At 70.9% G+C, this 43453-nt stretch carries 49 protein-coding genes and 1 tRNA gene; 24 read left to right on the plus strand and 26 right to left on the minus strand.

What is annotated here, in order from left to right; translation table 11 throughout:
* Nucleotides 1-116: 116 nt before the first annotated feature.
* Genes Air01nite_RS32925 through Air01nite_RS32935 form a run of 3 tightly spaced genes read right to left on the minus strand, consistent with a single transcriptional unit; the run spans nucleotide 117 to nucleotide 1600 of the window.
* Nucleotides 117-359: a hypothetical protein gene (locus Air01nite_RS32925; protein ID WP_203707268.1), complete on the minus strand. Its 243-nt coding sequence runs from the start codon at nucleotides 357-359 to the stop codon at nucleotides 117-119.
* Between the two features lie 60 nt (nucleotides 360-419).
* A complete protein-coding gene (locus Air01nite_RS32930) occupies nucleotides 420-1370 on the minus strand; it encodes a threonine ammonia-lyase (protein ID WP_239091132.1) in 951 nt (316 codons plus the stop codon).
* On the minus strand, nucleotides 1367-1600 hold the full coding sequence (locus Air01nite_RS32935) for a winged helix-turn-helix domain-containing protein (RefSeq protein ID WP_089252336.1): 234 nt from the start codon (nucleotides 1598-1600) through the stop codon (nucleotides 1367-1369). Before Air01nite_RS32935 ends, Air01nite_RS32930 begins: the two co-directional genes overlap by 4 nt.
* Before the next feature lie 394 nt (nucleotides 1601-1994).
* Between Air01nite_RS32935 and Air01nite_RS32940 the strand changes: the two genes are divergently transcribed.
* Together Air01nite_RS32940 and Air01nite_RS32945 are read left to right on the plus strand one after the other, a co-directional pair.
* A complete protein-coding gene (locus Air01nite_RS32940) occupies nucleotides 1995-2285 on the plus strand; it encodes a hypothetical protein (protein ID WP_203707269.1) in 291 nt (96 codons plus the stop codon).
* Nucleotides 2286-2334: 49 nt separating this feature from the next.
* Entirely contained in the window at nucleotides 2335-3255 is a 921-nt protein-coding gene (locus Air01nite_RS32945; protein ID WP_203707270.1) for a ketopantoate reductase family protein, read from the plus strand.
* On the opposite strand, the gene Air01nite_RS32950 is transcribed toward Air01nite_RS32945, so the two are convergent.
* On the minus strand, nucleotides 3221-3730 hold the full coding sequence (locus Air01nite_RS32950) for a P-loop NTPase family protein (RefSeq protein ID WP_203707271.1): 510 nt from the start codon (nucleotides 3728-3730) through the stop codon (nucleotides 3221-3223). The two genes, Air01nite_RS32945 and Air01nite_RS32950, sit on opposite strands and share 35 nt — an antisense overlap.
* 60 nt (nucleotides 3731-3790) lie before the next feature.
* Here Air01nite_RS32950 and Air01nite_RS32955 point away from each other — a divergent pair, with 60 nt between their 5' ends.
* Nucleotides 3791-5203 (plus strand): pyridoxal phosphate-dependent decarboxylase family protein, encoded by a 1413-nt coding sequence (locus Air01nite_RS32955; protein ID WP_203707272.1) that lies wholly within the window; start codon nucleotides 3791-3793, stop codon nucleotides 5201-5203.
* A gap of 5 nt (nucleotides 5204-5208) precedes the next feature.
* Here Air01nite_RS32955 and Air01nite_RS32960 read toward each other — a convergent pair whose 3' ends face one another.
* Both Air01nite_RS32960 and Air01nite_RS32965 read right to left on the minus strand, forming a co-directional pair.
* Entirely contained in the window at nucleotides 5209-7332 is a 2124-nt protein-coding gene (locus Air01nite_RS32960) for an acyltransferase family protein (RefSeq protein WP_203707273.1), read from the minus strand.
* Between the two features lie 106 nt (nucleotides 7333-7438).
* Nucleotides 7439-8143: a hypothetical protein gene (locus Air01nite_RS32965; RefSeq protein WP_203707274.1), complete on the minus strand. Its 705-nt coding sequence runs from the start codon at nucleotides 8141-8143 to the stop codon at nucleotides 7439-7441.
* Between the two features lie 65 nt (nucleotides 8144-8208).
* On the opposite strand from Air01nite_RS32965, the gene Air01nite_RS32970 reads away from it, so the two are divergent.
* Together Air01nite_RS32970 and Air01nite_RS32975 are read left to right on the plus strand one after the other, a co-directional pair.
* Nucleotides 8209-8688 (plus strand): SigE family RNA polymerase sigma factor, encoded by a 480-nt coding sequence (locus Air01nite_RS32970; protein WP_203707275.1) that lies wholly within the window; start codon nucleotides 8209-8211, stop codon nucleotides 8686-8688.
* A complete protein-coding gene (locus tag Air01nite_RS32975) occupies nucleotides 8685-9899 on the plus strand; it encodes a hypothetical protein (protein WP_203707276.1) in 1215 nt (404 codons plus the stop codon). The genes Air01nite_RS32970 and Air01nite_RS32975 overlap by 4 nt, the downstream gene beginning before the upstream one ends.
* Here the strand turns inward: Air01nite_RS32975 and Air01nite_RS32980 are convergent.
* From Air01nite_RS32980 to Air01nite_RS32990, 3 genes are read right to left on the minus strand one after another with little or no spacing between them, the layout of a single operon-like run.
* Nucleotides 9896-11119, minus strand: coding sequence for an RNA polymerase sigma factor (locus tag Air01nite_RS32980; protein WP_203707308.1), 1224 nt, complete (start codon nucleotides 11117-11119; stop codon nucleotides 9896-9898). The two genes, Air01nite_RS32975 and Air01nite_RS32980, sit on opposite strands and share 4 nt — an antisense overlap.
* A gap of 5 nt (nucleotides 11120-11124) precedes the next feature.
* Nucleotides 11125-11448, minus strand: a complete 324-nt coding sequence (locus tag Air01nite_RS32985; RefSeq protein WP_203707277.1) for a YciI family protein — start codon at nucleotides 11446-11448, stop codon at nucleotides 11125-11127.
* A gap of 50 nt (nucleotides 11449-11498) precedes the next feature.
* Entirely contained in the window at nucleotides 11499-12998 is a 1500-nt protein-coding gene (locus Air01nite_RS32990) for an MFS transporter (RefSeq protein ID WP_203707278.1), read from the minus strand.
* Nucleotides 12999-13163: 165 nt separating this feature from the next.
* Here Air01nite_RS32990 and Air01nite_RS32995 point away from each other — a divergent pair, with 165 nt between their 5' ends.
* The gene (locus Air01nite_RS32995; RefSeq protein ID WP_203707279.1) at nucleotides 13164-14891 is read left to right on the plus strand and encodes a hypothetical protein; all 1728 of its coding nucleotides are present in this window, start codon (nucleotides 13164-13166) and stop codon (nucleotides 14889-14891) included.
* Here the strand turns inward: Air01nite_RS32995 and Air01nite_RS33000 are convergent.
* From Air01nite_RS33000 to Air01nite_RS41695, 3 genes are read right to left on the minus strand one after another with little or no spacing between them, the layout of a single operon-like run.
* The gene (locus tag Air01nite_RS33000; protein WP_203707280.1) at nucleotides 14874-16100 is read right to left on the minus strand and encodes a glycosyltransferase; all 1227 of its coding nucleotides are present in this window, start codon (nucleotides 16098-16100) and stop codon (nucleotides 14874-14876) included. The two genes, Air01nite_RS32995 and Air01nite_RS33000, sit on opposite strands and share 18 nt — an antisense overlap.
* Complete coding sequence (locus tag Air01nite_RS33005; protein ID WP_203707281.1) at nucleotides 16088-17029, minus strand: NADP-dependent oxidoreductase; 942 nt, start codon at nucleotides 17027-17029, stop codon at nucleotides 16088-16090. The genes Air01nite_RS33000 and Air01nite_RS33005 overlap by 13 nt, the downstream gene beginning before the upstream one ends.
* A 14-nt stretch (nucleotides 17030-17043) precedes the next feature.
* A complete protein-coding gene (locus tag Air01nite_RS41695; protein WP_275408321.1) occupies nucleotides 17044-17169 on the minus strand; it encodes a hypothetical protein in 126 nt (41 codons plus the stop codon).
* A gap of 135 nt (nucleotides 17170-17304) precedes the next feature.
* Here Air01nite_RS41695 and Air01nite_RS33010 point away from each other — a divergent pair, with 135 nt between their 5' ends.
* The gene (locus tag Air01nite_RS33010) at nucleotides 17305-18270 is read left to right on the plus strand and encodes a GlxA family transcriptional regulator (RefSeq protein ID WP_203707282.1); all 966 of its coding nucleotides are present in this window, start codon (nucleotides 17305-17307) and stop codon (nucleotides 18268-18270) included.
* Here Air01nite_RS33010 and Air01nite_RS33015 read toward each other — a convergent pair.
* Nucleotides 18267-19067, minus strand: coding sequence for a metallophosphoesterase family protein (locus tag Air01nite_RS33015; RefSeq protein ID WP_239091133.1), 801 nt, complete (start codon nucleotides 19065-19067; stop codon nucleotides 18267-18269). The two genes, Air01nite_RS33010 and Air01nite_RS33015, sit on opposite strands and share 4 nt — an antisense overlap.
* A 180-nt stretch (nucleotides 19068-19247) precedes the next feature.
* On the opposite strand from Air01nite_RS33015, the gene Air01nite_RS33020 reads away from it, so the two are divergent.
* Both Air01nite_RS33020 and Air01nite_RS33025 read left to right on the plus strand, forming a co-directional pair.
* On the plus strand, nucleotides 19248-19742 hold the full coding sequence (locus Air01nite_RS33020) for a YcxB family protein (RefSeq protein ID WP_203707284.1): 495 nt from the start codon (nucleotides 19248-19250) through the stop codon (nucleotides 19740-19742).
* 103 nt (nucleotides 19743-19845) lie between these two features.
* Entirely contained in the window at nucleotides 19846-20031 is a 186-nt protein-coding gene (locus Air01nite_RS33025) for a hypothetical protein (protein WP_203707285.1), read from the plus strand.
* A gap of 144 nt (nucleotides 20032-20175) precedes the next feature.
* On the opposite strand, the gene Air01nite_RS33030 is transcribed toward Air01nite_RS33025, so the two are convergent.
* A complete protein-coding gene (locus Air01nite_RS33030) occupies nucleotides 20176-20937 on the minus strand; it encodes a DUF4097 family beta strand repeat-containing protein (RefSeq protein ID WP_308440000.1) in 762 nt (253 codons plus the stop codon).
* Nucleotides 20938-21193: 256 nt separating this feature from the next.
* Here Air01nite_RS33030 and Air01nite_RS33035 point away from each other — a divergent pair, with 256 nt between their 5' ends.
* Nucleotides 21194-21607: a TrmH family RNA methyltransferase gene (locus tag Air01nite_RS33035; protein WP_239091134.1), complete on the plus strand. Its 414-nt coding sequence runs from the start codon at nucleotides 21194-21196 to the stop codon at nucleotides 21605-21607.
* Between the two features lie 21 nt (nucleotides 21608-21628).
* Here the strand turns inward: Air01nite_RS33035 and Air01nite_RS33040 are convergent, their stop codons facing one another.
* The 3 genes from Air01nite_RS33040 to Air01nite_RS33050 are packed head-to-tail and all read right to left on the minus strand — an operon-like array spanning nucleotide 21629 to nucleotide 24716.
* Nucleotides 21629-22828 carry an SUMF1/EgtB/PvdO family nonheme iron enzyme gene (locus Air01nite_RS33040; RefSeq protein WP_203707287.1) on the minus strand — a complete coding sequence of 400 codons (1200 nt, stop codon included), beginning with the start codon at nucleotides 22826-22828 and terminating at the stop codon, nucleotides 21629-21631.
* Nucleotides 22829-22884: 56 nt separating this feature from the next.
* Nucleotides 22885-23562: a response regulator gene (locus Air01nite_RS33045; RefSeq protein WP_203707288.1), complete on the minus strand. Its 678-nt coding sequence runs from the start codon at nucleotides 23560-23562 to the stop codon at nucleotides 22885-22887.
* Nucleotides 23559-24716, minus strand: coding sequence for a sensor histidine kinase (locus Air01nite_RS33050; RefSeq protein ID WP_203707289.1), 1158 nt, complete (start codon nucleotides 24714-24716; stop codon nucleotides 23559-23561). The genes Air01nite_RS33045 and Air01nite_RS33050 overlap by 4 nt, the downstream gene beginning before the upstream one ends.
* A gap of 169 nt (nucleotides 24717-24885) precedes the next feature.
* On the opposite strand from Air01nite_RS33050, the gene Air01nite_RS33055 reads away from it, so the two are divergent.
* From Air01nite_RS33055 to Air01nite_RS33075, 5 genes are read left to right on the plus strand one after another with little or no spacing between them, the layout of a single operon-like run.
* The gene (locus tag Air01nite_RS33055; RefSeq protein WP_203707290.1) at nucleotides 24886-26109 is read left to right on the plus strand and encodes a hypothetical protein; all 1224 of its coding nucleotides are present in this window, start codon (nucleotides 24886-24888) and stop codon (nucleotides 26107-26109) included.
* Between the two features lie 15 nt (nucleotides 26110-26124).
* Complete coding sequence (locus Air01nite_RS33060; protein WP_203707291.1) at nucleotides 26125-26685, plus strand: helix-turn-helix domain-containing protein; 561 nt, start codon at nucleotides 26125-26127, stop codon at nucleotides 26683-26685.
* Nucleotides 26685-27056: a hypothetical protein gene (locus Air01nite_RS33065; protein WP_203707292.1), complete on the plus strand. Its 372-nt coding sequence runs from the start codon at nucleotides 26685-26687 to the stop codon at nucleotides 27054-27056. Before Air01nite_RS33060 ends, Air01nite_RS33065 begins: the two co-directional genes overlap by 1 nt.
* The gene (locus Air01nite_RS33070; protein ID WP_203707293.1) at nucleotides 27053-27946 is read left to right on the plus strand and encodes an ABC transporter ATP-binding protein; all 894 of its coding nucleotides are present in this window, start codon (nucleotides 27053-27055) and stop codon (nucleotides 27944-27946) included. The genes Air01nite_RS33065 and Air01nite_RS33070 overlap by 4 nt, the downstream gene beginning before the upstream one ends.
* An 8-nt stretch (nucleotides 27947-27954) precedes the next feature.
* Nucleotides 27955-28740, plus strand: a complete 786-nt coding sequence (locus tag Air01nite_RS33075; protein WP_239091135.1) for an ABC transporter permease — start codon at nucleotides 27955-27957, stop codon at nucleotides 28738-28740.
* 5 nt (nucleotides 28741-28745) lie between these two features.
* Here the strand turns inward: Air01nite_RS33075 and Air01nite_RS33080 are convergent, their stop codons facing one another.
* Nucleotides 28746-29141 carry a PRC-barrel domain-containing protein gene (locus tag Air01nite_RS33080; protein ID WP_239091136.1) on the minus strand — a complete coding sequence of 132 codons (396 nt, stop codon included), beginning with the start codon at nucleotides 29139-29141 and terminating at the stop codon, nucleotides 28746-28748.
* Nucleotides 29142-29251: 110 nt separating this feature from the next.
* Between Air01nite_RS33080 and Air01nite_RS33085 the strand changes: the two genes are divergently transcribed.
* From Air01nite_RS33085 to Air01nite_RS33105, 5 genes are all read left to right on the plus strand, one after another.
* A complete protein-coding gene (locus Air01nite_RS33085) occupies nucleotides 29252-29743 on the plus strand; it encodes a helix-turn-helix domain-containing protein (RefSeq protein WP_203707295.1) in 492 nt (163 codons plus the stop codon).
* Between the two features lie 70 nt (nucleotides 29744-29813).
* Nucleotides 29814-30347 carry a hypothetical protein gene (locus tag Air01nite_RS33090; protein WP_203707296.1) on the plus strand — a complete coding sequence of 178 codons (534 nt, stop codon included), beginning with the start codon at nucleotides 29814-29816 and terminating at the stop codon, nucleotides 30345-30347.
* Nucleotides 30344-32164: a GOLPH3/VPS74 family protein gene (locus tag Air01nite_RS33095; RefSeq protein ID WP_203707297.1), complete on the plus strand. Its 1821-nt coding sequence runs from the start codon at nucleotides 30344-30346 to the stop codon at nucleotides 32162-32164. Before Air01nite_RS33090 ends, Air01nite_RS33095 begins: the two co-directional genes overlap by 4 nt.
* Before the next feature lie 393 nt (nucleotides 32165-32557).
* Entirely contained in the window at nucleotides 32558-34069 is a 1512-nt protein-coding gene (locus Air01nite_RS33100; protein ID WP_203707298.1) for an APC family permease, read from the plus strand.
* 97 nt (nucleotides 34070-34166) lie between these two features.
* Nucleotides 34167-34802, plus strand: a complete 636-nt coding sequence (locus tag Air01nite_RS33105; protein WP_239091137.1) for a GNAT family N-acetyltransferase — start codon at nucleotides 34167-34169, stop codon at nucleotides 34800-34802.
* A 38-nt stretch (nucleotides 34803-34840) separates the two neighbouring features.
* Here Air01nite_RS33105 and Air01nite_RS33110 read toward each other — a convergent pair.
* Nucleotides 34841-34913 (minus strand) — tRNA-Lys (locus Air01nite_RS33110).
* A gap of 194 nt (nucleotides 34914-35107) precedes the next feature.
* On the opposite strand from Air01nite_RS33110, the gene Air01nite_RS33115 reads away from it, so the two are divergent.
* Nucleotides 35108-36067, plus strand: a complete 960-nt coding sequence (locus Air01nite_RS33115; protein WP_203707299.1) for an ArsR/SmtB family transcription factor — start codon at nucleotides 35108-35110, stop codon at nucleotides 36065-36067.
* Nucleotides 36068-36111: 44 nt separating this feature from the next.
* On the opposite strand, the gene Air01nite_RS33120 is transcribed toward Air01nite_RS33115, so the two are convergent.
* The 3 genes from Air01nite_RS33120 to Air01nite_RS33130 all read right to left on the minus strand — a co-directional run bounded on the left by Air01nite_RS33120 (nucleotide 36112) and on the right by Air01nite_RS33130 (nucleotide 38078).
* A complete protein-coding gene (locus tag Air01nite_RS33120) occupies nucleotides 36112-37041 on the minus strand; it encodes an SMP-30/gluconolactonase/LRE family protein (protein ID WP_239091142.1) in 930 nt (309 codons plus the stop codon).
* Between the two features lie 221 nt (nucleotides 37042-37262).
* Nucleotides 37263-37568: an antibiotic biosynthesis monooxygenase family protein gene (locus Air01nite_RS33125; protein ID WP_203707301.1), complete on the minus strand. Its 306-nt coding sequence runs from the start codon at nucleotides 37566-37568 to the stop codon at nucleotides 37263-37265.
* On the minus strand, nucleotides 37569-38078 hold the full coding sequence (locus Air01nite_RS33130; protein ID WP_203707302.1) for a GNAT family N-acetyltransferase: 510 nt from the start codon (nucleotides 38076-38078) through the stop codon (nucleotides 37569-37571).
* Nucleotides 38079-38131: 53 nt separating this feature from the next.
* Here Air01nite_RS33130 and Air01nite_RS33135 point away from each other — a divergent pair, with 53 nt between their 5' ends.
* Complete coding sequence (locus tag Air01nite_RS33135; RefSeq protein WP_239091138.1) at nucleotides 38132-38752, plus strand: TetR/AcrR family transcriptional regulator; 621 nt, start codon at nucleotides 38132-38134, stop codon at nucleotides 38750-38752.
* Here Air01nite_RS33135 and Air01nite_RS41390 read toward each other — a convergent pair.
* Together Air01nite_RS41390 and Air01nite_RS41395 are read right to left on the minus strand one after the other, a co-directional pair.
* Nucleotides 38692-39321 (minus strand): maleylpyruvate isomerase family mycothiol-dependent enzyme, encoded by a 630-nt coding sequence (locus tag Air01nite_RS41390; protein WP_239091139.1) that lies wholly within the window; start codon nucleotides 39319-39321, stop codon nucleotides 38692-38694. The two genes, Air01nite_RS33135 and Air01nite_RS41390, sit on opposite strands and share 61 nt — an antisense overlap.
* A 23-nt stretch (nucleotides 39322-39344) precedes the next feature.
* On the minus strand, nucleotides 39345-40865 hold the full coding sequence (locus tag Air01nite_RS41395; protein WP_239091140.1) for a hypothetical protein: 1521 nt from the start codon (nucleotides 40863-40865) through the stop codon (nucleotides 39345-39347).
* A gap of 111 nt (nucleotides 40866-40976) precedes the next feature.
* Between Air01nite_RS41395 and Air01nite_RS33145 the strand changes: the two genes are divergently transcribed.
* Entirely contained in the window at nucleotides 40977-41666 is a 690-nt protein-coding gene (locus Air01nite_RS33145) for a hypothetical protein (RefSeq protein ID WP_203707304.1), read from the plus strand.
* On the opposite strand, the gene Air01nite_RS33150 is transcribed toward Air01nite_RS33145, so the two are convergent.
* Entirely contained in the window at nucleotides 41649-42626 is a 978-nt protein-coding gene (locus tag Air01nite_RS33150; protein ID WP_203707305.1) for a galactose-1-phosphate uridylyltransferase, read from the minus strand. The genes Air01nite_RS33145 and Air01nite_RS33150 overlap by 18 nt on opposite strands.
* 67 nt (nucleotides 42627-42693) lie before the next feature.
* Between Air01nite_RS33150 and Air01nite_RS33155 the strand changes: the two genes are divergently transcribed.
* Nucleotides 42694-43344 (plus strand): alpha-ketoglutarate-dependent dioxygenase AlkB, encoded by a 651-nt coding sequence (locus tag Air01nite_RS33155; RefSeq protein WP_203707306.1) that lies wholly within the window; start codon nucleotides 42694-42696, stop codon nucleotides 43342-43344.
* Nucleotides 43345-43363: 19 nt separating this feature from the next.
* On the opposite strand, the gene Air01nite_RS41805 is transcribed toward Air01nite_RS33155, so the two are convergent.
* Nucleotides 43364-43453: sigma factor-like helix-turn-helix DNA-binding protein (locus Air01nite_RS41805; protein WP_308440001.1), on the minus strand; the 90-nt coding region annotated here is incomplete at its 5' end.

Genomic DNA, 43453 nt, shown 5'->3' on the forward strand with positions numbered 1-43453 from the left:
ACATCGCAGGGGCTTGGCCCACTGACATCGCAGGGGCTTGGCCCACTGACATCGACAGGGGCTTGGCCGACTGACATCGACAGGGCCTGTCCACACCGGACAGGCCCTGCGCGTCGTCAGTTCATCAGGGCGGCGGTGAGCACGATCCCGAGCAGGAAGCCGACAACGCTGGCGCCGGCGGCGTACCAGCCGAGGGGCTTGTCGCCGAGCATCGCGCCGGCGATCCCGAGAATCAGGCCGAGCAGGCCGAACACCGCGGGCCAGATGAGCACCGCGAGCACGGCCAGGACGAACGCGATGATGGTGCAGACGCGGGCGGCCGAGCTACGCGGCCGGGCAGGGCTGGTCGGGTAGGACATGCCGTCACTCCTCGAGTTTGTCGGACGGCAAGTTCTGTACCCAAACAGGACCGGGGATATTCAGGCGGCCGCGGCGGCGGCGAGCACCGCCGGGTCGACGTTGCCGCCGGTGATGACCGCGACGGTGCGACCCTGCGGCAACTGGTCGCGCCGGAACAGGAAGGCGGCCGTGGCGACCGCGCCGCTCGGCTCGACCACCAGGCGCGACCGCTGCACCAGCCGCGCGGTCGCGGCGGTGATCTGCGCTTCGGTGACGGTGATGATCCCGTCGAGGCGCGCGTGCAGGTGGGCGAAGGTCAGCTCGCTCAACGGCACCCGCAGACCGTCGGCGCTGGTGCGGATCAGGTCGGCCACCTCCCAGGTGACCATCGTGCCGCGGACCAGCGACTCGTGCGCGTCGGCGGCCAGGTCCGGCTCGACGCCGAAGACCTTCACGTCCGGCCGGCGGCCCTTGATCGCGGTGGCCACACCGGAGGCGAGCCCGCCGCCGCCGACCGGCACCAGCACGACCTCGACGTCCGGGCAGTCGGCCAGGATCTCCAGGCCGACCGTCCCCTGGCCGGCGATGATGTCGCGATGGTCGTACGGCGGGATCAGCGTCAGGCCCCGCTCCTCGGCCAGCCGTTGCGCGCGGGCGACCCGCTGGCTCGGCGCCACCATCACGATTTCCGCGCCGATGTCGCGTACCGCCGCGATCTTGATGTCCGGAGCCGTCTCGGGGATCACGACCACGCACGGCGCGCCGAAGACCCGCGCCGCGTAGGCGAGCGCCAGGCCGTGGTTGCCGGACGAGTGGGTGACCACGCCACGAGCGCGCTGCTCGGGGGTCAACCGGGAGACCGCGTTGGTGGCACCGCGCAGCTTGAACGAGCCGACGGGCTGGAGGCTCTCGGGCTTGAGGTGCAGGCCGGGCGCCCAGGCGGCCGGCAGCACGGTGGTGCGGACCACCGAGCCTGCGATCGCCCGGGCCGCCGCTTCGACGTCGTCGACCGTGATCAGGTCGACGGTCACCCTTCGCTCTCCGGACGGGCGACGTAGACGCCCTTGCCCTGGCGCCCGTCGAGGAGGCCTTCGGTCTTGAGGACCAGCATGGCGGACTCGATGGTCTGGCTGCTCACGCCGTATTGCGCGCACATCTCGCGCTTGGTGGGCAGCTTGGCGCCCGGTGCGAGGCGACCGTCCTTGATCTGCTCACGGAGGTCGTCTGCGACGCGTCGGTAGTCCGGCTTGTAAGGGGACATGGGCTCACTTCCGGGTTGGCCCGTCCAGTAGATCACCCCTGTTGCAATCTTGCAACCACAAGACGACTAACCAAAGTTGCGAGGCAATGTAGACGTGCCAGAGTTGCCCTGGCAGCATGTGTGAGCGAAGGCGCTCCGCTTCCGAGTTGGCCCTTGAAAACGGGCTCCTTCACCCCCGGTTCGGGCACCCGCCCGTTCCGAGCCGGGGCGGGCCCGACCCGTCATCGACCCGCCCCGGCGCACCCCACAAGGCCATGCCCATTTCCCGGGTACGCCCCAGCGTCAGCGCGGGCCTCGCTGCCCGCACCGGGAACAGGTCATCGGCCTGCGGCGGCAGCGGTCCGTGACCAAGACTCCGGGCCGCTGTCTGCCGCGGACCGGAAGGAGCACTCTGGTGACGTTCTTCGGCGAACGCCCGGACCCCGCCCAGGTCGAAGCGTGGAACCGCACATATCTGTCCCACCGCCGCGACGAGCACGACCGCACCCGCTGCGCGCTGCCCGACTGCCCGAGTCGCTTCCCCTGCGCGGCCCGCCTCGACGCGGCCGAACTGCTGATCCTCGCCGGCATCGGCGTCCCGACGAACCCGAAGCTATGCACCGACCAGCACTCCCGGATCGCGAACGTCGCGTCACCGGCCACCCCGACGACCAACTCCCGCGTGGCAGCGGCAGCCCTTTCGTGAACGGCAGATCGGTAGGCTGTAGGTGGCATTCGCGGTGGTAGGGGGCCAAATGCATATTTTGGTGATCGGTGCCGGGGCCACGGGTGGATACATCGGAGCGCGGTTGGCGCAGGCCGGGCGAGACGTGACCTTTCTGGTCCGGCCCCGGCGCGCCGACCAGCTCGCCGAGCGGGGGCTGCGGATCCGGCGGCCGGACGGCGCCGTGGAACGCGTCGACGTGCGCACCGTTGTCCGCGAGCGGCTCGACGAGCCGTTCGACATCGTCCTGCTGGCGGTCAAGGCCTATGCCCTGCCGGCGGCCATCAAGGACTTCGCCAAGGCCGTCGGGCCGCGTACCACCGTCATTCCCTTTCTCAACGGGCTCGGGCACATCGACGCGCTCGTCGCGGCGTTCGGACCGGCCAATGTGTACGGGGGCGTCCTCTACCTCGCCACCGCGCTCGGCGACGACGGCGACATCGGGTGGCTCGGCGGCAAGGAGGAGATGCGCTACGGCCCGTTGACCGATGGCGACGACGACCGGGCCCGCCAGGTCCACGAAGCGCTGTCCGGAGCCGGGTTCCCGGCCGAGCTCTCCGGCACCATCGAGGCCGACATGTGGGAGAAGTGGGTCTTCCTCGCCTCCCTCACCACCGTGACCTGCTTGACGCGCGGCACGATCGGCGACGTCAACGCCGTGCCCGGCGGCAAGGAGTTCGCGACCGCCGCCGGCGAGGAGGCGACCGCCGTCGCGACCGCGGCCGGCTTCCCGCCCCGCCCCGAAGCGGCACAGCGCCTGCTCGGCACCCTCACCGCGCCGGGAGCGCCGACGACCTCGTCCGTCTATCGCGACCTTCGCCAGGGCCGGAGCCTCGAGAACGACGCCATCATCGGCGACCTCGTGCGCCGCGCCCGCAAGCTCGACGTCGCCACTCCCCTGCTCACCGCGACCGACGTCAACCTGGCGGTCTACCAGGCGTCAGTCGCGTGAGGAGTCCCCGGCGGCTGGTCAGCCTGATCAGCCGGGCGTGCCCGCCGTGCTCCTCGATGAGCCTGAGGACCCGGGGCCGCATGGTGCGGCGATAGCCGACCACGTACCGGATGAATCCCCAGGTGATCCGGTCGTAAACCCCAGAAGCCACATGCTGCCCACCTCGGTATCGCCAGCGGCGCTTGGCGATGCCGAACAGGCAACTCGCGGCGGACAGGTCGAGGAAGATGACGGTGTCCGCAGCGGCCAGGCGGATCGGCAGCGTCCCGGCGTAGTTCCCCTCGATGATCCAGCGCGGGCCCGCGACGACACGCTCCTGCGCGGCGGCGAACTCGGCCTCTGACAACGGATTCCACCGCTCGTCGTAATAAACCGCATCCAGGTGCACCACCGGCAGGTCGAGGAGCCGTCCGAGACGCCGGGCGACCGTCGACTTTCCGCTCCCGCCGCAGCCGACGATCGCTATCCGGTCCATCCCCTGAGGTTATGGGCGCGAGCGCCTGACGTTGCCGCCCGGAAGTGCCAGCCTTCGGGTATGGAGAGCGCACACCCGCTGGAACCCGGCCGTGCGGAGATGCTGCGGCAGGGGCGCCTGGTGCTCGACCGACTGGCCGACTTCGTCGACCGGTTGCCGGACCGGCCCGCCAACTCCCTTTCCCCGTCGTTCGGCTCGCCTGAGCTGCGCAAACTGGTCGACGAGCTGTCGGCGCCACCACCGGAGCACGGTGTTGACCTCGCCGAGTTGCTCGGCAAGATGGACCGCGCGGTGGATGCCGCGCTGGAGACCGCCGGGCCCGGCTACTTCGCCTACATCCCGGGCGGCGGGCTCTACAGCTCCGCCCTCGCCACGTTCTACACCCACGTGGTCAACCGCTACGGCAGCGTTGCCGCAACCGCGCCGGCGCTCACCGCGCTCGAGGAGAGCGTGCTGCGCTGGATCGCCCAGGACGTGTGCGGGCTCCCCGCGGGCAGCGGCGGGTTGCTGACCACCGGCGGATCCATGGCCAACCTCTCCGCCATCGTCGCCGCCCGGCACGACCGGCTCGGAGAACAGATCAGCGACGGCACCGTGTACGTCTCCGCCTACGCCCACCACTCGGTGGCGAAGGCCGCCCGGATCGCCGGCATCGCCGGCCAGCGGATCCGCGTCGTACCCCACACTCCTGACCTGCGGATGGACGTCGCCGCCGCGAGCGAGATGATCGCCGCGGACCGTGCCGCAGGGTTGCGACCCTTCCTGGTCGTCGCCTCCGCCGGCACGACCGACACCGGCACGATCGACCCACTGCCCGAAACGGCCGCCCTGGCGCAGGACGAGGGCCTGTGGTTCCACGTCGACGCCGCGTACGGCGGCTTCTTCCGCCTGACCGAGCGCGGCCGCCGGCGGCTCACCGGCATGGAGTTGGCCGACTCCGTCACCCTCGATCCGCACAAGACCCTGTTCCTGCCGTTCGGCACCGGCGCCCTGGTGGTGCGCGACCCGGCCCGGCTGGCCGCCGCACACGGCGGCACCGGCGACTACCTGCAGGACCTCGGCGAGCTCGAGCTGCCCGACTACGCCCACCTCGGCCCGGAGCTGAGCCACGAGGTGCGCGGCCTGCGCGTCTGGCTGCCGCTCCACCTGCATGGCGTCGCCGCCTTCACCGCGGCGCTCGACGAGAAGCTCGACCTCACCGAGCGGGTCTACGCGGCCCTGCGCCGGATGCCGCACCTGGAGGTCCCGTGGCCACCGGACCTCACCACGGTCGCCTTCCGCGTCCGAGCCGCCGACCGGGCCACCGCCGACCGGGCGACCAGGGAGCTGCTGGCGCGCGTCAACGCCAGCAACCGCGTCTACCTCTCCAGCACCGTCGTCGACGGCCGGCAGACGCTGCGGGTGACGGTCGTCGCCCACCGCAGCCACGAGTCCCAGGTGGACGAAGCCATCGCCCTGATCGCACGAGGCTGACGCCGTCAGGTGTAGCGCACGGTCACGCCGGCTTCGTTCATCGCCTGTGCGAGCTGCGGCGTCATGGTCTTCATGTACGTCGCCGTGATGTGCGAGCCGCGCCGATAGATCATCACGTTGCCGATCACCGCCGGGCACTTGTCCGTCGGGCAGATCGTGTCGAAGAGGTCGATCATCTTGACGCTCTTGTGCCCGGCCACCGCGATCTGCTGGGTCTTGAACCCGGCGTCCAGATTACGGCGCGCCGGGTCGAAGGCGCATTTCGCCAGGTTTGTGCGGTACTTGTCCACGCACGTCATCGCGTTCGTCGACGGGCCCGGGTTGTTGGCGATGACGAGGACCTTGGAACCGTTGTCCTCGAGCTGCTGCCACGCGTCGTGCATGCCGTCGACCATCGCGTCGACCGTCGCGCCGCCGTTCGCGTCCTGCGACTTGCCGGACACCTGCGAGGTGAACACGTACGCCGGCTTGTCGGCCAGCAGGCGCGCCAGCAGGGCCTTGTTCCAGTCGGTGCAGTCCTGGTAGGGCTTGGACGGGTCGTCACCGGTGAGGGCGGGCGCCGTGCTGAGCGCGCAGGCACCCTTGAACGCCACCACGATCTTCCAGTCGTTCTGCTCGGCGAGGAGCTGGAAGGACGGCAGCCACTGGTCTGCCTTCGAGTCGCCGACGAGCGCGACCGTCGTCTTGCCGTCGGGCTTGCCGTACGTGCAGTAGAGCAGGTCCGGCTTCACCATCTGCTGGAAGCATTTGTCGGCGGTGGTGTCGGGCAGGTCGTCGCCGGCCTTGATCGGGTTGGGCGTGATGAAGTCGAACTGGTCGGGCACCAACCCGCCACGGCCGGTCTGCCCGAGGAGGACGGCGGCGCCGGGTGCGTACCGCACGACCACGCCGGGTGGCGTGCTGGCGGCGGCGAGCATGATGAGCGCGAGGCCCGCGCAGACGCCTACCAGGGTGAAGTTGCCGCCGAGGCTGAGCGCCAGGCGTGGCGACTTCGAGATCGCCCGCGCGTACCGCAGCGGGTTCTCGATGATTTTGAACGTGATCCACGCCGGCACGACCGACGCCGCGGCCACGACCAGACCCTGCTTGACCGACAGGTCACCGAAGCGGGCACCGGCGATGACGATCATCGGCCAATGCCAGAGATAGAGGGAGTACGAGAGGTCGCCGACCCACTGGAACGGGCGGGTGCCCAGGATCGCGACCGGGCCGCGCGCACCGGCCGAGACCCCGGCGGCGATGACCGCGGCGGAGCCGAGCACCGGCACCGCCGCGAGGTAGCCGGGCCAGGCGCTGCTGGCGGTGATGAAGAGCGCGGCGACGACGATCGCGCTGAGGCCGAGCCAGCCGAGCACGATCGCGGCCGCCCGCGGGATCCGGCCCAGCCGCGCCGCGACGAGCGCGACGGCGGCGCCGACGGCCAGCTCCCACATGCGGGTGGTGGAGACGAAGAACGCCCGCTCCGGCGAGGAGGCGGTCTGGATGATCGACCAGGCGAACGAGGGCACCGCGATCGCGAGCAGGCCGATCCACAGCACCGGCCGCGGGTCGGACCGGCGCAGCCGCCGGGCGATGAAGATGGTGGCGATGATCAGCAGCGGCCACACCAGGTAGAACTGCTCTTCGACGGCCAGCGACCAGAAGTGCTGCACCGGCGACGGGTCCACGTCGATCGCCAGGTAGTCGACGGCGCGGTCGGCGAACCGCCAGTTGACCACGTAGACCGCGGAGGCGAACAGGTCGCCGCCGATGTCGTGCCAGCGCTCGCGGGTGACGAACAGCCACGTCGCCACCGCGGTCGCGATCAGCACGATGGTCGCGGCGGGCAGGATGCGCTTGGCCCGGCGGGCGTAGAAGCCGGTGAGCGAGACCCGGCCGGTGCGCCCGATCTCGTCGACGAGTTGGCGGGTGATCAGGAAGCCGGAGATGACGAAGAAGACGTCAACCCCGACGAAGCCGCCGGGCAGGAAGCCGACGCCCGCGTGGTAGATCAGCACCAGACCGACCGCGACCGCGCGCAGACCAGCGACGTCGGCCCGGAATCGGCTGCCGTGCTCGGCGTCGGAACGGCCGGCGGTGGCGTCGGCCGGCTTCGGTTCCACGACGCTCGCCGTCTCAGTGGAGATCATCGAGGTCCTCGGTCGTAGGGGCTCCGGCCAGGAACCCTATCTGGTCAGTCCGAGGACGCGGGAACCGTCGTCTGCAGCGGCCGACGCTGTGACGGCGTGGTGACCGTCAGACGAGCTCCGGCACCCGGAGGTGCGCGAACGCCAGCTCGAACTCGGCCACCTCGATGATCTCGGCGTTCATCTGCCCGGCCGCCTTGGTGCGCAGCGCGGCGGCCCGCTCGGCTGTCCGGGCGAGCGACTGGGCGCTGTCGAAGATCACGTTGGTGACGACCTGGTCGGACTCGCGGTTCAGCAGCAGGCTGGCGCTGCAGAAGCCGGGCGCATCCTCGATGGCCGGCAGGACGGATTTGAAGATCTCGCTCGACTGGTCGACCCGCGCCTGGTCGCCGCGCAGGTAACTGACCCGCGCGTAGGCGCCGTCGGGCGCGCGGTGGTCGCGGTGCATGAACGCGACCTCCCATTCCTCGTTCTTGATCTCCGTCGCGCCGAAGGCCTCCAAGAGCCGGCGCCGAAGCGGCGGCACGCGGCTCTCGCTGGCGCGCATGGCCTGCTCGGTCGCCCAGGAAGAGGTGGCGACGCACCGACCTGTTTCCCTGTCGACCAACAGGGACATCCCGACGCACCCGTCGATGGCGGTCAGGTCGTGCATCAGGTCGCCGCTGAGAAAGGCGATGCCCTGATCGAGCAAAGCCGGCCGGGCGTTGATGGTGGAAGAACGCGCGTACATGATTCCCCCGGTTTGGTTTGGCGTGCCACGGTTCAGTTCCAGCGTCCTCCCCACGCTGGTGCGACCGCAGGCGAACCCGGGCATCACGGGCCACATCTGATTCAACCTTTGACCGCTGGTGCGCGTCGGATGTGGTGAGAGGGGGCGGGATGACCACAGACTTCGCTGACTTCGTCAGGCTGCGCTATGCGGAACTGCTGCGTTCGGCGTACCTGCTGACCGGCTCGTCGCACGCGGCCGAGGACCTGCTCCAGACGGCTCTGTTGCGCGCGATGGGCCGCTGGTCGCAGGTGGAGGAGCCGCTGCCGTACGTCCGCCGCACGATGGTCAACCTGCACGTGAGCGTGTGGCGGCGGTACGGCGCGCGCGAGGTCCTGCACGCGGTGCTGCCCGAACGTGGGGTCGGTGACGGCGCCCACCAGGTCGAGCAGCGCCACGTGATCGTCGACGCGTTGCGGGAGTTGCCGCCGCGCACGCGGGCGGTCGTGGTGCTGCGGTACTGGGACGACCTGTCGGAGGCCGAGACCGCGGCCGCGCTGAACTGCTCGATCGGCACCGTGAAAAGCCAGGCGTCGCGCGGGCTGGCCCGCCTGCGCCTGGTGCTGGGGGAAAGGATGGCGACGTCGTGATGGTGGAACACGAGGTGCGCGAGGCGATGGCGGCGGCGGTCGAGCACGTCCGACCGGTCCCGGATCCGCTGGGCCGGTTGCTGACACGCCGGCGGCGTATGCGGCGATTCGGGTGGACCGGCGCCGCGGCGGCGGTGGTCGCCGCTCTGGTCGCACTCGGCTCGGGCGCGGTGACGTCGACCGCGAACCGCCCGGAGGCACCGTCGACGCGGGCCGACTGGGTCCGGCAGCTGATGCTGTCACCGCCGCGCGGCAACCTGGTGACCGACGAGGCGTTCATGACGGAGCTGCGGGCCGCGACCGGGCCATCGCCTCAGGTGCTGCTGGCCGACGAGGCCGGCGACCAACAGGTCGCGGTGGTGTCCACAATGGGCCAACTACGGTTCTACGCCGGCCCGCGCGGCGGGACGGTCGCCGAGCTGACCGCCGAGCCGAGCGAGGTCGGCGAACCGTTCCAGCAACCGTTCTTAACCGCTTCCATCCAGGGTGTACGGATCGGCATCGCGCCTTCCGGATGCGAGGTCGCGACGGCAGCCCTGCCCTCGGCCACCGATTGGGTGCCAGCAGGCTCCTATGTGGTGCGCCCGGCGCCGGCGCCGGCCGAGTGGTGGCGCGTGACGTGCGAGGGCGAGGTCAGGTACGAGGCACCCGCCGGAGGCGGCGAACAGGTCGGTTCGGACGGTCCCCCGCCCTCCGCCCCGGGGGCGGACAGCGACGCGACGACCCTGGCGGCCGAGACCTACCGGACGTGCGCCAGCCATCTTGGCGACCGCCTCGCCGCGAACCTGACGGTCGTCTGGACCGGTGAGCTGCGCGGCGAGAGGTCCGTCATGCTGGGCGCGTCGGCGGTCGGCGGCGGATGGTGGGTGTGCCTGGGCCGGATGGTCGAATCCAGCGTGTCGACGAACCCGTTCCACACGATGAGCGACCCGTTCCTCGGCGACCCGGTGACCGCCGCCCGCGACACCGACGGCACGGTGATCGTCGTGGCGCCGAAGAAGGCCACACAGGCGCGGATCCTGCTCGACGACGACCGACTCGTGGAAGGGCCGCTGCAGGACGGAGCCGGCCTGTTCACGACGAACCTGGCGGAAGGCGACGTCCCGCGAGCCCGGGTCGAAGCACTCGACGACACCGGCGCGGTCATAGCGAACGGCCCGCTCGACGACGGACCGCCAAGGCGGGACGCCGTCGACCTCTGGGGCAACTAACCGAGCTGGTCGCGGCGGCGGGTTAGGTAGGCGGTCTCGGCGGTGTTGCCGGCCAGTGCGATGGCGCGGTCGTACGCCGACCGGGACTCCTGCCCCCGCCCCAGCCGGCGCAGCAGGTCCGCGCGGGTCGCGTGGTAGGCGTGGTAGCCCGCCAGCTTGTCGTCGAGCCGGTCGACGGTTGCCAGCGCCACCTCCGGGCCGTCGAGCTCGGCGACCGCGACGGCCCGGTTGAGCGCGACGATCGGCGACGGGTCGATGCGGACGAGCTGGTCGTAGAGGGCGACGATCTGCGACCAGTCGGTGTCGCGCACGTCGCGGGCGGAGGTGTGCACGGCGTTGATCGCGGCCAGGATCTGGTAGCGACCCGGTGCCACGCCGGCGGCCAGGCGCTCGCGCACCAGCCGGTGGCCCTCGGCGACCAGCGCCGCGTCCCAGGCACCGCGATCCTGCTCGCCGAGGGCGACCAACTCGCCGCTCGCGGACACCCGGGCGGTGCGCCGGGCCTCGGTCAGCAGCATCAGCGCCAGCAACCCCGCGACCTCGCCGTCGTCCGGCAGCAGGGCCCGGATCAGGCGCGTGAGGCGGATCGCCTCGGCGGTCAGGTCGTGCCGCACCGGATCGGTGTCGGGGCCCGTGGCCAGGTAGCCCTCGTTGAAGACGAGGAACAGGACTGCGAGCACACCGGAGACCCGCCCCGGAAGATCCTGTTTGGACGGTACGCGGTACGGGATGCGAGCCGCCTTGATCTTGCCCTTCGCGCGGGTGATCCGTTGCCCCATCGTGGTCTCCTGCACCAGGAAGGCGCGGGCGATCTCGGGCACGGTCAGGCCGCCGACCATGCGCAGCGTCAGCGCCACCCGCGTCTCCAGCGCGAGCGCCGGGTGACAGCACGTGAAGATCAGCCGGAGCCGCTCGTCGTCGATGGCGTCGGGAGGCTCGGGCTGCTCGTCGTCGTACAACATCTGCGCCTCCTTCTGTTTGTCGACACGGTTGTGCTCGCGCCGGATCCGGTCGATGGCCTTGCGGTTCGCCGTGGTGGTCAGCCAGCCGCCGGGATTCGGGGGCACGCCGTCGGCCGGCCACCGCTCGACGGCGGTCGCGAACGCCTCGGCCGCGGCTTCCTCGGCGATGTCGAGGTCACCGAAGCGCTTGCACAGGGCGGCGACCACCCGGGCCCACTCCTCCTGGTGGGCCTGGGTGATCGCTGACCGCACGTCGATCTCGCTCACAGGAACGGCCGCACCTCGACCCGCCGGTTGCAGTGCTTGGAACCCTCGGCGGCGAGCCTGAGCGCCACGTCGAGGTCGGGTGCCTCGAACACCCAGAAGCCGGCCAGATACTCCTTCGTCTCGACGAAGGGCCCGTCGGTGAACACCGGGTCGCCGCTCCGGTTGTCGATCACCGTGGCCGTGCTGGGCGCCGCGAGGCCGCCGGCGAAGACCCAGTGGCCTTCGGCTTTCACCCGGTCGTTGAACGCGTTGATCGCGTCCATCTCCTCGGGCGTGGCGGAGTTGGTCTTGTCGTCGATCACGGAAACCAGATACTGCATCTTCGGATCATCTCCTATGGTTTGCGACTCTTGGGGCAGTGGGCGGAGGTTCAGGCCGTGCGTGACCGGTAGACGATCAAGGCGAGGACCAGGAAGATGACCGCACCGACCGCACCCACCACGTTGACGCCGGAGGTGAACGCGGCCTGCGCGGCGTGCAGCAACTCGGCCGCCGGCGCCGCGGGCAGCCCCGCGGCCGCACCACCCGCCGCCGTGATGCTCTCCCGGGCCGCGTCGGCCGCCTCCGCCGGCACGGTCGCCGGGGCGTCGAAGCTGCCGCGGTACATCGCGGTGCCCAGCGTGCCCAGCGTCGCGACGCCCATCGCGATGCCGAACTCGGCGCTGGTCTCCATCAGCGAAGCCGCCGAACCGGCCTTCTCCGGCGGCGCCGCGCCCATGATGATGTTGGCGGACAGAGCCATCGGCAGCGAGATGCCGGCGTGCGCGAGCACCAGACCGGTGACCAGCGGTGCGGTGCCGTCGGCGGGGTCGACCAGCAGGAACAGCGCCAGTCCGGCGGCCGCGACGACCATGCCGGCGGCCATCACGTACGCGGGCCGGAAGCGGGCGGCGAGCCGCGGCGCGACCAGGAAGCCGGCAGCGAGAGCGACGTTGTGCGGCAGCAGCCAGAGTCCGGCCCGCAGGGTGGACAGCTCCAGCACCGACTGGAGGTACACGGTGGACATCAGTGAGACGCCCGCCATCACCACGCCGGTGAGCAGGTAGACGCTCAGCGCCGAGCGGAACGCCCGGTAGACGAACAGGCGAAGGTCCAGGAGCGGGTCGGCGAGCGTGCGCTGGCGCCGCACGAAGGCGAAACCGAACGCGAGCCCGACCACGACGGCGCCGGCGGCGACCGGATCCCACCCGTCGCGGGCCAGTTCCTTCAGGCCGTAGATCGCGGGCAGGATCCCGGCGAGGGACAGTCCGACGCTGGCCAGGTCGAGGCGGCCCGTGCTTGGCGCGCGGTACTCCGGCAGCAGCACAGGGGCGACGATCAGCAGCAGCGCCATGAACGGCACGCCGAGCAGGAACGCGGAGCCCCACCAGAAATGCTCCAGGAGCGCCCCACCGACCAGCGGGCCGATCGCCATGCCACCCATGAAGCAGCTGAACCAGACACCGATCGCGGTGCCCATCTGTTTGGGATCCGGGAACATGTTGCGGATCAGCGCCATCGTCGAGGGCATCAGCGTGGCGCCGGCCAGGCCCAGCAGGGCGCGGGTGGCGATGAGCATCTCGGCGCTGTTCGAGTACGCGGCGAGGATCGAGGCCGCGCCGAACGCGGCCGCCCCGATCAGCAGCAGCCGGCGGCGCCCGATCCGGTCGCCCAGCGTGCCCATGGTGACCAGGAAGCCCGCCAGCACGAACGAGTAGACGTCGAGGATCCACAACATCTGGTTGCCGTCGGCGCCCAGATCGGCGCTGACCTGGGGTAAGGCGAGGTAGAGGACGCTCGTGTCGAGCGCGAGCAGCAGGGTGGGCAGGGCCAGCACGGCCAGGCCGATCCATTCCCGCTGCCCGGCGCGGGCCGGTGCTGTCGTTTCCATCTCTGCTCCGTCCGACGGGTGGGTGCTCTTACGCCCTCCCCACGGTCGGGTGACCGCGATTTCGACAGGTGCCGCCGTTGTGTTCTGGAACACACCGTCCAGAGGGCACGAAAAGCGCCTTTTGGTCGATCGTTTGTGGACGGTTTCGGTGACATCGTCTCCACCGTGATCGTTACGGGGGCGGCGCCAGTTGATGTTCTGGTCGAGCCGGCCGCGCCACCTGCGCGGCCGGCGCGGTGGCGGTGGGGCCGGCTGCGGCACGAGTGGACGTGGATCTCGCTCGGCGCGGTCGCGCTGTCCGTGCTGGTGACCTGGCCGACGATGCGCCATCCCACCCGGACGATCCCCGGTGACACCGGCGACCCGACCATGCAGGCGTGGCAGATGGCCTGGTCGGGTCACGCGCTGCGGACCGACCCGACGAGCCTGTGGCAGGCCAACGCGTTTCATCCCGAGCCCACCAGCTTCGCGTTCACCGATACGCTGCTGGGGTACGCGCCCGCGGGCCTGATCGGGACCGGGCCGGTCGCGGCTCTGCTCCGCTACAACATCATCTTCGTGCTGGCGTTCGCGCTGGCCTTCGTCGGGGCGTACGCGCTGGTCCGGCAACTCGGCGCCGGGCGCGTGGGCGCCGCCGTGGCGGGAGCCGGTTTCGCGTACGCGCCGTGGCGGCTCGCCCAGGTCGGGCACCTCCAGGTGCTCTCGACCGGCGGGATCGCGCTGGCGCTCGCGATGCTCGCGCGCGGGCACGGCTGGTCGCTGCGGCACGGCTACCGGCCCGAGCGGGCCCGCCCGGGCTGGGCGGTCGGTGGGTGGTGCGTCGCCGCCTGGCAACTCTCGCTGGGCTTCGGCATCGGCGTCCCGTTCGGGTACGCCCTGGCGCTGGCCGCGCTCGTGGCGGTCGCCGGCTGGCTGTGGCGCCGGCCGCCGCTGCCCCGCCGGCTGCTGCTCGCCGACGGCGCCGGACTCGCGGTGTTCCTCGCCGTCGCCGCGTTCATGGCCAGGCCCTACCTGCTGGTCGCGGAGCAGTTTCCGTACGTGCGGCGCAGTTGGGAGGACCTGCGGGTGTCCTCGCCGCCGCTGCGCGGCTTCTTCACCTCGCCGAACACCTCGATCCTGTGGGGCGACCTGAGCGCCGGTGCCCGCGCGGCGCTGGGCCACCGGGGCGAGACGTCGCTGCTGCCCGGCTTCCTGCTGTACGGCCTCGCGGCCCTGGGGCTCGTGCTGTCGATCTGGACGCTGCGCCAGCGGCTGCTGCTGGCCGCCGGGGTGGTGGCGAGCATCGTGCTCGCGATGGGCACCGAGGGGCCGGCGGGTGGCCGTTACACGTACGGGCTCGTCTACGTGCTGCCCGGCTTCGACGGCATCCGTACCCCTGGCCGGCTCGTCATCTGGACGACGCTGCTGCTCGCGATCCTCGCGGCCGGCGCGGTCACCGCGCTGGCGACCCGGGCCCGGCCCGTACGCGTGATGGCGTTGCTGTTGCCCTTGCTCGTCGTGGCCGAAGGGGTGAACACGACCGGGCACCCGCCGGTGCCCGCGCCACCGCCGGCCATCGCCACCGCGCCGGCGCCCTTCCTGGTGCTGCCCAGCGGCGCGACGATCGACGGCATCCCGATGCTGTGGGCGACCGACCGCTTCCCGGAGATGGTCAACGGCGCCGGCGCGTTCACCACGCCACGGCAGGTCGCCATCCGCGAGGCCACGGTGCGCTTCCCGGACGAGGACAGCGTCGCATTGCTGCGGGCGACCGGGGTACGCAGCGTGGTGGTGGTGCGCACGGCCGTCGTCGGCACACCCTACGAGTCGACGCTGTCGGCCACGACCGACGGGCTTCCGGTGCGCCGCGTCGACACACCGGAGGCCGTGGTCTACCTACTCGACCCGGCTTGACGCGGCGACGAGGTCGGCGATCGCCTCGAGCGGGTCGTACTGGCCGATCTCCTTGGACATGATCGCGGCCTTCAGCCGGTAACCCGGGTCGTGCAGCACGGCCCGCACCGCGTCGCGCAGGTCGTCCGCGGTGGGCGTGCCGGTGTGCAGGTTGACGCCCGTGCCGCTCCACTCGACGCGGGCGGCCACCTCCGGCTTGTCCTCGCTGGCACCGGCGACTACGAGCGGGACCCCGTAGTACAGAGCGGTCTGCACCCCGCCGTAGCCGCCGTTGGTGACCAGGACGTCGGCGTGCGGCAGCAGCCGGTCGAACGGCACGAAGCCGGCCAGCCGAGCGTTGTCCGGCACCTCGGGCAGGGCCCGGCGCACCAGGTCCGGCCCGTCCGCGCGGGCGGTGGCGGCCACCACGAGGACGTCGAGGTCGGCGAGGGCGCGCAACGTGGGGATGACCAGTTCGCGCAGGTCGACGTTGGCGACGGTGCCCTGGGTGACGACCACGACCGGCCGGCCGGCCGACAGCTCGGGCCACCAGGACGGTTCGGCGTAGTCGCCGCTCGAGGACGGCGGCAGCGTGCCGACGAACCGGAGATGAGCCGGCAGGTCGTGGCGCGGTGGCTCGAAGCCGGGCACGGTGAGCTGCAGGTAGTGATCCGTGCGGCGGAAGGGCACGGCGAACAGGTCGTCCGGCATCGGCACGCCCAACGACTGGAGCGTCGCCCGGCCGAATCGCTCCAGCTCGGCGAAGACCGCGGGCGTGCCCTCGCTCGGGACCAGCAAGGGGATGGAGCCCAGCGTCACCAGCACCGGGCGTGCGGCGGTTGGCGCGGCCAGGTTGAGCACCGGTATCGACCAGAACCCGAGCTCACCGATCACCACGTCGGCGGGGAACGTCGCCAGCAGCGCGCGCAGGCCACGCACCTGCGCGGGCAGTTGGCCGAGGAAGAAGGTCTCGAAGTCGAACGACAGCTGGGCCGGTCCGGGCGGAATCGCGGCCCGCTGTGGGAAGAGCCCGTCGAGCTGCCGATCGTCGAGGTCGGCGTCCGGCGGCAGCGCGTGGAACCGCGCCCCGATCGCCGTGGCGCGCTCCGCGAACCGGGACCCCGTGTAGACGACCACCTCGTGACCCCGCCTGACCAGGTCCGCCGCGACCGTGAGGGCCGGGCTCACGTGGCCCTGGAAGGGGGTGGCGCCGACTATTACCTTGGCCATTCGATTCCTTCGAGATCCGTGACCTGGATGATCGTCTTGCCCGGGACGCGGCGCTCGCGCGCGAACGCCGGTGCCGTGTCGCACAGCGGGCGCACGGCGCCGACGAGAGGATTGAGCCGCCTGGTCCGGACGCGCTGGACGAGGTCGGCCAGCCGGGCGCGATCGGGCTCGACGACGAAGAAGAGGGCTCGCCCGTCCGTGGGCTGCACCTTGGGTGGCGCGGCGATGGTGACGAGGGTGCCGCCCGGGCGCACGAGCTCGGTCGATCGATCGAGGATCTCGCCGCCGATCACGTCGAACACCACGTCGACCCCGCCGGCGTCCCGCAGGTCGTCGGCGGCCAGGTCGAGGAACGACTGCGCACCGAGGCCGATCGCGACGTCACGGTCGTCGGCGCGACCGGTGGCGATCACCCGGGCGCCCACCTCGCGCGCGAGCTGGACGGCGATCGAGCCGACGCCGCCCGCGGCGCCGTGCACGAGGACGGTCTGCCCGGCCGTGAGCCGCGCGTGGTCGAACAGCCCCTGCCACGCCGTCAGGCCGGAGATGGGCAGCGCCGCGGCGACGATGTGATCGATGTCGGCCGGCAGCGGGGCCAGGTTGCGTGCCTCGACCGCGGTGTACTCGGCCAGGGACCCGTTGCGGGCCCAGTCGGTCAGCCCGAACACCCGCTGGCCGACGGTGAGGCCCGTGGTGCCGTAGCCGAGCTCGACCACGGTGCCGGACAGCTCGTGCCCCGGGATGCTCGGCGTGCGGTCCCGGCCGGCGCGGTCGGTCCACGTCGCCGGCCAGTCGAGCTCACCGGGTGTGAAGCCCGCGGCGTGGACGCGCACGATGACGTCGTTCTCCGCGGCGTGCGGGTACGGCATGTCGGTCATGGTGAGTCCGCCGATGCCCTCGGCGCGGTCTCGTACGGTGATCGCTCGCATGGTCGCCTCCTAAATCAGCTCCGCCAGGGCGAGCCCAGGACGCGCTCGACGGGCGGGCTGGTCAGCTCCTGAGCGCGGGTGGTCGCCTCGGCGACGGCGTGCGTCTCAGGGAGCTCGAACCCCACGATGACTTCTGGCATGGCCTGTGACCTTCCGCGTATGTCGGGCGTCCATGCTGCCCACCCCGCGGTGCGTGGCGCCGCCTCAGTCCGGCCAGGAATCCCTCGTATCCGGACACCGGACCGCCTCCGGTAACGGTGTGTTACGAATGAACGGTGTCCGCCCCTCATCGCATCGGGATCCTGGTGTACGACGGCGTGACGTTGCTCGACGTCGCCGGTCCCGCGGAGGTCTTCAAGGAAGCCAACCGGTTCGGCGCGGACTACCGGATCGCGCTGCTGTCGCCGACGGGTGCGGACGTCACGTCGAACCTCGGGTTCCGGGTCGCGGTCGACGGCGCCGTCTCGGCGCAGCCAGGCCTCGACACGTTCATGGTGGCCGGATCCGATCTCTACCCGCGCACCCGCGTCCCCGGCGACCTGGCCGACGCCGCACGGACACCAGCGGCGGCGGCCGGCCGGGTCGTGTCGGTCTGCACCGGGGCGTTCGTGCTCGCCGCGGCGGGGCTCCTCGACGGCAAGCGCGCGACCACGCACTGGAAGGTCGCCCACGAACTCGCGCTCCGGTGCCCGACGTGCCACGTCGAGCCGGACGCGATCTACGTCCGCGACGGCACCACGTACACGTCGGCAGGTGTGACCGCCGGGATCGATCTCGCGCTCGCGCTGGTCGAGGAGGACCACGGACCCGACCTGGCGCGCGACGTCGCCCGTTCCCTGGTGGTCTACATGCAGCGGGCGGGCGGCCAGTCCCAGTTCTCGGCGCCGCTGCAGGGGCCACCGCCCCGGTCGGCGACCCTCCGCACGATCACCGACCTCGTGACCGCGAACCCACGCGGCGACCATTCGTTGGGTGCGCTGGCCAAACACCTCAACGTGAGCACCCGGCAGCTCACCCGGCTGTTCCACGACGAGCTGTCGACGACGCCGGCCCGCTACGTGGAAGGCATCCGGTTCGACATGGCGCGGGCGCTGCTCGACCAGGGACACACCGCGACGCAGGCCGCGAGCCTCGCCGGGTTCCCCAGCTACGAGAGCATGCGACGGGTCTTCGCCCGGAAGCTGTCGATCAGCCCCGCCGCCTACCAGCGGCGTTTCAGCACCACCCGCCGAGCGGGTTAGTGGCAGCTGTCGTGGCCGGTGTCTTTGGCTGACGGGTTGCCGGGGGTGAGGAAGGCCCAGTCATAGCCGCTTCCGTCGAGAGTGAGACGGAGTACGCCGGGCGTGTCCGCGATCCGGACCTGGCTGTTGGGGACCGGCGGGCCGAAGCCGTAGGAGCTCGCACCGCCGCTGCCGACGACGAACTGGCGGATGCCGCGCCCCGGGTCCGAAGTGCCCTGGGGAGTCTGTGGTGCGAAGCGTTCGTACTGGTGGTTGTGGCCGTTGAGGACGAGTTCGGCGCCGTTGTCGTAGAGAGCCTGGAACAGCGGGCGCACGGCCGGGGTCGGCGCTTCGACGGTGCCGGAGGTGAACAGCGGGTGGTGCCACATGGCGGCGACGCAGTCGGTCCTGCTCGCGGCGGCGGCGAGGTCGGCGCGCAGCCAGGTCTCCTGCGGCGAACCGGCGCCGCAGCCACCAGAGACGATGCGGCAGTTGCTGTTGAGTACGACGATGTGCCAGCCGCCGAGGTCGTAGGAGTACCAGCCCTCCCCCGGCGGCCCGGCCGCGGCTCCGAAGTAGTCGAAGTACCCCTTGGCGCCGGCCGTGCCGTAGTCGTGGTTGCCGATCGTCGGGTGGGTGCGGTCGCGGAATCGTCCCCAGGTCGGGTTGTAGCACTTCGCGAAGTCCTCGGGGGTGCCGTTGGGGTAGGCGTTGTCGCCGAGGGTGAACACCTCGCCGGGAATGCCGGCGAGCAGGTCGGCGGTCCTGGCGTCGCCGTTGCTGGCGCAGGAGGCGATGTCGCCGGCGCCGGTCAGCACTTCGGCTCCTGCTTGCTCGGATGGCGCCTGCACGGCGACGCGGGCACATGCCGACAGCGCGAGCACGACGGTCAAGGCGCAAGCGGTCGCGGCGCGGGCACGCATCACGCCAGTAGACCACCGCTTTCGCCCTAATGTCCGGACACACACCGATGCGCCCCGCGCGGCTATCGTTCTGACGTGCACATTCGTTTCGACGTCCCGGCCGATCCCGCCTATCCGGGCCGCGTGGCCGCGGTGATGAGCAGTGTCGGGCTACGCAAGTACGCCTACGTCGGCGTGGTGCTGGTGGCGCTTGGGGCGATCGGTGTCGGCGTTTCGCAGGGAGTTTCCTGGGGCGAGCAGATCCTGCCGCTGTACGTAGCGCTGATCGTGGGCGGCCTGGCGGCGATGCTGTTCGCGCCGTTGGTGCGGTTGCGGGCCCGCCGCCGCTCCGGCCGCTACGCCGTCGAGGGCGGCTACGACATCACCGAAGAGAACATCATGATGCGCAGCGGCACGGAATCCGGCGGCATCGCCTGGGACGGGGTCGCCCAGGTTTCGGAGACGCCTGAGTTCTGGATCGTGTACGTCGGCCGGATGCCGGCGACGGTGATCCCCCGTCGCTTGATGTCCGCTGAGGACGCGGAGACGTTGCGCACGTTCATGTCCGAACGCGGGCTGTTGTCCGGCTAGCTCCCCCGCGTGGGGGAGGCCATTCCCGCTGTCAGGGGAAGGCCGGGAACGTGGTGGCTTGAGACGGTGGCGTTGCCACCAGCTCTGTCGGGGGAGAACCGCGATGACCAGCAGCCACCGCCGCCGCAACCTCTTCGACCAGATGTCGCGGGAATGGGGTCGGCCCGAGCGTCGACGTCGTTCCCGGCGGCCCTGGATAATCGCCGTGGGCAGCGGCCTGGCCTTCAGCGGCCTCGGCCTCGCGCTCGCCGCAGCGGCCCGCGCCCGCACTCGTGGCGCGTCTCAGTAGTGAGGAGACGGCGCTCACGGTCGAGGACTTGTATCCATTGTGGAGCGGCCACCACGGCCGCAGTCCCGCCGTTCCACCTCAACAGCGAATCCGCCCCACCGCGACTGGCATGATCTCGTCGCGGTGGGTGCGGCTGGTCGCTTGTTAGAGGCTGTGGGCAGTGATGTCGCCGTGCGAGGTCGTCGCGCGGATGTCGAGTTCGGCTGCGCCGTCGTTCTTGAGCGCGTTGCTGATCCGGCCGTAGCCGGTGCCCGCGTCCAGCCTGGCTGAGACGCCGCCGGCGGCAGCGACCGAGATGTCGCCGTAGTCGGTGCGGAGCACGACCGCGCCGCGCACGGCCTCGGTGATCCGGATGTCACCCCTCGCGGTGCTGATCTGCGCGGGGCCGCCCAACCGACCGACCTCCACGTTCCCGTCAATCGCCGTCAGACGCACGCTCGCGGCTTCGTCGATCGTGATCCGGCGGTACGCGCCGTCGAACGCGACATCACCGAGCCGACCGACACCGCGCACCTCGCAGCAAGCCGCCTTCGCCTCGACACGGGAACCGGCGGGCAACTCGACGATCACCTCGACAGACCCCGACGAACCAACAATCGTGCTCTTCGCGGTCGGGTCCGCGATCCGTAGGACACCGTCGCGGTATGCGACCGTGGTCCGCTGCGCCGCCTTCACGTCACGGCTCTTCGACGCGTTCACGGGCAGGACCCGCACCGTCGTGTCAGCCCGGTCCGCGGCGATGAACTGCACTCGTCCAGCAGGAATCTCAAGCACGGCACAGATCGCGGTAGGGGTGTCGAACTTCTGCATGACGCTCTCCTCTGCGTGGTTGTTGTTCGTCATGCGACGACTATCGACACCAGGCCTGCCACGCCCCCGCCACGCACCTGACACCACCGCTGACACGGCAAGGCTGCCAGGGCCGTCGGGCGTCTTGGCCCTCGTTGCGACGCGGTATTCTGGCGGGCGGAAGCACCCCTGTCGTCGATGGTTCGCGTGCGCCGAGAAGCACGTCATACATGGTCTTTCAATGCTGGAGCGTTGCTGCTCCCGTCCGGTGAAGCCCGCGATACGGGTCCGGACCCCTCAGGAGATCCGGTCGGCCCGGCGTCCTCGCCGGCACCGATGCTGGGGACATCTCATCGCCGCGCCCCTGTGGCCGATGCACGGCGCCAACCTCGGCACGCTGCTGCGCACCTGTGACGCCGTCGGCGCGTGCCTGGCGGTGCCGCCGTTCGGCTGGGTGGACCAGGCTCTCGCCCGCGGCAACACGTTGCGGCAACCCGCCTGCGTGCACCGGGTCGGCAATCCGCTTCGCTGGCTCGCCGACGAGCGCCGCGCCGGGACGACCGTCCTCGGCGTGGAACTGGCCGACGAGGCGGTTCGGCTCGCGGATCTCTCCCCTGCGCGGCAAAGGACCGTCGTGGTGCTCGGGCACGAGGCCAACGGCATCCCGCCGGAGGCCCTCGATCTGCTCGACGGTGCGGTGGAGATCCCGATGATCGGCACCGGGTCGAGCCTCAACGTCGCCGTCGCCGGCTCGTTGGTGTTGTACAAGCTCGCCGCGCTGCTGTAGCGGCCCGCCCGCGGCGAAGGCCTAGATCCGGCCGATGCGCATGCCGAGCCATGGGTAGCTGTGTGCGAAGAAGGCGTTGTCCTGCGGCTGGAGGCCGACCGCCGACGGCCACAACTGGAAGGCCGCCGCGTTGGCGATGCCGCCGTGCAGGCGGCGCCAGACTCGTTCGCCGGTCTGGCCCGCCGGCGGCGGCGTGAGCGTGTCGGTCCACTCGACCGCGTTGCCGCCCTGGTCGAGGGTGCCCCACGGGGAGAGCGTGCGAGCCTGGCCCGCGGTGCTGAGGCTGCCCTGGTAGAGCGACGCGTACGTCGTCGGGTCGAGGCCCATCGGGTTGACGTCCGCGCACGGTTCCCGCTCGGCCGGGCACCAGGCCGGTGCGGGCTCGCCGCTCAACCGGTAGGTGGCCAGCGGCTGGGTCGCTCCGTTCGTCACGTCGCCGGTCGTCGCGTTCAGCACCGTCGGGTTGGGTGCCGTGGCGTCGCCGTCGCCGAAGACGCCGGGGTTCGTCGGGTACTTCCAGTAGCTGTAGGTGCCGCCGTGCCGCGGGTCGTAGTACGCGGCCTTGATCCACTCGTTCTGGCTCGGCACCACGAAGCCGGTCCGGGCGGTCCGGGTCGGTGCGCGGCGCGCCAGGTCGTACATGCCGGTCTCGGTCCTCGGCGAGAGTCGCACCCGGTAGTCCGTGTAGCGGAACGGGCCGGCGCCGCGGGTCGAGATGGAGAGCACTTCGCCGTTGTCGAGCGAGTTGACGAAGCGGGCCGCCCGCAGGAACGTGGCGAAGCCATACGGTTTGTCCGCCCACTGTGGATAGGCGACGGAGTAGTGCGAGCCCCGCGTCGCGCGCGGGTCGAAGTCGATCTGCCCGTACCGAGGCCAGGCCGTCGAGCTTTCGGTGACGTCGTAGAGGTTGTGCGGGTCGCGGCCGTCGGCGTCGGCGGTGTTGAGGAACGCCACCCATTGCGCGACCGTGACTTCGAGACGACCTATCTGGTACGGGTACGCGACCCGGCCGACGGTCACGCAGCCGCTGGGTGCGTCCGCGCAGGAGCGGTAGACCGCGTCGGTGAACGGCACGACGCCGACCGACGGGTTGCCCGGGTCACCGACCGCCGTGGTGGTGACGGTGATGACCTCGCCCGGGGTGGCGTAGCCGTCGTGCGGTGCGCCGCTGGCGGAGCCGGTGGCGGTCACGGCGAGGAGGGCGGCAATCAGCGGGAACACGGCCAGGCGGATACGCCTCGATACGGTGCGCATAGTGGACTCATGCTAAACGGGCATCACGCTTTTTCCGGCATGAATGCCTCAGACTCCCCGGGGCGGACCACGCCGTGCTCGTAGCACCAGATGATGGCCTGTGCGCGGTCGCGCAGGTCGAGCTTCATCAACACGCGCGCCACGTGGGTTTTCACGGTCGCGTCGCCCAGGTCCAGGTGTCGCGCGATCTCCACGTTGGCCAGACCGCGGGCGAGGAGCCGGAGCACCTCACGCTCGCGCGGGGTCAGGCGGTCCAGCACCGCGGGCCGATGCGGTGCCGGTTGGCGGGTGAACGCCGCGATCACGCGGGTGGTCACCGCCGGGTCGAGCAGCGAGGCGCCCGACGCGACGACCCGGATCGCGGTCACGAGCTGCTCCGGCGGCGAGACCTTGAGCAGGAATCCGCTGGCTCCGGCGCGGAGGGCGGCGTAGAGGTTCTCGTCGCTGTCGAACGTGGTCAGCACGATGACCCGCGGCGGGCTGTCCAGCGCGCCGAGGCGCGCGGCGGCCGTGACACCGTCCATCCGGGGCATCGCGAGGTCGAGCAGCACGACGTCAGGGCTGGTGCGCCGGGCGACGGTGATCGCGTCGGCGCCGTCCGCGGCCTCGCCGACCACCGTGATGTCCGGCTCGGTGTCCAGCACCATCCGCAGCCCGGCCCGGATCATGGCCTGGTCGTCGGCGATGACGACCCGGATCACGCCGGCACCGCCTCGGTGCCGGTGCGCGCGACGACGGGCAGCGTCGCCTCGACCCGGAACCCGCCGTCGTGGCCGGGTGCGGCGTCCAGCGTGCCGCCGAACATGGCCGCGCGCTCGCGCATGCCGACGATGCCGTGCCCCTCCCGCAGCCGCACCCGCACCGTCCCGCCGCCGCTTCCGAAGTCCGTCACGGTCAGTCGCAGGGCGTCGGCGCCTTGGTCGATCGTGACCGAAGCGCGGTCCGCGCCGGAGTGCTTGAGGACGTTGGTCAGTGCCTCCTGGACGATCCGGTACGCGGACAGGTCGAGGCTCGTCGGGAGCGGCCCCGACGGGCGGCCGGTCACCGTCACCATGAGGCCGGCCTCCGCGAGCTGCTCGACCAGGTCGTCGAGGCGGCCCAGGCCAGGTTGCGGGGTGAGGGCGGGCGGCGCGGCGCCGCGCAGGAGCTCCAGCGTGCGGCGCAACTCGGTGACGGCGTCCCGGCCGGCGACCTCGACGCCGGTGAGCAGCTCGCGGAGGTCGGCCTGGTCGGATGCGAGCCGTCGCCGCACCACGCCCGCCTGCAACACCATCACGGTCACGCTGTGCGCGACGATGTCGTGCAGCTCCCGGGCGATCCGGGCCCGCTCGTCGGTCAGCGCCTCGCGGGCCCGCAGCGCTTCGGCGGCGGCGAGGGCGGCGTTGCGCTCGGCGAGCCGGCGGGCCTGGATCTGCAGCAGCAGCCCGGACACCCAGGCCGCGAGCAGGTAGCCGACAGTGGCGACGTAATCCGACAGCATCGCCATGTCCTGCACGACGAGGTAGCACAGGGTGCCGGCGACGACGACCACCGCGGCCGCGCGCCGCCAGGGTGGGTCGCGGTCCGGCCCGCGCAGGATGATCTCCCGGCCGATCGTGTGCATCCCGATCAGCAGGCAGAACGCCTGCCAGACGCGGTAGTTGTCGAGGGCGGCCGGCATCAGCAGCGCCTGCAGGACCACGACGTCGACGACCATCGTGCCCAGCGGCGCGGTCCGCCGCAGCAACACGAGCAGCGTGGCGAGCCCGAGCCGCGCCCACCACCAGGAGAGCTGCCGCGGCGCGGTGAGTTCCTCGGCAAGACCGATCGTCAGGAACGCGACAGCGACCAGCACGTCGACCCGCCGGACAACCATTTCCCGAGGGTACGGGCGACCGCGCGGCCCGACGCCCCTCCGGCGGCGGAGCGGTGGTCCCCCGTGCGGCGGACGGCGGACGCCGGCGATGAGGACGCCCGGCCGTGCCGCCCGCGCATACGGTCCCGTCGCTCCGGCAGATCGCCGGGGCGAGGGGGAGATGATCTCGATGACGACTGTCTTGCGCCGCCGGGCCGGCCTGGTGTGCCTGGCCGCCGCGCCCGTGCTGCTGTTGCTGGCGACCGCCGCCGACCCGGCGCTCGGCTCGGGGGACTGGGACCGCATGGTCGCGGCTTCGCCGGACGGCGCCGTGCTGCACACCGTGCTGCTGCACTGGGCGTACGTCCTCTTCGTGCCCGGACTGCTGGCCCTGCTGAGCCCACTTCGGGGACGCGTGCTGGCGCCGGTGGCGTGGGTGGCCGTGCTGTTCGGGCTGGCGACGTTCGCGGGGCTGGTGCTCACCGACATCACCGCCGTCGCGGTGGCGTCCACGGTCGACGATGCCTTCTTCGATGCGTTCGATGCGCGCGTCAGCGCGTACACCTGGATGTCGGTGGGTTGGCAACTGCCGGGCTTGGTCGGTTGGGTCCTGGCTTTCGTGTTGACGCCGCTGGCCGCGGTGCGCGAGCGCCTGGTCGGCTGGTGGTACGCGGTTCTGGCGCTCGCTGGTTTCGGGCTCTACTTCCTGTTCGCGATCTCGCCGGTGCCGCTGTCGTTGACCGGCCCGGCGGTGCTGTCGGTGGCCAACCTGGTCGTGGCGGTCCGGCTGTGGGGCAACCCCGCGCTGGCCTCGCCCGGGCCGGCGTGGCGCGACCGGGTGGGCGCCTGGTGCCTGCTCGCCGCGCCGGTGGCGCTGGCCGTCGGGGTACTGACGATGCCGGGCACCGCCACCCGGATCGACCCGTTCAGCACGGCACCGGGGCTGGCCGGCGCGAGCGCGTTCTTCCTGCACCTGGGCTGGCTGCTGTTCGTGCCGGGCGTGCTGGCGGTGACGCGATCGATCCCCGGCCGGGGCCTGGGGCTGGTGGCAGGCGGGGTAGCGGTGCTGGGCCTGCTGCACTGGAACGGCATGATGATCGGCGACTACCTGGTGCTGGCGGTGGAACAGACCCTGGACCCGGCGGTGCGGGCCGAGGTGACGGCGACGGCGGACGGCTACGCGCTGTTCGGCCTGACGGTGGCCGCGCCCGCGATGATCGGCGCGCTGCTCGGGCTGATCCTGGTCCCGCTGGCCGCGGTGCGGGCGGGCCTGGCGCCGTGGTGGGCGGCCGTGGCAGCGGGGCTGGGTGTGGTTGCGTTCCTGCTGCTGACCACGGGGCGCCTGACGGGCCTGGTCGCGCCGTTCCTGCTGCTGGCGGCCTACGCCGCGGTCTTACGTTATCAGTCTCGATAATGATAATGTGAGCGAGTGAGAGAGAGCTGGGCCGACCTGGCGCTGCATCCGGTGCGGATCCGGATCCTGCGGGCGGTCGCGGGCACGCGGCTGACCACCCAGGACCTGATCGAGCGGCTGCCCGACATCCCGCAGGCCACCATGTACAGGCACCTGGCGACCCTGGTCCGGGCCGGGCTGCTCGAGGTGGCAGCGGAACGCAAGGTCCGGGGCGCTGTGGAGCGGGAATACTCGCTGCCCGCCCACGGCGCCACGCTCGACCCCGCCGCCCTGGCCTCAGCTACTCCGGAAGACCATGCGCGCTACTTCACGGCGTTCATGTCGAGCCTGCTGGCGGAGTTCTCGCGCTATCTCGCCCGGGAGCGGGTCGACTTCGCCGCCGACGGTGTCGGTTACCACCAGCTCGTGCTGCACCTGACGGACGCCGAGCTGGGTGAGTTCGCCGCCGGTCTCAACGCGCTGGTCGGCCCGTTGCTCGCCAACGAGCCCGGCGACGGCCGGACACCGCGCCTGTTGGCGACCGTTCTGATGCCGGCCGACCTGCCGGCGACCGCCGAGCACGAGGGGGATGACTGATGGCAACCATCACGGTGACCAGCGAGGTGGTCGACATCCGGTTCAGCGGGTGGGAGCGGCTCTGGATCGGGCGGGAACGGTTCGTGCCGCGGCTGTCCGCGGTGCGGCAGGTCGCCCTGGTCGACGAACCGCTTCGGCTGGCTCGTGGCGCCCGGCGGGGTTACGTGGTGTCCGGCTTCGTCAAGGTCGGCGTCTGGGGGCTGTTCGGTGGTCCCAGGCAGTTGGTGTCGGCCCGCCGGGCCGAACCCGGGCTGCACCTGGTGCTGGACCGGGCCGTCGCCGGCGGCGAGTTCGACGAGGTCGTGCTCTCCAGCCCGGCCGCGCCGGCTCTCGCGGAGACGATCAGGCTCGCGCTGGCGGCTCGCGCATGACGATCGAGGTGTCGCGCCTGACGAAGCGATACGGCGACGTCACCGCCGTGCGCGATCTGAGCTTCACCGTCGCTCCCGGTGTCGTGACCGGGTTCCTCGGGCCGAACGGCGCCGGCAAGACCACGACGATGCGCATGATGACCGGGCTGGTCTCGCCGACCAGCGGCACCGCCACCATCGGCGGCCGGCCATATCGCAAGCTGGCCCGGCCGTCGCGCACGGTCGGCGCGGTGTTCGACGCCAACGCGTTCCACCCCGGCCACACCGCGCGCGACCACCTGCGTGTCTACGCCGCGATGGGCGGATATCCGGACAGCCGGGTCACGCACCTGCTGGACCTGCTCGGCCTCGCCGAGGCCGCTGACCGCCGCATCCGCGGGTTCTCCACCGGCATGCGGCAGCGGCTCAACCTCGCCACGGCGATGCTCGGCGACCCCCGCGTGCTGCTGCTGGACGAGCCCAGCAACGGCCTCGACCCGGAGGGGATGTCGTGGCTACGCGGCTTGCTGCGCCGGCTGGCCGACCAGGGCCGCACGGTCCTGGTCTCCAGCCACGCGCTCAGCGAGATCCAGCAGTTCGTGGACGACGTCGTGGTGATCCGGCGCGGCGAGCTCGTCGCCGCCGGGCCGTGGTCCCGGCTCGCCGGCCCGCCCCTGGTGCTGATCACCACGCCCGACGCGGCTGACCTCGCCGCCGCTCTGGCGGCCGGCCCAGCGGCCCAGGTCGAAGCCGTCTCGGCCGACCGGCTGCGGGTGCGTGGGCTGGACGCGCCGAGCGTCGCCGACCTCGCCGCGGCGCGCGGCCTGCGGATACACGAACTTGTCACCGAGAACGCCAGCCTCGAACAGCTTTTCCTCCGCCTGACCACAGACCAGGCGGCCACCCGATGAAGCTGTTGGTGAGAGCGGAGCTCCGCAGGCTGCTGGCCACCCGGATGTGGAGCGCGCTGCTGCTCGCCGCCGCCGTGCTGGGCGGTGCCATGTTCGGCGCGATGGCGCTGGTGGGTCCGGAGAACTTCGACCCACCGATGCCCGGGCTGGACACCGAGACCGGCCTGCGCGCGATCCTCGGCATCCTGGGCTACACGGCATTCGTGCCCGCCGCCGCGGGCGCCATCGCGGCCACGTCCGAGCACCGGCACCACACTGCCGCGGTCACCTTCCTGTTCGCGCCGCGCCGCGGGCGGGTGCTCGCCGCCAAACTCGCCACCTATGCGGTGGCCGGCCTCGCGTACGGGGTTGTCCTCGCGGGCAGTGCGGGGGCGGCTCTGTTCACCGTCGCCGCGGCCCGTGGCATCTCACTCGGCATGCCGGCCGGCACCGTGCTGGCCCTGCTCGCCCGCATCGGCGTCGCGATGATGGTGTACGTGCTCATCGGAGCCGGAATGGGCGCACTCATCCGCAACCAGGTCGCCGCCCTGTGCGTCGTGATCGGCTACCTCTACGTGGGTGAGCCGGTGCTCATGATGATTCCCGGGGTCAACGCGCTCTACCCGATCCTGCCTGGCGGAGCGACCGCCGCGCTGACGGATTTCACCTACCTCGCCGACGCCATGTCCGACCAACTCGGCAGCGGCACTGTCCCACTCCTCCCGCCGGTCGTGGGTGGCCTTGTGCTGAGCGCGTACGCGCTGACCGCCGCGGCCATCGCCGTGCTGATCCCCATGCGCCGCGACGTCACCTGAAGCGATCACCCGCGGGCAAGGCGCCGCTCGCCCGAGCTTCCCTGCACGTAGTCCAAGTCGTAGTGTGCGAACACGTCCGGCTCGTCGCTGGCCGGCAGCTCGCCACCGTCGTCGATCGACGGCGCGTTCTTCACCTGATCGCGGAAGTGGGTGACTTTCACGTAGTCGGGGCCGACGTTGGCACCGGCCAGCGGGACCAGCACAGCCCGATGTCGCGTAGGCAGTCCAATGGTGACAGTCGCGAAAGTCGGCTCATCGGTGGCGGTGTCCAGGTAGATCGCGTCGAGAGTCCCGATCTTGTTGCCCTCCGGGTCGACGACCGCGTTTCCCTGCCACTCTCGGATATCCACAGCTTCGAACATGCCTCTCGCGCTTACCGTTCTGGCCATTTTGAAACTCATGATCTTCACCGGTGCGGCGGGCGGCGCCGTCCGCTGTCCGTCAACCAGAAGTGGGCTAGTCTCTTGCGGAACGAGAGATAGAAGTTGACAGACGTGGCTTGGAGGGTGAGATGGCTGATCGGGAGGAGCTTCCGGCCCTGCGCACGATGCAGGAGCGGCTCAGGTTCCTGTTCCAGACCGTGCGCCCACCGGGCAAGGCCCGCTACTCGTTCCGGCAGGTCGCCGAGGCCATCAAGACCGAGCAGGGCGTCGAGATCTCCGGCCAGTACATCCAGCAGATCGAGAGCGGCGAACGGCGAAACCCGGGCGTCGTGCAGGTCAGGGCATTGGCCGGTTTCTTCGGCGTGCCGCCCGAATATCTGCTGGGCGTAGGCGACACCGACAAGGTCACCGGTGAGCTGCGCCGGCTTCGCGAGGCCATCGAGGTGCGCGAGCGGCTCGACGTGATGATGGACGACGCCATGCGCGATCCGGACCTGCAGGGCATCGTGCTGAAGGCTCGCGGTGTGCCGCCGCGCTATCTGCAACTGGTGGCCGGCATGCTCGACGAGGTGCGCCGGATCGAGGGACTCGACGAGGTCACGGACCAGGAACGCGCATGACGCACCAGCATCGGTCGATGTCTTAGCATAGTCCCGGTCGGTTGGGCGCAACGTCGGGTCGGAGTCCTGGGTGGATGGGCAGCACAGACGGCGGTTCGAGCGGCTCCTGCGTGACCTCGAGGTCACCATCCCCACGCCGTTCGACCCGTGGGAGTTCTGCACCAACGTCGCGGAACGACGAGGTCGGCCGATCCACGTGCTCCGCATGGACACCACGGAGGCCGCGTCGTGCGGTCTGTGGCTCGCCACCCACAAGGCCGACTATGTCGTCGTCGACGAGGCGGCGCCGTCGGTGCTCGCCGGGCACATCATCCTGCACGAACTCGCCCACATGCTGCTCGGCCACACCGGGCAGATCAAGCTGGACGCCGCGGCCCTCGGCTTCGAAGTGCTCGACCCGGCCATGGTCCAGCGTGTCCTCGGCCGCACCAGTCGCTACCTGACGACGGAGGAGCGCGACGCCGAAGCGTACGCGACCGTGATCAAATCCTTCGCGGCGCGCTGGTCACCCGTGCCTCGGCCACGCGACGGCGACGCCGAACACGCCGCGGTGATCGATCGGTTCAGCTCGGCCCTTACCGGCGATCGGAGCTGGCGCCGATGACGGGAACGGCGGACCTCCTGGTCGCCGCCTTCGTTCTCGTCGTCCTGGTGCACAAGGGCACCCACCTCTGCCGCGATCCGGGCAACCCCGCGGTGCGGGCCATGAACCTCACGCTCCTCTGCCTGATGGCCGCGGTCGTCGTCGGCTGGGATCCGGTCTATGTGCTCGTCGACCAGGCCGCGGGGGTACCCAACCTCGCGCGATACCTGACCCACAGCTTCGGTCTGGTCGCCGCCGCCGCAATCCAGACGATGTTCCTGTTCCTGGCCAACCCCGCCACGGCCGTGGCGCGGTCCCGTCGGCGGTGGGCCCTGCTGATGCTGACGTTGGTCGTCATGGGTGTCACCTTCTCGGGTGGCGACTTCACGATCGAAGACCCGGACGACTTCACCCTCCGATACGCGTACGAGCCGCAACTCTTGGTCTATATGGTCGCGTTCCTCGGCTATTGCGCCCTCGGCACCGCGGACGTGTTGCGGATGTCGGTCCGCTATTCGCGTCTCGTTTCCGCACGCCACCTCCGGGTCGGCATCGGGCTGCTGGCCGTCGGCGTCGCCGGCGGGATCGTTTTCGGCGTTCACAAGCTCGCGTTCATCGTCCTGCGTGCCAGCGGCGTCGACGTCGGCTGGTCGGAACCGTCGATCTCGCGGGCGCTGGTCCTCTTCGCCGTCGTTGCCACCACCGCCGGTCTGGCCGTCCCGTCCCTGGGGCCGTACCTCGCCGACGCGGTCGGCTGGCCCAGGCAGTACCGGCTCTACCGTGACCTCGAGCCGCTGTGGAAGGCGATCTACCGGGTCAGCCAGTCAGCTGTGCTGAATCCGCCTCTGCGCCGCCCGTCCGTGGCTGACATGCGGCTCCAGATCGACCGGCGGGTCATCGAGATCCACGACGGCCTGCGCGAGCTCAGCCCGTACCTCGATCCGGCTGTTGCGGAAAGAGCGACCGGTGCGGCGTTGCGAGACGGTGCGCCGGTCGAGCACGCCCGTGCCGTCGGGCAGGCCGCGAGCGTCGCCGCCGCGATCGCGCGCATGACGGCGGTCTCAGCCGGTTCCGCACCGGCCACCGAACGCACCGGCCAGGTGGCGCTCGTCGACTTCGACGCCAACGCCGCGGGTCTCGCTTCGGTGTCGCGCGCGTACGCCCGCGATCGCCGGCCGACCGGCTCGACGCTGGCCCGCCGCTCGTCCATCGACGAGGTCCCGCTCGCGGGAGCGTTCTATCTGCTGGCGCACGACGCGGCGACCGGACGCCCCCGGCTGCGCGCGAGGGCGATCGACGTGACGCTCGCCGCGGGCCTGCTGGCCGAGGTCCTCTTCCTCGACCTCGCCCGTGTCGAGGGCAGGCAGTTGATCGCCGTCGACGGACCCGTCCCCGCGGACCCACTGATCAGGCAGGTCGCACACGCCGTCGGGCAAGAGACACACACCGTGCGCACCTGGCTGGACTATCTGTCCGAGACCGCGCTCGACGACGTCATCCAGCGACTGCACGACGGCGGCATCATCGCGCCGATCGTGGCACGCACCGTCTTCCGCACCACGACCGTGTGGCGGCCTACCGAGCCCAGCATCGTTGCCTCGTCGTCGGGGCGGCTGGCCCTGCTCCTGCGGACGGGCGCCGAACTGGCTCCGCCTGATGTCGCGCTCGTCGGCCTCATGCATGCCGCCGAGCTCGACGACATCCTGCTTTTCGGGGCGGAGCGTCCGGCGCGCGAGCACCTGGCGGACGTCCTGCGCGGGACCTCGTCGTCGCTGCGGATCCTGTTGACCGAGACGCAGACCCTGCTCGGCGCCGACGTCCTCGCGCGTCGCATGTAGACCCGGCCCCGGGTGTCAACTGCATGTGCTTGTTCGTGTTCCCGTCGCCCGACTCTGGTTGACAGCTTTCGGGCGGGCAGTATCCTTAGGCGACCGCCAATTCGTTGACTTGAATGAGGGTGTGGCCGCAGTCACCGGGAGAAATCGCAGGTGGGCAGCAACGGGGACCGACGGCACAGGGGCACGCGAATGCCCATGTCGCCGTCGGTGCTGTCCAGCCGCATAACTTCATCCTGACCCGCATCATCCGGCCCTCATTGGAATTCATCAATCGGGCTACTGGATCGGTCAATGTTGCTTTCCGGCGGGCAGCCGGCTCACTCCCCCACGGTGCGGGAGACGCTTTTGGCGTAGGTTGTGGGCCGCGTTCCGTCACACATCCGGGAGTGACCCTTGCCGCCCCCACGGCCTCCATCGAGCTTTGTCAACGACCGCCTCGCCCGGCGGCGGCTCGGAGTCGCCTCGGTCGTCTTCTTCGTCGTCGCGGCCGCGGCGCCGCTGACCGTCATCGCCGGAGCCGCCGTCACCGCGGTCGCGGTTACGGAGCTGACCGCGATACCCATCGCGTACCTGATCGTCGCGGCCGGGCTCGCGGTGTTCTCCGTCGGTTACGTCGCCATGAGCCGGCACGTGGTCAACGCGGGGGCCTTCTATTCCTATGTGACACAGGGCCTCGGGCGGGGGTTCGGGGTCAGCGCCGCGGCGGTGGCGCTCGTCGCGTACAACGCCATGCAGGTGGGTTTGTACGGTGCGTTCGGCTACGTCGGCTCCCTCGTGCTCGACGCGTTCGGGCTCACGGTCGCCTGGTGGGTGTGCGCCCTGGTGGGTTGGGCGGTCGTCGCCGTGCTGGGCCTGTTGGACGTCAGCCTCAACGGCAGAGTCCTCGCGGCGATGCTGGCGGCCGAGGTCCTGATCGTGCTGATCTACGACGCGGTCATGATCGCCCATCCGGCCGGCGGGGTCGTCCGGTTCGACACCCTCCAGCCCGGCCCGCTGCTCGACCTCGACATCGCCGCCCTCATGGTCGTGGCGGTTGCCGGATTCGTCGGCTTCGAGGCGACCGTGGTCTTCGCCGAGGAGGCCCGTGACCCACGGCGGACCGTGGCGCGCGCCACGTACATCGCGATCGCGGTGATCGGACTGCTCTACGGGCTCTCGGCGTGGGCGCTGTCCGTTGCCGCCGGCCCGGACCAGTTCGTGGCCCGGGCCAAGAGCGACGGACCCGACCTGATGTTCAACCTCGTCCTCCCGTACGTCGGGTCGTCGTTGGTCGACCTCGGCAAGCTGTTCTTCCTGACCAGCCTGTTCGCAGCCCTGCTGGTCTTCCACCACACGGTCGCCCGCTATGCCTATGCGCTCGGCCGGGAACAGGTCCTGCCCGCGGCGTTCGGCCGTGTCGTCCGCCGCACCGGTGCACCCAAGGTCGGTTCGCTCGGGCAGAGCATCCTGGCACTCGCTGTCATCGCCACCTACGCGCTGGTCGGCTGGCATCCGATGGAGAACATGTTCGCGCGGATCACGACGTTCGGCGGCCTGGGCGTACTCATCCTGATGGCGGCCACGTCGTTGGCCGTCATCGGGTTCTTCCGCCGAAACACCCTCGACGAGTCGTGGTGGCACCGCGTCGGCGGCCCGCTCGTCGCGGGTATCTTCCTGTGCGCTCTTACGATCATCACGGTCGTCAACTTCGGGTCGTTGCTGGACGCCCCGGCCAGTTCACCGCTGGCGTGGGGATTCCCCCTCGCGTACGGCATCACGGCAGTGCTGGGTCTGGTTTGGGCTCTGCTGCTGCGTCGTTCGCGCCCGGACATCTACGCCCGGATCGGGCTGGGTGTCGAAACCTCACTGGCCCAGACCGTGGCGCCGGCGTGTGACAGAAAGGACGATCATCTTGCCCGAGGTTGAGGACCCGATCGCGATCCGCCGTGCCACGGCCGACGACGCTCCGGCGGTCACCGACGTCCTCGTCGAGTCGTTTCTGCCGGGGCCGATCGGGGCCTGGTTGGTCGCGGACGCCGACAGCCGGCGCGCCGTCTACGAGCGTTGCTTCGCCGTCGTCGTCGACCACGCACTTCAAACCGGAATCGTCCACACGACGGCGGACCGGTCGGCGGTCGCGGTCTGGTTTCGTGCCATGGGACCGCTGGACAACTCGGACTTCGACGCCCGGCTCGCGGAAGCCGCCGGGGAGCACGTCGGGCGGTTCGCCGTGAAGGCGGCGGCCACCGCCGGCCACCACCCGACGGACCCGCACCACCACCTGGCCTTCCTGGGCGTGCATCCCCACCGACAGGCAGGCGGCGTGGGCAGCGCGTTGCTGCAGGAGCACCACCGCACCTTGGACGCCGCCGGAACGGCCGCGTTCCTCGAAGCCACCACCGAACGAAGCCGGCGGTTGTACCTGCGGCACGGCTACATCAGCGCTGAACCGATCTACCTGCCGGAAGGCGGGCCGCCGATGTGGCCGATGTGGCGGAGACCGCTCACGACCCACACGGACAACGTGGCCGACGCCATTCGGCGCGTCATCGAGCGATCCGGCGGCGAGGCCGAGGATGCCGCAGTCGTCGTCGACGAATCAGGCTTGATCCTTTTCGGCGATGTCGAAGAACGGCCGGCGCGCCAACGTATTTACTAGAGTCAATGATGCCGGTGCCGGCTTTCTGTATAACGGGGTGGGCCGCCAGGGACTCGAACCCTGAACCTATGGATTAAAAGTCCACTGCTCTGCCGGTTGAGCTAGCGGCCCGCGGGGCTTAGGCTACCTGACCTGCGGGAAAACGTGGAGCCGGTTCTCAGGTTAGGCCCAGATGTCTGGCCACGGCGAACTCTCGGGCTCCCGCGCAGGCGGTCGCGCTGCAGGTCACGGCCGGGCATGGCCGCTCGGTGTGTGCGCCGGGCCACAGCGGCGGTCGCGCTCGCACACATGGCTACGGTCTACGGGTGCTCACCGTACATCTGACCGCGTTGGATCTGAGCCGCACGGTGCTGCGACCTTTGCCGTCGGTGATGCAGGAGCTGACCGCGGCCGGGAAGCGCCTGATGACCAACGTCGAAGCGGACGGTATCGCGGGCTGGAAGGCGCGGACGCGTGGGTCGTTGCGGCCGGTGATGCGGCCTTTCCTCGATCTGTGCCGGGTGCCCCGCTGGGAACCGGACTTTCTCACTCCCGTGAACAGCGGGACCGACCTCGAGGCCGAGCTCGACACCGTGCTCGCCACCCCGGTGGCGACCCTGCGGGCCGAGTTGGTTCCGCGCCTCGCGGCTGGCCAGCTGCCGGCGAGGGTGAGCCTGCTGGCTTCGGGCGACCCGCGGGCGCTGCGTGCGCTCCACGCGGCCGCCACGGCGTTCCACGCCGTCGCGGTCGCGCCGTACTGGGTCGAGATGAGCGCGGCCGTGCAGGCTGACCGTGCCAGCCGGGCGTCGACGATGATCGACGTAGGGGTCGAACAGACGCTGCGGACCCTTTCCCCGTTCCTGCGCTGGGAGGCCTCGTCCCTCTCGTACGCGTGTGCCGGGGGCGTCGATATTGATCTGGAGCCGGGTGGCCGGGGTGTCATCCTCGTGCCGTCGTACCTGAAGGATCAACCGTCCTTCATGGTCCTCGAGGATGAGCCGGTGGTGATCGGGTTCCCAATTCAGCGGTCCCGCCAGGAGCTGACCAGCCGCCAACCCCTCGCAGATCTGCTCGGGCGGACGCGGGCTGCTGTCCTCGCGGCCGTCGGCAACGGCGTGAGTACGACCGATGTCGCGAGGACGGTCGGCGTCTCGGTCGGGTCGGCCAGCCAGCACACCTCCGTGCTGCGCGCCGCTGGCCTGATCACGACCCATCGGGCGGGGTTGGCCGTCGTGCACGCGCTGACACCTCTCGGGCGGTCTCTGTTGCACCGCGGGCTCGGCTGACCACGCGGGCAGGCCGCTTTTTGGGGGTCAGCCGAGCCGGGTTGTCAGCGCAGGCCGGGTACCTCGGTGACGGTGAAGGGCGGTGTGGGCGGGTTGCCGCCGAACTGGCTGTTCACCCACAGCAGGCGATCGCAATCGCGCGCGACGGCGGTCGGCGCCTGCGATGCTGGCGCCAACCCCGAACGGGAGACCATCCGCATCGAGGTCAGGTCGGCGTTCAGGATCGCCAGGTCGACGGAGTAGGTCGGGCTGCCGTCGCTGTCGGGGAAGTTCACACTCGCGTAGAGACGCTGACCTTCTAGGAGCAGACCGTCCGGTGTGGCCAGGAACCCACCGTTCACGGCGACCTCCGTGACCGCCCTTTTCCGCAGGTCCACCCGGTAGAGGTGGGCATCACCCGGCTCACCCGATCCGGTGCCGCCGTCTCCCACGAGCGCCACCCGGTGGTCCGGGGTCACGACGATGCCGTTCAAGAAGCCCGGCGTGACCGGGAACTGCGCCGGGGACATCCATTCGGTGAGCTCACCGATCCGTGCCCCGTCGATCGGCGCGCGCCACAGGATCCCGGTCGCCGAGTCGGTGACATAGAGAGCGTCGTCGGTGACGACAAGGTCGTTGAGCGCGGCTGCCGCGTTGGGCGCCACGCGCTTGGCGACCAGCGAGCCGTTGGGGCCATAGACCCAGACGGCCCGCGTGTCCCATCCCGCGATGAACAACCGACCGCTCTCGTCCACTTCTACCCCGGCGGCATGGGTGCGGCCGTCGGACCCGGCCGGGAGGAACGGCTTCATGCGGGGGTCGCGCGTGTTCCCACGGTAGACGGCCCCCGTGCCGAAGCTCGTGACATACATGGTGCCGTCCCGGCTCACCGAGATGCTCTCCGGCAGCACGCCCGGTTCCTGCGACACCGTGTAGGTAGTTGGCCGCTGCGACACGGCGAACGCGGGCGATCGGCCCGCGACGGCCACAACCATGAGACCCGCGGCGGCAGCCGCTACAAGTTGCTTCATGCCCCGAGGCTGCGAGATCCCAGGGGCTGAGCCAAAGGCTTTTGACCCCGCCTAAATACCCAGCCGCCAACGCCGGTTGAGGACGTTCAACTGGACTGGGCTTGCTCTTCTGCCTTTGCGAGCCAATCCCGGTACCGTGGACAGGTTGGTCAATCGGCCGTGTGCGTCTGACCAAGCTGAAGGGGTCACGACCACACCGTAGTGCTGTAGTGGTCCACCGTCGTGTTGAAGGTCAGGAGGGCTGACCGTGCGGCGGGTTCCACGACGGCGGCGTCGGGTGGGTTGCCGGCGAAGTCGGTGATGGCGGTCATCGACTCCCACAGGGTCAGGACGTGGATCCGCACGATGTCGCCCTCGTCGTGGCGCATCAGGTAGGCCGTCTTGAAACCCGGTACGGCGCGCAGGTCGGGCACGACCGTCGCGCGGAAGTGTTCCTCGTAACGGCGTGCTCCGTCCGGGGTGGCGGTGGCCCACCAGCTTCGCGCGATCATCTAGAGCTCGAGGGTCCAGTTCTGGCCGACGAGGTCGTGCCCGAAGCTGCGGTGCGGCTTCTCGTCGGTGAGAGTGAAACCCGCCGCCTGGTAGATCCGGCGCGCGGACACGAGCACGTCGTTCGTCCAGAGCACCACCCGCCGATAGCCGGCCCGGCGAGCGAATGCGAGGCACTCGTCGACCAGCCGGGTGCCGATGCCCAAGCCGCGGGCCGCCGGCGTGACCAGGAGAATGCGCAGTTTGGCCGTCGCAGGTTCGTCGTCGGCGACCAGGAAGACGCATCCGGCGCGCTCACCGCCGGCTTCGGCTATCCACGCCGCCTCGCGGGACGGATCCTGGTCGGCCGCGTAGTCCGCCACGATGCGCGCGACCAGTGCCTCGAAGTCGGTGTTCCAGCCGAACTGTTGGTCGTAGACCTCGCCGTGGGCCATCACCACCCAGCCGAGGTCGCCGGGGCGGTCCGCGGGTCGCACGGTGATGTCGGTCCGCGGCGGATTCGCTTGCGTCATGACCCCTCCTCGTCCACTGAAACGACTGTTTCAGTGGACGGTAGACTACGCCCGTGACCCAGGAGACGACAATCCCGTCCGCACGCAAGGCGGAGCTGCTCGAGGCGGCCTACCGGTACGCGCTCGAACACGGCCTCGCACACCTGTCACTGCGTCCGCTGGCCACCGCGATCGGTTCCAGCCCGCGCGTGCTGGTTTTCCTCTTCGGGAACAAGGACGGCCTGGTGCGGGCGGTCCTGGCCCGGGCGCGCGCCGACGAACTCGCGTTACTGGATCAGCTCGGGGACCCGAAGGCCATCGGACTGACCACCGCGGTCGAGCGCCTCTGGCGATGGCTGGCCGCCGCGGAACACCGGCAGCTACTGACCCTGTGGGCCGAAACCTACGCCACCTCGCTGGTGGAACCCGACGGTGTCTGGGGCGGCTTCGCGGCGGCGACGGTGCACGACTGGCTCACCGTCCTGGCCGCCTGCCAGCCGCCACAAGAGCGGGACAGCGCGGAAGGCGCCGCCCGCCGCACGCTCGCCCTCGCCGTGCTCAGGGGCGCGCTGCTCGACCTGCTCGCCACAGGGGACCACGACCGCGTCACGGCCGCGGTCAACCACCAACTGGCTCAGGACGAGCAGCGGGCGCGTAGCTCCGGCACGCCCGGGCCCGTCAGGTCGTCGCAGTAGACGGCGCGACCCGCCATCGCCATCGTGAGGGCCAGCGTCGTGCCGCTCACCAGCGGGCCCGCGCCCGACTCGAAGGGGCCGTCCGTCGCCTCCAACCGCAGGCCCTTGGTGTTGCTGCGGCTCGCGACCGTGAAGTTGCGGCTGACGAAGAAGCGGGCGACCTCGGTGACCGCCTCCACCGGTGGGGTGGTGGGCAGGGCCAAGGGGCGGCGGATGTCCTGCCCGTGCACGATGACCTCACCCAGCCAGGCCGCGGTGTGGCGCGTCGCCGCCTTGGTGCTGGTGATGACGCTGCGGAACTGGTCGAGGGTCTCGGCGGGTGTCGCACCGCGGTGCTCGGCCAACCGGCGTTGGTTGTGCAGGTCGGCGTCGAAGCGCGCGGCCAGGATGCTGGTCAACCAACGAACAGTGCCGGTGCTGGCCGCGGCGGTGAGATGGGCGACCACCTCTTCCACCACCCAGTCTCCGCACAGTGTCGGGTGCGCCCACTGCTGTTCGTCGAGTGAGGTGAGGTCAGCGGCGAGGGCGGCGCGCGCGGCGTGGACCGCGGGCCAAAGATCGTCGGGCACTGAAGTCCTCCTGCTGGCTGCGGTCACGCCGGTTGGCGAGGCGGCGCCAACCGGTTGACCGCGGCCAGGATAAGGGCGTCGGCCTCGGTGACCAGCAGCGGTGGGGACTTCTTGCGGCGCCGGACGGCCCAGGTGTGGTTGAGGTCGTCGACGAAACGCTGGCGTTCGGCGAGGTAGGCCAGCTCCGGGTCGGCGCGGGCCTGGTCCCAGATCAGGTCTTCCGTCGCCGCCAGCAGCGCGCGACCGAGGTAGTTCCAGGCCAGCGGCAGGTATTTCGCCGCCTCCACCCGTTCGGCCGCGCACGAGTAGAGGCAGGCGATCGCATAAAGGGTGCGGGCATCGGCGGCCGCCGCCGGCGGCTGGTCGCGCAGCTCTTCCGCGGCGACGGCGCTCGCCACCATGTCGCCCGAGAGCAGGGCGCATTTGAGGCGGCGGACCCGGTGGCGCTCGCGCTCGTCGGCCAGGGCCGTCTCCGTGACCGAGCCCGCGTTGTCGCCCGGGTTGGTCACCAGGCGCTGCTCGGCCTCGCCCCAGCTGTCGCTGGCGTCGAGGAAGGCTCGCCGGGCCTTGGGCTCCACGCTCTCCGCACGGTAGGCGAAGCCGATGCGTTCCTGCACGGCGCCGCGGATCGCGGACGGGCGGTGGTAGGCGCTCAGGGCCGCGCCGACCTGGTCAAGGTCGTCCAGCGCCTCCGAGCCGAAAGCCAGTGAATGCTCCGCGTACGACTTCATCGAGTCGAGGGTCAACGCCGCCGCCAGCATCCGCTGCAGCTCCAGGCGGGTGGCCGTCGAGCGGCGCCGGCTCAGCCACGGCACCCGCAGCCCTCCCGCCGGGCGCGCCCGCAGGCGGCGGGCCACCAGGCGCAGCGCCACCCAGTGCGCGGCCGGCTCGATCAACGTGACCAGGCGCTCCTGCCACGACTGCCCCGACGGGTCGGCACCCGGCGGCTCCCACAACGTCGTCGCCGCGATCGGTGACCCGTCGAGCTCGTGCAGCTCGATCGCCAAGCCCAGCCGCTGGTTGCCCGCCGAGCCACGCAACAACGGCGCCGTCTGGACCAGGCAGCCGCGCGGGCTCGGCAGCGCCGAGCTCAGCGCACCCAGGATCCCGTCGGCCTGGCCCGGCGCGACCGCGCGCAGGCCGTTGGCAACGGTGGCCATGGAGTCCTTGGCCGCCGACGTGATCGGCTCGGTGTCGTCCGTGATCGCGATCGCCGTCGGCAGTCGGTGCAGGCGGACATCGCGCTGGAAGACGTCGTCGACGATGCCGCGGGCCGCGGCCGCCTCGTCGGCCAGCGCGGCCTGCACCCGTTGCCGCAACCATGGGGAGAGCGTCAACGCCTCGCCCTCGCTGCCCGCGATCGCCGCGGGCAGGGGCGCGGTGTCGTTGATGACCAACTGTTGCCGCAACCGGTCGCGGATCGCGCGGGACAGTCCGACGAGGATCACGACCACCGCCACGACCGCGGCGGCCGCCAGTGTCGCCTTGCTGATCGTGTCGGCCAGCGCGCCGATGTCGTCGATGCTGAACCCGAAGATGGTCATGGCTCTGTCCACTCCTGATCGAGTCGCACCCGGGCCATTGCATCTCCAATCGTCCCGGCTCAATCTAGAGAAAGCGCCGCCGCCCGGCGACCCCTGTGGACAGGAGGGATGGTGTCGGAAAACTTCCTTCCGTCGCGCCACGGGTTCACCTTCGACAACCAGTGGCCCGCGCAGCCCGCCGTCGTCGTGCCCACCCCGTTCGGGGACGTGCCGTTCGGCAGGGCCAACGGCGGCCTCTGCGGCGGCATGGTGTTCGCCGCCCTCGACTACTGGCACGCGGGCCGACAGACCCCGGGCAGCCGACCGGCCCTCGGCACCCCGCTCTACTCGTTCATCGTCCGCCGGCTGCTCGAGTCGTGGCGCCTGCCCGGCGGCGTGGCCAAGTACTACGAGTGGATGGGCATGCCCGACGCCGACGCACCAGGCTTCCAGCTCTTCGGCCGCCCGCTGCTCACCCGCCGCGGCATCGCCTACCGCACCGTCAGCGGCGAGTGGCCCGGCATCCGCGCCGAGCTCGACCGGGGTTCACCCGTGCCGCTCGGCGTGATCACCGTTTCGTCGCGGCAGCCCAAGGATCGCGCGGTCAACCACCAGGTGCTCGCCTACGGCTACACGAGCAACAGCAATGCCATCACGGTACGGGTGTACGACCCCAACCGAGGCCGGCGCGACGACATCGGCATCACGTTCCAGGCGACCACGCCGACCGCCTTCACCCACAACCTCGGCATCGGCGGCCGATCGGTCCGGGGCTTCTTCCGCACCGGCTACCGCGCACAGCGCCTACCCAGCGGCGGCTGACATCGCCTTGGCCAACGCGGGCGCGGTCTCCTCGGGCCGGCTCGGGTTGACCAGCAAGCCGGTCGCCAGCTCCAGGCCCGCGAACGTAGTCGTCCGCGGCTGGATCTCGACGTGCCACTGCCACCAGCGCGCGACCTCGCGATCCTCCACATCGGCCGGTCCCGCGTGCACGACCAGATTGTAGGCCGGATCATCGAGCACATCGGCCAGTCCGCGCAGCAACGGCGGCAAGGCCCGCGCCACGGACGCCAAACCCTCGTCGGTCGCGGAAGCAAGCGTCCCGCGCCCGTCAGAAGGCACGAGCACGGTCTGCTGTGGTACGGAGGCCGCATACGGCTGGTAGACCAGTACGCCACTGTCGAAGACGACCCGCTCGCCGGCGGCCCGCTCGGCCTCGGCCAGGTCGTCGATCAGCCGCCGCCCGGCGTCGGTGTAATGGCCCCGCGCCAGTCGCCACCGCGCCACCAGCCCGGGCGGTGCCTGGTCCAGCGCCACGAGTTGGCTGTGCGGGTGCCGCAACGACGCACCCGCCGCGACACCGTAGTTGCGGAACACCACCACGGCGGCCGGCCGCCGCGCGCCCAACGCCTGGCACCGCGATCGCAGCGCCGTCAGGATGTCCAGCGCCTGCGCCGACGATGCCTGCCGCAGGTCCCAGTCGTGCGCCGGCGACTCGACCAGCACCTCATGCTCGCCCGTCGCCGGAAACTGCGGGAACAGCCCCGTCGCCGTGACCCCGCCCTCGCCGCCAGGGCTCACGATCGGGTACTTGTTGGCGAACGCCCGGACCCGCCACGGCCCGCCGTCGGCCGGCACGCGCAACCGCTCGGGCGGCGTCTCCGACTCGTGGCCTGGGCAGAACGGGCAGCCCGGCGACGCCGGCCCCGGTCGGTCCGCCCGCCGCGGCGCGCTCAGCCGCCACTCCCCGGTCTCCGCGTCGACCCGCGTCTCGGTGATCACGATGTTCAAGATAATGGATCAAGCCAGCCGTTAGCACCCTTGTACTAACAGGCGCTACGCTGCGGTTATGCACGGCATCGCACACCAGCCCTCGATGTTCGACCTGGTCGAGGAGCCGACCCTCGGCCACCTCGACGGTCACGTCCGGCGCACCCCGCTCACCCGGGGCGCCTGGGTCGACCACCTGCCCGGCTGGGTCGACGGCTCCGAGGCGATCCTCGAGCGGCTCCTCGAAGACGACATCGGGTGGCGAGCCGAACGACGCGAGATGTACGAGCGCGAGGTCGACGTCCCCCGCCTGCTCCGCTGGTACGACGTCGGCGAGGACCTCCCGCACCCGCTGCTCACCGCGGCCCGGGAGCGGCTGACGAGGCACTACGCCGACGAGCTGGGCGAGCCCTTCGTCACGACCGGCATGTGCCTCTACCGCGACGGGCGCGACAGCGTCGCCTGGCACGGCGACACCACCGGCCGGTCGTCGAGCCAGGACACCCTGGTCGCGATCCTCTCGTTCGGCTCACCCCGGCCACTGATGCTGCGGCCGCGCGGCGGCGGTGCCGGCCCGGGCAGCGACACCCTCAAGTTCCAGCTCGGCCACGGCGACCTGGTCGTGATGGGCGGCTCGTGTCAGCGCACCTGGGAACACGCGATCCCCAAGACCGCCAAGAAGGTCGGCCCGCGGGTGAGCGTCCAGTTTCGCCCTGTGGGCGTCAGCTAGGTCTGCCGGCCCGTCGGCGTCAGCTGAAGCTGCTCTCCGTCAACTGCCCACGCAGCTTCTCCAGCGCCCGGGCCAGCAGCCGCGACACGTGCATCTGCGACACACCGAC

This window comes from Asanoa iriomotensis (assembly GCF_016862515.1).
Classification (GTDB): domain Bacteria; phylum Actinomycetota; class Actinomycetes; order Mycobacteriales; family Micromonosporaceae; genus Asanoa; species Asanoa iriomotensis.

Bases quoted from the DNA above. Each gene is read 5' to 3' on its own strand.
- Air01nite_RS32925 (WP_203707268.1), bottom strand. From the start codon at position 359: ATGTCCTACCCGACCAGCCCTGCCCGGCCGCGTAGCTCGGCCGCCCGC.
- Air01nite_RS32935 (WP_089252336.1), bottom strand. From the start codon at position 1,600: ATGTCCCCTTACAAGCCGGACTACCGACGCGTCGCAGACGACCTCCGT.
- Air01nite_RS32945 (WP_203707270.1), top strand. From the start codon at position 2,335: ATGCATATTTTGGTGATCGGTGCCGGGGCCACGGGTGGATACATCGGA.
- Air01nite_RS32950 (WP_203707271.1), bottom strand. From the start codon at position 3,730: ATGGACCGGATAGCGATCGTCGGCTGCGGCGGGAGCGGAAAGTCGACG.
- Air01nite_RS32955 (WP_203707272.1), top strand. From the start codon at position 3,791: ATGGAGAGCGCACACCCGCTGGAACCCGGCCGTGCGGAGATGCTGCGG.
- Air01nite_RS32960 (WP_203707273.1), bottom strand. From the start codon at position 7,332: ATGATCTCCACTGAGACGGCGAGCGTCGTGGAACCGAAGCCGGCCGAC.
- Air01nite_RS32965 (WP_203707274.1), bottom strand. From the start codon at position 8,143: ATGCCCGGGTTCGCCTGCGGTCGCACCAGCGTGGGGAGGACGCTGGAA.
- Air01nite_RS32970 (WP_203707275.1), top strand. From the start codon at position 8,209: ATGACCACAGACTTCGCTGACTTCGTCAGGCTGCGCTATGCGGAACTG.
- Air01nite_RS32985 (WP_203707277.1), bottom strand. From the start codon at position 11,448: ATGCAGTATCTGGTTTCCGTGATCGACGACAAGACCAACTCCGCCACG.
- Air01nite_RS32990 (WP_203707278.1), bottom strand. From the start codon at position 12,998: ATGGAAACGACAGCACCGGCCCGCGCCGGGCAGCGGGAATGGATCGGC.
- Air01nite_RS33000 (WP_203707280.1), bottom strand. From the start codon at position 16,100: ATGGCCAAGGTAATAGTCGGCGCCACCCCCTTCCAGGGCCACGTGAGC.
- Air01nite_RS33005 (WP_203707281.1), bottom strand. From the start codon at position 17,029: ATGCGAGCGATCACCGTACGAGACCGCGCCGAGGGCATCGGCGGACTC.
- Air01nite_RS41695 (WP_275408321.1), bottom strand. From the start codon at position 17,169: ATGCCAGAAGTCATCGTGGGGTTCGAGCTCCCTGAGACGCACGCCGTC.
- Air01nite_RS33025 (WP_203707285.1), top strand. From the start codon at position 19,846: ATGACCAGCAGCCACCGCCGCCGCAACCTCTTCGACCAGATGTCGCGG.
- Air01nite_RS33035 (WP_239091134.1), top strand. From the start codon at position 21,194: ATGCACGGCGCCAACCTCGGCACGCTGCTGCGCACCTGTGACGCCGTC.
- Air01nite_RS33050 (WP_203707289.1), bottom strand. From the start codon at position 24,716: ATGGTTGTCCGGCGGGTCGACGTGCTGGTCGCTGTCGCGTTCCTGACG.
- Air01nite_RS33055 (WP_203707290.1), top strand. From the start codon at position 24,886: ATGACGACTGTCTTGCGCCGCCGGGCCGGCCTGGTGTGCCTGGCCGCC.
- Air01nite_RS33065 (WP_203707292.1), top strand. From the start codon at position 26,685: ATGGCAACCATCACGGTGACCAGCGAGGTGGTCGACATCCGGTTCAGC.
- Air01nite_RS33070 (WP_203707293.1), top strand. From the start codon at position 27,053: ATGACGATCGAGGTGTCGCGCCTGACGAAGCGATACGGCGACGTCACC.
- Air01nite_RS33080 (WP_239091136.1), bottom strand. From the start codon at position 29,141: ATGAGTTTCAAAATGGCCAGAACGGTAAGCGCGAGAGGCATGTTCGAA.
- Air01nite_RS33085 (WP_203707295.1), top strand. From the start codon at position 29,252: ATGGCTGATCGGGAGGAGCTTCCGGCCCTGCGCACGATGCAGGAGCGG.
- Air01nite_RS33095 (WP_203707297.1), top strand. From the start codon at position 30,344: ATGACGGGAACGGCGGACCTCCTGGTCGCCGCCTTCGTTCTCGTCGTC.
- Air01nite_RS33120 (WP_239091142.1), bottom strand. From the start codon at position 37,041: ATGGTTGTGGCCGTCGCGGGCCGATCGCCCGCGTTCGCCGTGTCGCAG.
- Air01nite_RS33125 (WP_203707301.1), bottom strand. From the start codon at position 37,568: ATGATCGCGCGAAGCTGGTGGGCCACCGCCACCCCGGACGGAGCACGC.
- Air01nite_RS33130 (WP_203707302.1), bottom strand. From the start codon at position 38,078: ATGACGCAAGCGAATCCGCCGCGGACCGACATCACCGTGCGACCCGCG.
- Air01nite_RS41395 (WP_239091140.1), bottom strand. From the start codon at position 40,865: ATGACCATCTTCGGGTTCAGCATCGACGACATCGGCGCGCTGGCCGAC.
- Air01nite_RS33155 (WP_203707306.1), top strand. From the start codon at position 42,694: ATGCACGGCATCGCACACCAGCCCTCGATGTTCGACCTGGTCGAGGAG.